This is a genomic window from Streptomyces sp. NPDC091292 (assembly GCF_044757265.1).
GTDB lineage: Bacteria > Actinomycetota > Actinomycetes > Streptomycetales > Streptomycetaceae > Streptomyces.
On sequence record NZ_JBIVUQ010000013.1, the window covers coordinates 53,762 to 110,797 of the forward strand.

The 57,036-nt window shown below is 70.3% G+C and carries 49 protein-coding genes and 2 pseudogenes (2 of these 51 only partly in view); 15 read left to right on the plus strand and 36 right to left on the minus strand.

What is annotated here, in order from left to right:
* The 9 genes in view from ACIQNU_RS29380 to ACIQNU_RS29420 are tightly spaced (at most 6 nt apart) and all read right to left on the minus strand, a layout consistent with a single transcriptional unit that may run on beyond the window.
* Positions 1 to 47: the 5' portion of an NADH-quinone oxidoreductase subunit M gene (locus tag ACIQNU_RS29380; protein ID WP_401372183.1), read on the minus strand. Its footprint begins 1,531 nt before the window's first position; the window shows 47 of its 1,578 coding nt (coding positions 1-47); the start codon lies at positions 45 to 47; the stop codon falls past the left edge of the window.
* Between the two features lie 6 nt (positions 48 to 53).
* Positions 54 to 2,048, minus strand: a complete 1,995-nt coding sequence (locus ACIQNU_RS29385; protein ID WP_401372185.1) for an NADH-quinone oxidoreductase subunit L — start codon at positions 2,046 to 2,048, stop codon at positions 54 to 56.
* Complete coding sequence (nuoK, locus tag ACIQNU_RS29390; RefSeq protein WP_401372187.1) at positions 2,045 to 2,452, minus strand: NADH-quinone oxidoreductase subunit NuoK; 408 nt, start codon at positions 2,450 to 2,452, stop codon at positions 2,045 to 2,047. The genes ACIQNU_RS29385 and nuoK (ACIQNU_RS29390) overlap by 4 nt, the downstream gene beginning before the upstream one ends.
* Entirely contained in the window at positions 2,452 to 3,030 is a 579-nt protein-coding gene (locus ACIQNU_RS29395; RefSeq protein ID WP_401372189.1) for an NADH-quinone oxidoreductase subunit J, read from the minus strand. The genes nuoK (ACIQNU_RS29390) and ACIQNU_RS29395 overlap by 1 nt, the downstream gene beginning before the upstream one ends.
* Entirely contained in the window at positions 3,027 to 3,695 is a 669-nt protein-coding gene (locus tag ACIQNU_RS29400; protein ID WP_401372191.1) for a NuoI/complex I 23 kDa subunit family protein, read from the minus strand. The genes ACIQNU_RS29395 and ACIQNU_RS29400 overlap by 4 nt, the downstream gene beginning before the upstream one ends.
* A 2-nt stretch (positions 3,696 to 3,697) precedes the next feature.
* The gene (locus tag ACIQNU_RS29405) at positions 3,698 to 4,666 is read right to left on the minus strand and encodes an NADH-quinone oxidoreductase subunit H (protein WP_401372193.1); all 969 of its coding nucleotides are present in this window, start codon (positions 4,664 to 4,666) and stop codon (positions 3,698 to 3,700) included.
* On the minus strand, positions 4,663 to 5,628 hold the full coding sequence (locus ACIQNU_RS29410) for an NADH-quinone oxidoreductase subunit C (RefSeq protein ID WP_401372195.1): 966 nt from the start codon (positions 5,626 to 5,628) through the stop codon (positions 4,663 to 4,665). The genes ACIQNU_RS29405 and ACIQNU_RS29410 overlap by 4 nt, the downstream gene beginning before the upstream one ends.
* Positions 5,625 to 6,299: an NADH-quinone oxidoreductase subunit B gene (locus ACIQNU_RS29415; protein WP_401372197.1), complete on the minus strand. Its 675-nt coding sequence runs from the start codon at positions 6,297 to 6,299 to the stop codon at positions 5,625 to 5,627. Before ACIQNU_RS29415 ends, ACIQNU_RS29410 begins: the two co-directional genes overlap by 4 nt.
* Positions 6,290 to 6,685 (minus strand): NADH-quinone oxidoreductase subunit A, encoded by a 396-nt coding sequence (locus ACIQNU_RS29420; protein WP_401372199.1) that lies wholly within the window; start codon positions 6,683 to 6,685, stop codon positions 6,290 to 6,292. The genes ACIQNU_RS29415 and ACIQNU_RS29420 overlap by 10 nt, the downstream gene beginning before the upstream one ends.
* Positions 6,686 to 7,089: 404 nt before the next feature.
* Here ACIQNU_RS29420 and ACIQNU_RS29425 point away from each other — a divergent pair, with 404 nt between their 5' ends.
* The 5 genes from ACIQNU_RS29425 to ACIQNU_RS29445 all read left to right on the plus strand — a co-directional run bounded on the left by ACIQNU_RS29425 (position 7,090) and on the right by ACIQNU_RS29445 (position 14,190).
* Positions 7,090 to 8,346: a sensor histidine kinase gene (locus ACIQNU_RS29425; RefSeq protein ID WP_401372201.1), complete on the plus strand. Its 1,257-nt coding sequence runs from the start codon at positions 7,090 to 7,092 to the stop codon at positions 8,344 to 8,346.
* A 229-nt stretch (positions 8,347 to 8,575) separates the two neighbouring features.
* On the plus strand, positions 8,576 to 9,931 hold the full coding sequence (locus ACIQNU_RS29430; RefSeq protein WP_401372203.1) for a sensor histidine kinase: 1,356 nt from the start codon (positions 8,576 to 8,578) through the stop codon (positions 9,929 to 9,931).
* 293 nt (positions 9,932 to 10,224) lie between these two features.
* Positions 10,225 to 10,884 carry a LuxR C-terminal-related transcriptional regulator gene (locus tag ACIQNU_RS29435; protein WP_389879995.1) on the plus strand — a complete coding sequence of 220 codons (660 nt, stop codon included), beginning with the start codon at positions 10,225 to 10,227 and terminating at the stop codon, positions 10,882 to 10,884.
* Positions 10,885 to 11,132: 248 nt separating this feature from the next.
* Positions 11,133 to 13,118 (plus strand): 2-oxoacid:acceptor oxidoreductase subunit alpha, encoded by a 1,986-nt coding sequence (locus ACIQNU_RS29440; protein ID WP_401372205.1) that lies wholly within the window; start codon positions 11,133 to 11,135, stop codon positions 13,116 to 13,118.
* Positions 13,111 to 14,190 (plus strand): 2-oxoacid:ferredoxin oxidoreductase subunit beta, encoded by a 1,080-nt coding sequence (locus ACIQNU_RS29445; RefSeq protein ID WP_401372207.1) that lies wholly within the window; start codon positions 13,111 to 13,113, stop codon positions 14,188 to 14,190. Before ACIQNU_RS29440 ends, ACIQNU_RS29445 begins: the two co-directional genes overlap by 8 nt.
* 151 nt (positions 14,191 to 14,341) lie before the next feature.
* Here ACIQNU_RS29445 and ACIQNU_RS29450 read toward each other — a convergent pair whose 3' ends face one another.
* Positions 14,342 to 14,686: a winged helix-turn-helix transcriptional regulator gene (locus tag ACIQNU_RS29450; RefSeq protein ID WP_401372429.1), complete on the minus strand. Its 345-nt coding sequence runs from the start codon at positions 14,684 to 14,686 to the stop codon at positions 14,342 to 14,344.
* 207 nt (positions 14,687 to 14,893) lie between these two features.
* Between ACIQNU_RS29450 and ACIQNU_RS29455 the strand changes: the two genes are divergently transcribed.
* The gene (locus ACIQNU_RS29455) at positions 14,894 to 15,754 is read left to right on the plus strand and encodes an SDR family oxidoreductase (RefSeq protein ID WP_401372209.1); all 861 of its coding nucleotides are present in this window, start codon (positions 14,894 to 14,896) and stop codon (positions 15,752 to 15,754) included.
* A gap of 127 nt (positions 15,755 to 15,881) precedes the next feature.
* The gene (gene rarD, locus ACIQNU_RS29460; protein WP_401372211.1) at positions 15,882 to 16,943 is read left to right on the plus strand and encodes an EamA family transporter RarD; all 1,062 of its coding nucleotides are present in this window, start codon (positions 15,882 to 15,884) and stop codon (positions 16,941 to 16,943) included.
* Here rarD and ACIQNU_RS29465 read toward each other — a convergent pair.
* The 4 genes from ACIQNU_RS29465 to ACIQNU_RS29480 form a co-directional block, all read right to left on the minus strand.
* The gene (locus tag ACIQNU_RS29465) at positions 16,883 to 18,247 is read right to left on the minus strand and encodes a VWA-like domain-containing protein (RefSeq protein WP_401372213.1); all 1,365 of its coding nucleotides are present in this window, start codon (positions 18,245 to 18,247) and stop codon (positions 16,883 to 16,885) included. The genes rarD and ACIQNU_RS29465 overlap by 61 nt on opposite strands.
* A complete protein-coding gene (locus ACIQNU_RS29470; protein ID WP_401372215.1) occupies positions 18,244 to 19,518 on the minus strand; it encodes an AAA family ATPase in 1,275 nt (424 codons plus the stop codon). The genes ACIQNU_RS29465 and ACIQNU_RS29470 overlap by 4 nt, the downstream gene beginning before the upstream one ends.
* 128 nt (positions 19,519 to 19,646) lie before the next feature.
* Complete coding sequence (locus ACIQNU_RS29475) at positions 19,647 to 21,242, minus strand: hypothetical protein (protein WP_401372217.1); 1,596 nt, start codon at positions 21,240 to 21,242, stop codon at positions 19,647 to 19,649.
* 122 nt (positions 21,243 to 21,364) lie between these two features.
* Positions 21,365 to 22,876: an MFS transporter gene (locus tag ACIQNU_RS29480; protein WP_401372219.1), complete on the minus strand. Its 1,512-nt coding sequence runs from the start codon at positions 22,874 to 22,876 to the stop codon at positions 21,365 to 21,367.
* A 121-nt stretch (positions 22,877 to 22,997) separates the two neighbouring features.
* Between ACIQNU_RS29480 and ACIQNU_RS29485 the strand changes: the two genes are divergently transcribed.
* Positions 22,998 to 23,504 carry a winged helix-turn-helix transcriptional regulator gene (locus tag ACIQNU_RS29485; RefSeq protein ID WP_401372221.1) on the plus strand — a complete coding sequence of 169 codons (507 nt, stop codon included), beginning with the start codon at positions 22,998 to 23,000 and terminating at the stop codon, positions 23,502 to 23,504.
* A 96-nt stretch (positions 23,505 to 23,600) separates the two neighbouring features.
* Here ACIQNU_RS29485 and ACIQNU_RS29490 read toward each other — a convergent pair whose 3' ends face one another.
* Positions 23,601 to 24,143, minus strand: a complete 543-nt coding sequence (locus ACIQNU_RS29490; protein WP_401372431.1) for a CGNR zinc finger domain-containing protein — start codon at positions 24,141 to 24,143, stop codon at positions 23,601 to 23,603.
* A 210-nt stretch (positions 24,144 to 24,353) separates the two neighbouring features.
* On the opposite strand from ACIQNU_RS29490, the gene ACIQNU_RS29495 reads away from it, so the two are divergent.
* From ACIQNU_RS29495 to ACIQNU_RS29505, 3 genes are all read left to right on the plus strand, one after another.
* Positions 24,354 to 24,815, plus strand: a complete 462-nt coding sequence (locus ACIQNU_RS29495; RefSeq protein ID WP_401372223.1) for a VOC family protein — start codon at positions 24,354 to 24,356, stop codon at positions 24,813 to 24,815.
* Between the two features lie 156 nt (positions 24,816 to 24,971).
* Positions 24,972 to 25,946 carry a M28 family metallopeptidase gene (locus tag ACIQNU_RS29500; RefSeq protein ID WP_401372225.1) on the plus strand — a complete coding sequence of 325 codons (975 nt, stop codon included), beginning with the start codon at positions 24,972 to 24,974 and terminating at the stop codon, positions 25,944 to 25,946.
* A 129-nt stretch (positions 25,947 to 26,075) separates the two neighbouring features.
* Positions 26,076 to 26,666, plus strand: a complete 591-nt coding sequence (locus ACIQNU_RS29505; RefSeq protein WP_401372432.1) for a flavodoxin family protein — start codon at positions 26,076 to 26,078, stop codon at positions 26,664 to 26,666.
* Positions 26,667 to 26,692: 26 nt separating this feature from the next.
* On the opposite strand, the gene ACIQNU_RS29510 is transcribed toward ACIQNU_RS29505, so the two are convergent.
* The 4 genes from ACIQNU_RS29510 to ACIQNU_RS29525 all read right to left on the minus strand — a co-directional run bounded on the left by ACIQNU_RS29510 (position 26,693) and on the right by ACIQNU_RS29525 (position 31,432).
* The gene (locus ACIQNU_RS29510; protein WP_401372226.1) at positions 26,693 to 27,601 is read right to left on the minus strand and encodes an ABC transporter permease; all 909 of its coding nucleotides are present in this window, start codon (positions 27,599 to 27,601) and stop codon (positions 26,693 to 26,695) included.
* Positions 27,588 to 28,544 carry an ATP-binding cassette domain-containing protein gene (locus ACIQNU_RS29515; RefSeq protein WP_401372228.1) on the minus strand — a complete coding sequence of 319 codons (957 nt, stop codon included), beginning with the start codon at positions 28,542 to 28,544 and terminating at the stop codon, positions 27,588 to 27,590. Before ACIQNU_RS29515 ends, ACIQNU_RS29510 begins: the two co-directional genes overlap by 14 nt.
* Positions 28,545 to 28,765: 221 nt before the next feature.
* Positions 28,766 to 30,037: an outer membrane lipoprotein carrier protein LolA gene (locus ACIQNU_RS29520; RefSeq protein ID WP_401372230.1), complete on the minus strand. Its 1,272-nt coding sequence runs from the start codon at positions 30,035 to 30,037 to the stop codon at positions 28,766 to 28,768.
* A 384-nt stretch (positions 30,038 to 30,421) separates the two neighbouring features.
* Positions 30,422 to 31,432 (minus strand): polyprenyl synthetase family protein, encoded by a 1,011-nt coding sequence (locus ACIQNU_RS29525; protein ID WP_401372232.1) that lies wholly within the window; start codon positions 31,430 to 31,432, stop codon positions 30,422 to 30,424.
* Between the two features lie 256 nt (positions 31,433 to 31,688).
* On the opposite strand from ACIQNU_RS29525, the gene ACIQNU_RS29530 reads away from it, so the two are divergent.
* The gene (locus ACIQNU_RS29530) at positions 31,689 to 33,215 is read left to right on the plus strand and encodes a peptide MFS transporter (protein WP_401372233.1); all 1,527 of its coding nucleotides are present in this window, start codon (positions 31,689 to 31,691) and stop codon (positions 33,213 to 33,215) included.
* Between the two features lie 63 nt (positions 33,216 to 33,278).
* Complete coding sequence (locus ACIQNU_RS29535; protein ID WP_401372235.1) at positions 33,279 to 35,318, plus strand: CocE/NonD family hydrolase; 2,040 nt, start codon at positions 33,279 to 33,281, stop codon at positions 35,316 to 35,318.
* Between the two features lie 52 nt (positions 35,319 to 35,370).
* Here the strand turns inward: ACIQNU_RS29535 and ACIQNU_RS29540 are convergent, their stop codons facing one another.
* On the minus strand, positions 35,371 to 36,228 hold the full coding sequence (locus ACIQNU_RS29540; RefSeq protein ID WP_401372434.1) for an HAD family hydrolase: 858 nt from the start codon (positions 36,226 to 36,228) through the stop codon (positions 35,371 to 35,373).
* 153 nt (positions 36,229 to 36,381) lie between these two features.
* On the opposite strand from ACIQNU_RS29540, the gene ACIQNU_RS29545 reads away from it, so the two are divergent.
* A complete protein-coding gene (locus ACIQNU_RS29545) occupies positions 36,382 to 36,717 on the plus strand; it encodes a hypothetical protein (RefSeq protein WP_401372236.1) in 336 nt (111 codons plus the stop codon).
* Here ACIQNU_RS29545 and ACIQNU_RS29550 read toward each other — a convergent pair.
* Positions 36,645 to 37,028 (minus strand): annotated as a pseudogene (locus ACIQNU_RS29550) (NAD(P)/FAD-dependent oxidoreductase); the annotation flags it as partial. The gene ACIQNU_RS29545 and the pseudogene ACIQNU_RS29550 sit on opposite strands and share 73 nt — an antisense overlap.
* Before the next feature lie 188 nt (positions 37,029 to 37,216).
* Positions 37,217 to 37,547 (minus strand): annotated as a pseudogene (locus ACIQNU_RS29555) (ATP-grasp domain-containing protein); the annotation flags it as partial.
* Between the two features lie 255 nt (positions 37,548 to 37,802).
* On the opposite strand from ACIQNU_RS29555, the gene fahA reads away from it, so the two are divergent.
* The gene (fahA, locus tag ACIQNU_RS29560; protein WP_401372238.1) at positions 37,803 to 39,104 is read left to right on the plus strand and encodes a fumarylacetoacetase; all 1,302 of its coding nucleotides are present in this window, start codon (positions 37,803 to 37,805) and stop codon (positions 39,102 to 39,104) included.
* A 75-nt stretch (positions 39,105 to 39,179) separates the two neighbouring features.
* On the opposite strand, the gene recQ is transcribed toward fahA, so the two are convergent.
* From recQ to ACIQNU_RS29630, 14 genes are all read right to left on the minus strand, one after another.
* Positions 39,180 to 41,201, minus strand: coding sequence for a DNA helicase RecQ (recQ, locus tag ACIQNU_RS29565; RefSeq protein ID WP_401372240.1), 2,022 nt, complete (start codon positions 41,199 to 41,201; stop codon positions 39,180 to 39,182).
* Between the two features lie 235 nt (positions 41,202 to 41,436).
* Entirely contained in the window at positions 41,437 to 43,086 is a 1,650-nt protein-coding gene (gene nuoN, locus ACIQNU_RS29570; protein ID WP_401372242.1) for an NADH-quinone oxidoreductase subunit NuoN, read from the minus strand.
* Positions 43,083 to 44,654, minus strand: coding sequence for an NADH-quinone oxidoreductase subunit M (locus tag ACIQNU_RS29575; RefSeq protein WP_401372243.1), 1,572 nt, complete (start codon positions 44,652 to 44,654; stop codon positions 43,083 to 43,085). The genes nuoN and ACIQNU_RS29575 overlap by 4 nt, the downstream gene beginning before the upstream one ends.
* A 5-nt stretch (positions 44,655 to 44,659) precedes the next feature.
* A complete protein-coding gene (gene nuoL, locus ACIQNU_RS29580) occupies positions 44,660 to 46,555 on the minus strand; it encodes an NADH-quinone oxidoreductase subunit L (protein ID WP_401372244.1) in 1,896 nt (631 codons plus the stop codon).
* A 14-nt stretch (positions 46,556 to 46,569) separates the two neighbouring features.
* Positions 46,570 to 46,869 (minus strand): NADH-quinone oxidoreductase subunit NuoK, encoded by a 300-nt coding sequence (nuoK, locus tag ACIQNU_RS29585; protein WP_389879939.1) that lies wholly within the window; start codon positions 46,867 to 46,869, stop codon positions 46,570 to 46,572.
* Entirely contained in the window at positions 46,866 to 47,681 is an 816-nt protein-coding gene (locus tag ACIQNU_RS29590) for an NADH-quinone oxidoreductase subunit J (protein WP_401372246.1), read from the minus strand. Before ACIQNU_RS29590 ends, nuoK (ACIQNU_RS29585) begins: the two co-directional genes overlap by 4 nt.
* On the minus strand, positions 47,678 to 48,382 hold the full coding sequence (nuoI, locus tag ACIQNU_RS29595) for an NADH-quinone oxidoreductase subunit NuoI (RefSeq protein ID WP_401372248.1): 705 nt from the start codon (positions 48,380 to 48,382) through the stop codon (positions 47,678 to 47,680). The genes ACIQNU_RS29590 and nuoI overlap by 4 nt, the downstream gene beginning before the upstream one ends.
* Entirely contained in the window at positions 48,375 to 49,760 is a 1,386-nt protein-coding gene (gene nuoH / locus ACIQNU_RS29600; RefSeq protein WP_401372249.1) for an NADH-quinone oxidoreductase subunit NuoH, read from the minus strand. The genes nuoI and nuoH overlap by 8 nt, the downstream gene beginning before the upstream one ends.
* On the minus strand, positions 49,757 to 52,267 hold the full coding sequence (locus ACIQNU_RS29605) for an NADH-quinone oxidoreductase subunit G (RefSeq protein WP_401372251.1): 2,511 nt from the start codon (positions 52,265 to 52,267) through the stop codon (positions 49,757 to 49,759). The genes nuoH and ACIQNU_RS29605 overlap by 4 nt, the downstream gene beginning before the upstream one ends.
* Entirely contained in the window at positions 52,264 to 53,625 is a 1,362-nt protein-coding gene (gene nuoF, locus ACIQNU_RS29610; RefSeq protein WP_401372252.1) for an NADH-quinone oxidoreductase subunit NuoF, read from the minus strand. Before nuoF ends, ACIQNU_RS29605 begins: the two co-directional genes overlap by 4 nt.
* Complete coding sequence (gene nuoE / locus ACIQNU_RS29615; RefSeq protein WP_401372253.1) at positions 53,622 to 54,464, minus strand: NADH-quinone oxidoreductase subunit NuoE; 843 nt, start codon at positions 54,462 to 54,464, stop codon at positions 53,622 to 53,624. Before nuoE ends, nuoF begins: the two co-directional genes overlap by 4 nt.
* A gap of 32 nt (positions 54,465 to 54,496) precedes the next feature.
* Positions 54,497 to 55,819, minus strand: coding sequence for an NADH-quinone oxidoreductase subunit D (locus tag ACIQNU_RS29620; RefSeq protein WP_401372255.1), 1,323 nt, complete (start codon positions 55,817 to 55,819; stop codon positions 54,497 to 54,499).
* On the minus strand, positions 55,819 to 56,553 hold the full coding sequence (locus ACIQNU_RS29625; protein WP_401372257.1) for an NADH-quinone oxidoreductase subunit C: 735 nt from the start codon (positions 56,551 to 56,553) through the stop codon (positions 55,819 to 55,821). The genes ACIQNU_RS29620 and ACIQNU_RS29625 overlap by 1 nt, the downstream gene beginning before the upstream one ends.
* Positions 56,550 to 57,036: the 3' portion of an NADH-quinone oxidoreductase subunit B family protein gene (locus tag ACIQNU_RS29630; protein ID WP_301983200.1), read on the minus strand. The gene runs 68 nt beyond the window's last position; only the last 487 of its 555 coding nucleotides appear in the window; its start codon lies off the right edge, out of view — the gene reads right to left on this strand; the stop codon is at positions 56,550 to 56,552. Before ACIQNU_RS29630 ends, ACIQNU_RS29625 begins: the two co-directional genes overlap by 4 nt.

Here is a 57,036-nt window from a genome sequence, read left to right on the forward strand (position 1 = left end):
ACGAACGCCAGAAGGAACTGCATCACGGACTCGTTGATATCGATCACTGCTGCTCACGCTCCGGCGGTGGCGACGAGGACGGCGGCGACCGCGAGGACGACGGTTCCGGCGAGCAGCGCGCTCAGATAGGTCTGGACGTTGCCGGTCTGCGCGCGACGCACGACGGTGCCGAGCCAGCGGGGCAGGGCGCCCGCGCCGCGCACATAGGTGTCGACGACCTCGCGGTCGAGGAAGCGGACCAGTTCGGCCGCCGCCTGGACGGGGCGTACGAAGAGCGCGCCGTAGACCGCGTCCAGGTGGAATCCGGCGGCGGCGTGGCGGTGCAGTGGCCCGAGCAGCAGCCGTCCGGGGTCGGCCGGGTCGGGGGCGGACGCCACATCACCGTAGGCGGGTGTGTGGGTGGCGATGGCCTCGGCCTCGACCAGTCCGGCGTTCGCCTCGGGGTGGGCGGCAAGGGCGCCCATCGGGTAGCGCTCGGTGAGGGCCGTGGTGTGCCGCCAGGCGCCGTAGGTGACCAGACCACCGACGAGTGCGACACCCGTACCGAGAACGGAGGTGGTGAGGGTCGGGGTGAGCGCGCGTCCGCCGAACCAGTCGGGCAGCACGCCCACGGTCAGCCCGAAGGCCAGGGACGGGACGGCCAGCACCCACAGGACCGCGTTCATCGCGACCGGCTGTTTTCCATGGTCCGGAGCTTCTGCTCCCCGGCCGCGGAAGGTGAGCAGCCACAGCCGGGTCGCGTAGGCGGCGGTGAGCAGGGCCGCCACGAGGCCCGACACGAGGACGATCCAGCCCGCCGCGCCGGGAATGCCGGACGCGTGCCCGGTGGCGGCGTGTTCGGCGGCGCCGAGCACGGCCTCCTTCGAGAAGAAGCCGCTGAAGGGCGGGATCGCGGCGAGCGCGAGGAGCGCCACGGTCATCGTCCAGAACGCGTCGGGGACACGGGCGCGAAGGTCCTTCATCCGGGACATCGCGGCCAGCGAGTTGGTGCCGGCGGCGTGGATGATCACGCCCGCCGCGAGGAACAGCAGCGCCTTGAAGGCGCCGTGCGACAGGAGGTGGAAGACGGCGGCACCGCGGTCACCGACGGCGAGGGCACCGGTCATGTAGCCGAGCTGGCCGATCGTCGAGTACGCGAGGACGCGTTTGATGTCGTCCTGCGCGAGCGCGGCCAGCGCCGAACCGGCCATGGTGACGGCCGCCATGACGGCGAGCACGAGCAGCGCCGCGGCGGACGCGGCGAAGACAGGGAGGAGACGCGCGACGAAGTAGACACCGGCGGCGACCATCGTCGCGGCGTGGATCAGCGCGGAGACCGGAGTGGGACCGGCCATCGCGTCGGGCAGCCAGGTGTGCAGCGGGAACTGCGCCGACTTGCCCGCGACGCCCGCGAGGAGCAGCAGCGCGATCAGCGTGGGGTGGTCGACCGCGCCCGCCGCGACCGCGCCGAGGACCCGGGTGATACGGAACGACCCGGCGTCCACGCCGAGCGCGAACAGACCGATCAGGAAGGGGACATCGCCGAGCTTGGTGACCAGGAACGCCTTCAGGGACGCCGCGCGGGCCTCCGGGGTCTCCCAGTAGTGGCCGACGAGGAAGTACGAGCAGATGCCCATGATCTCCCAGCCGACCAGCAGCACGATCAGATCGCCCGAGTAGACGACCAGGAGCATGGCGGAGGTGAACAGGGACACCAGCGCGGCGTACGAGGCGTAGCGCGGGTCGTCGCGGAGGTAGGCCGTGGAGTAGATCTGCACACAGGAGGCGACCACGCCGACGAGAACGGCGACGAGAACGGCGAAGCCGTCGAGGTACAGGGCGAGTTCGATCGGGACCGAACCGGTGGGTGTCAGTTCGGTGGCCGCGTCGATGGCCCGGCCGCCGCCCTGCCGCGTGGCCACGAGCACGGCCAGGACCAGCGACAGCAGGGTCGGCAGCACTGCGAGGGGGCGTACGAAGCCGGGGGCCGTCCGGCCGACGAGCAGCCCGGCGGCGGCGCCCAGGAACGGCAGGAGGGGGACGAGTACGGCGAGGGTCGTGGTGGTCACGCGGCGGCCTCAGTCCTGTCTGCCGTGGCGGGGGCGGCCGGGCGCGGGGTTCCGTCGGGGTGCCCCGGACCCTCGGGGTCCGTGTCGGGCTCGGCGGTGTCGCGGAGCTTGTCGATGTCGGACGTGCCCCGGTTGCGGTACACCGCGAGGACGATCGCGAGACCGATGCCGATCTCGGCGGCGGCGATGGCGATCGTGAACAGGGTGAGGGCCTGGCCGGAGTGCAAGGTGTCGCGGGCGGCCTTGCTGAGCCAGACGTCGAAGGCGACGAGATTGAGGTTGACGGCGTTGAGCATCAGCTCGACGGACATCAGAACGAGGATCGCGTTCCGGCGGGCGAGGACCCCGTACAGGCCGGTGCAGAAGAGGAGGACGGAGAGCACGGCGGGATAGGCGAGATGCATCAGCGCTGCCGCTCCTTGTCGCTCGGTTCCGGGGCGCTCGGGGTGGCGTTCTTGCGGGAGAGGACGATCGCGCCGACGAGTGCGGCGAGAAGGAGTACGGAGAGCGCCTCGAAGGGGAGCACCCAGTTCTGGAAGAGAGCCTCGCCGGTGACCTTGGTGGAGCCCTCGGCGGGCCCGTCCAGGTCGACCCAGGTGGTACGGAAGGCGTCCACGACGACCCAGACCAGGGCGGCGGCCGAGGCGACGGCCACGGCGAGCGCGGCCCAGCGGTTGCCCGAATCGGCGTCCGGGGAGCGGCCGATGGGCGCCTTGGTGAGCATCAGCCCGAAGAGAAGGAGGACCACTACGGAACCGACGTAGATGAGGACCTGCACCCAGGCGATGAACTCGGCAGTGAGCAGGAGGTATTCGACGGCGATTCCGCCGAGTGCGACGACGAGCCATAGTGCGGCGTGCACCAGTTGTCTGGTCGTGACGGTGACGATCGCCGCGCCGAAGGTGACGATGCCGACGAGAACAAAGGCGATCTCGACTCCGGTCGGGGAGAGGAAGCCGTGGCCGGCGGCTGCGAGGGTCACGGGGTTCCCTCCGGTCCGGGGGTTTCGGGGGAGACGTTGTCCTGAGGGCCCGATTCCTGAGCCGCCGATTCCGGGGCTGCCGCTTCCTGAGAGGCGGCTGCCTGGGAGGCGGCTTCCTGGGCTGCCGCCAGTTTGTCGGCGGTCTTGCGGGCGGCGGCGAACTCCTTGGGCTCCTCGGCGCCGGGGTCCAGGGCGGGCGGCGCGGGCACCGTCCACATCCACTCGCGGAGCTTGTCGCGCTCATGCGTGAGTTCGCGGATGTCGGTCTCGGCGTACTCGAACTCCGGGGACCAGAACAGCGCGTCGAAGGGGCAGACCTCGATGCAGATACCGCAGTACATGCAGAGGGAGAAGTCGATGGCGAAGCGGTCGAGGACGTTGCGGCTGCGCTCGCGGCCACCGGGGGCGGCGGCCGGGACGGTCTCCTTGTGCGAGTCGATGTAGATGCACCAGTCCGGGCACTCGCGGGCACAGAGCATGCAGACCGTGCAGTTCTCCTCGAACAGACCGATGACACCCCGGGAGCGGGGCGGGAGATCGGGCTGGACATCGGGGTACTGCGCGGTGACCGTCTTCTTCGTCATCGTGCGCAGGGTGACGGCGAGGCCCTTGGCGAGACCGGCGCCGGGGAAGGTCCGCCGGGTGGGCGGGGACGGCTCGGCCATGGTTACTGGATCACCACCTTGACGACGCCGGTGAGGGCGATCTGGGCGAGGGCGAGAGGGACGAGGAGGGTCCAGGCGAGTTTCTGGAGTTGGTCCTCGCGCAGCCTCGGGTAGCTGACGCGCAGCCAGATGACGACGAAGGCGAGCAGCGCCGTCTTGAGCAGCGTCCACATCCAGCCGAGGCCGTCACCACCGAAGGGGCCGTGCCAGCCGCCCAGGAAGAGGACGGTGGTCAGGCCGCACAGGACGACGATTCCGGCGTACTCCGCGAGGAGGAAGAGGGCGAAGCGCAGGCCGGTGTACTCGGTGTACGCGCCGAAGATGATCTCGGAGTCGGCCACCGGCATGTCGAAGGGCGGGCGTTGCAACTCGGCGAGACCGGCGACGAAAAAGACAAGCGCCCCGACGATCTGCCAGGGAACCCACCACCACGCGAAGGCGTTGAGAATACCGGGGAGCGAAACCGTGCCGGCGGCCATCGCGACGGAGGCGGCGGTGAGCAGCATCGGCAGTTCATAGGCGAGAAGTTGGGCGGCGGTACGGAGACCGCCCAGAAGGGAGAACTTGTTGGCGGACGCCCATCCGGCCATGAGCGAACCGAGGACACCTACGCCCATGACCGCGAGCACGAAGAAGATACCCGCGTCCACGACCTCGCCGACGGCACCCTCGTGGGGCCCGATGGGGATGGCGACGAGCACGAGGAGGTAGGGCAACAGCGCGACGGCGGGCGCCAGTTGGAAGACACGGCGGTCCGCGTCGGCCGGTACGACGTCTTCCTTCTGCGCGAACTTCACACCGTCGGCGACGAGTTGGGCCCAGCCGTGGAAACCGCCCGCGTACATCGGGCCGAGGCGGCCCTGCATATGCGCCATCACCTTGTGTTCCGTCTGGCCGATGACCAGCGGGAGGACGAGGAAGACGGCGAAGACGACGAGGAGTCGCAGGGCGACGTCGAGCACGTCGTTCACTGCGGGCCTCCGGTGGGGTTGTCGGGGTCGGTGGGGGCGCTGGGGTTGTCGGGGGGTGCGGTGCCGGGGTCCGGCTTGGAACCCTGGTCCGGCGCGGGATCCTGGTCCGGTGCGGGATTCTCGTCCGGTGTGCGCTGCGGTTCCGGTGCCTCGAAGGCCGGGCGGGCGTGGTGCCACGGGGCGTCGGGGCCGGTGGAGCCCGTATCCGTACCGGCGGGGCTCGTGTCCGTACCAGAAACGGCACCCGTACCGCTGGTGGCACCCGTGCCGCTGGTGGTGCCGGAAGTCGGGGGCTGTGTCTGGCTGGCTGAGCCGCTTGAGGCTGAGCGGGTGCGGCGGGGCGGGCGGTCTCCTGCTGCGCGGGCGGTGCCTCGGGCCGGGCGGGAGGGTGCCGGGGGGAGCTGGCCCTTGAGCGGGCCCCATTCGTTGGGGTCGGGTACGCCGGGGGGCAGCATCTGGCGGCGCTTCGGGCCGCCGTGGTCCGACTCCCCCGGCTCCTTCGCGCCGGGCCATGCCTTGGCCACGCGCGCGGCGAGGACGAAGTCCTTGCGCAGGGGGTGACCTTCGAAGCCCTCGGGGAGGAGCAGCGAGTCGAGTCCGGGGTGGCCGTCGAAGTCGACGCCGAACATCTCGTGGGTCTCGCGTTCGTGCCAGGCGGCGCCCGCGTAGACGCCGACGGCGGAGGGGAGGACGGGGGCGTCGTACGGGACGGTGGTTCGTACGAGCAGTCGGCGTACCGGTGCGAGCGCGACCACGTGGGCGGCGACACGGAAGCCGGTGCCGGGTTCGTCCACGGCGCTCAGCCAGTCGAAATATGTGCAGCCCAGCGTGGAACGGGCGGTCTCCAGGGCGGCGATCCAGGAGGCGGCGGGTACGTCGACGGTGAGGAGGTCGTACGACTCGTCGGCGGTCGCTTCGGGGCCGAAGAGTTCCTCGACGGGGGCCGTCAGCCAGCCGGTCACCGGTCTTCCTCCCTCGCGGAACTGGCGGTACCGGCCTCACCTACGGCGGGCGGGCGGACCAGGTCGCTCTGGAGCGCCGCCGCCGATGGGCGTCCGGCGACGGCTCCGTACCGCTCGCCCAGCGACTCGCGGGCGATCTTCTCCTGGAGTTTGAGGATGCCCTGGAGCAGCGCTTCGGGCCGGGGCGGGCAGCCCGGGACGTAGACGTCGACGGGGATGATCTGGTCGACGCCCTTGGTGACGGAGTACGAGTCCCAGTAGGGGCCACCGCAGTTGGAGCAGGCGCCGAAGGAGATGACGTATTTGGGCTCGGGCATCTGCTCGTAGAGCCGCTTCACGGCGGGGGCCATCTTGTCGGTGACCGTGCCGGAGACCACCATCAGGTCGGCCTGGCGGGGTCCCGGTGCGAAGGGGATGACGCCGAGGCGGATGAAGTCGTGCCGGGCCATGGACGCGGCGATGAACTCGATGGCGCAGCAGGCGAGTCCGAAGTTGAAGACCCAGAGGCTGTAGCGACGCCCCCAGTTGAGGATCACCTTCATGGGCTCGGGGGCGAGCCGGGAGAGCGCGCCGAGCCGCTTCGGCTCGGGCAGGAACACGGGCGGGGCGACCGCGCCGGGCTCGTCGGGTGGTGCTGCGTCCTCGGCGGACGCGGGCCGGGTCACGTCCATGCGAGGACGCCCTTCTTGTACGCGTACAGCAGTCCCACGGCGAGGAAGCCGAGGAAGATGAACATCTCCACGAGTGTGGTGGCCCCGTAGCCGTCGGCGGCGAAGATCGTGGCCCAGGGGAAGAGGAAGATCGAGTCGACGGCGAAGATCACGTACAGGAACGCGTAGACGTAGTACCGCACCTGGGTGTGCGCCCAGCCTTCGCCGACGGGGTCGACGCCGCACTCGTACGTGAGGAGTTTCTCGGGGGTGGGCACGACGGGCCGCAGCAGCCGTCCGGCGCCGAAGGCGACGGCGACGAAGAGCACGCCGACCAGGGCGAGCAGTCCTACGACGGAGTACGACTGGAAGTAGCCCTCCGCGAGCACGGTGGTCGGTTCCCGCACGTCCGCACCTCGCTCTCTGGCCCCATGGACCTCGTGGAACTCGTGGGCCTCATGGGCCTCGTGTCGGGTGGTGCGCCTGTCGTGCACCGTGTTCGACGATCTGTACGCACGGGAGTCTAGGGCCTGTTAAAGAGAGGGTAAGCAGCCCGTCACAGGAAGGGACAGCCGGGGACGGGACGGGATCGGAGATGCCCCCGGGGACGGACCGGGACGAGACCTCTGCGAGACCTCTGCGCGACGTCGGCGGGACGTCGGCGGGACGTCGGCGAGACCTCGACGGAACCTGGCCAGGTCCTGAAACGGGCCTGGGTGGCGCCAGGTCCCGGGCAGGGTGGGGTTATCCACAGTGCGGCTGTGCGGTCCACCTCATGGCGCCGGGCTTCCGGGCCAGGCACGCTGTCGATATGACCGCACGAATCATCACCACGACCGCCGACGGTGGCGGCGACACCCGGCGGAGCGGGTCCGGCGCCGCCGGCTCGTCCGCCGGTGCGACCGGCCAGGACCGGCTGCCTCCCGTGCGCTTCGCACTGGGCGGGCAGACCTGGCGGGAGATCGCCCATCTCCTGACCAATCTCCCGCTGGGCCTGGTCGGCTTCGTGTACGTGGTGACGGCACTGTTCACCAGCGTCGGACTCTCCGTGACGGTGATCGGCCTTCCCCTGCTCGCCCTGGCGCTGCTGGGGGCCCGGCAGCTCGGCAAGGCGGAGCGGGCGCGGGCGCGGGCCCTGCTGAAGGTGCGGGTGGATGAGCCGAGCCCGCTGCCGCTGAGCGAGCAGGGCTTTCTCGGCCGGGTGTGGGCGGGCCTGAAGGACCCGGTCGGCTGGCGGACGGTGCTGTACGAGTTCATCCGCCTGCCCTGGGGCATAGCCACCTTCGCGATCACTCTGACCTCGTTGTTCGTGCTGTGGCCGGTGCTGCCGTTCATCGCGCGTGGTCTCACGAATGTGGACCGCGTCATGGTCCGGGCCCTGCTGTCCCCGTCGGACGAGCTGGAGCGGCGGATCGCGGAGCTGGAGTCGGACCGGGGCATCGTGGTCGACACGGCCAATGCGGACCTGCGCCGGATCGAGCGGGATCTGCACGACGGGGCGCAGGCCCGGCTGGTCAACCTCGCGATGGGTCTCGGGCTGGCGAAGGAGAAGTTGCTGGAGGACCCGGACGCGGCGGCCTCGATGGTCGAGGAGGCGCACGGCGAGGTGAAGCTCGCCCTCCAGGAGCTGCGGGACCTGGCCCGGGGCATCCACCCGGCGGTCCTCACGGACCGGGGTCTGGACGCGGCGCTGTCCTCGGTGTCGTCGCGGTGCACGGTGCCGGTGAAGGTGACGGCGGACCTGGACATACGCCCGGCGGCGGCGATCGAGGGCATCGCGTACTTCACGGTCTCGGAGCTGTTGCAGAACGTGTCGAAGCACAGCGGTGCGCGGTCGGCGGCCGTCGACGTGTGGCGAGCGGACGACCGGCTGCTCATACAGGTGTGGGACGACGGCAAGGGCGGGGCGAGCCTCGACGGGGGTACGGGGATGGCGGGGCTGGCAGACCGGCTCGGCGCGGTCGACGGGCTGTTCGTCATCGACTCGCCGGTGGGCGGCCCGACGACGGTGACGGCGGAGCTGCCCTGGCGGGACCGCGCGACGGAACCCGCCGGGCGGGAGAAGTAGCCGCCTCGGCCGGCGAGAGCGGGCCTGGAGGCCACTCGGCGGCTGGAAGGTAGGGAAAACCCCCGGTCCAAGAGGCCGACCTGCCGCATGGTCCGGCGCCCGTGCCCCGAGCACTCTTGAGGTACGTCGGCACACGCCGAGTCACCACACCGGAACACCGAGCACCAGCACCAGGCACCGGAACACCGAGACGTCTAGTGACGCGATACGAAGAGGACGGACGAGAGCGATGGCCACGGAGTACGGACAGGGGTACGGACAGCCGGGCCGGCCCGGGTTCGACGGGGCGGGGGCCGGGGAGCGGCGGCATCTGCTGCCGGCGGGGCTGCGCGCGCCGATCGAGGGGCGGGTCTGGCGGGAGTTCGGCTATGTGCTGCTGAGCCTGCCGATCACGATCGCGGCGTTCACGTTCGCCGTGACGATGGTGTCGCTGGGCGCGGGCTTGCTCGTCACGTTCCTCGGTATCCCGGTGCTGGCGGCGGCGCTCGCGGGGGCCCGGGGTTTCGGGGCTCTGGAGCGGTTGCGGGCGCGGGCGCTGCTGGGTGTGGAGCTGGCCGACCCGGTGCCGCTGCAGGTGAAGAAGAACGGGGTGATGGCGTGGATGGGCGCCCTGTTCAAGAGCGGCACCTCGTGGCGGAATCTGCTGTTCATGGTGCTGCACTTCCCGTGGGCGGTGTTCACGTTCTCGGTGGCGGTGACGTTCTGGACGACCGGCTGGGCGTTGCTGACGTATCCGCTGTGGCAGTGGACATTCCCGATGTACGCGGGGCAGGGGGGCATCCAGCTGTACGGGGACCAGAATCACTCGGTGTATCTGGACAACCCGTTCGAGATCACGGTGACGGCGATGCTCGGGTTGCTGGTGACGCTGGCGACGCCGTGGATCATCCGGGCGCTGACGACGGTGGACCGGTTGATGGTGCACGGTCTGCTCGGGCCGTCGCGGCTGGCCACGCGGGTGGTGGAGCTGGAGTCGGACCGGGGCGTCGTGGTGGACACGGCGGCGGCCGATCTGCGCCGGATCGAGCGGGATCTGCACGACGGGGCGCAGGCACGGCTGGTCAGCCTCGCGATGGATCTCGGGCTTGCGAAGGAGAAGCTGACGGAGGACCCGGAGGCGGCGGCGCGGATGGTGGACGAGGCGCACGGTGAGGTGAAGACGGCGTTGCAGGAGCTGCGGGATCTGGCGCGGGGTATTCATCCGGCCGTTCTCACGGACCGGGGTCTGGACGCGGCGCTGTCCTCGGTGGCGTCCCGGTGCACCGTGCCGGTGCAGGTGGAGGTGGATCTGCCGGCCCGTCCGGCGCCCGCGATAGAGGGGATCGCCTACTTCACGGTGTCGGAGCTGCTGCAGAACATCAGCAAGCACTCGCGGGCGACGCGGGCCACGGTGGATGTGTGGCGGGTGGAGAACCGGCTGATGCTCCAGGTCACGGACAACGGGCTGGGCGGCGCCGATGTCTCTCAGGGCTCCGGTCTCGCGGGGCTCGCGGAGCGGCTCGACGCGGTCGACGGCATCCTCGTGGTCGACTCGCCCCCGGCGGGCCCGACGCGGGTCACGGCGGAGCTGCCCTGGCGGGGCTGAGGGCCCTCGGGCCACGGCGGCCCAGGCTGCCGCCCGGCCGGTCGACCCGGACGGCCGGGTGCCCCGGGACCCAGGACCCGTGGATCCGGAACCCACCCGTTCCCCGTTCCCCGTAGCCGACCCAGGACCGGCATACCCCCGTACCCCTCCGAGCGGTACCCCCTGCCCACCCCTTGCCCCCTCCCCACCCCGGCCATTTGCGGGGTCGTACCCCCACCTCTTCCGGATGCTGGGATGCTGGGGTTGTTGGATGGGCGGGTCAAGGCGGGGGGCCGAGGGTTGTGGAGGACAGGGTGCGTGTGGTCATTGCCGAGGATTCGGTGCTGCTCAGGGAGGGCCTGACCCGGTTGCTGACCGATCGCGGGCACGAGGTCGTGGCGGGGGTCGGGGACGCGGTGGCGTTGATCAAGACGATCACCGAGCTGGCCGCGCAGGACGCGTTGCCGGATGTCGTGGTCGCCGATGTGCGGATGCCGCCGACGCATACGGACGAGGGCGTGCGGGCGGCGGTGCTGTTGCGCAAGCAGCATCCGGGGCTCGGGGTGCTGGTGCTGTCGCAGTACGTCGAGGAGCAGTACGCGACGGAGCTGCTGGCCGGGTCGAGCCGGGGCGTGGGCTATCTGCTGAAGGACCGGGTGGCCGAGGTCAGGGAGTTCGTGGACGCGGTGGTGCGGGTCGCCCGGGGCGGTACGGCGCTGGATCCCGAGGTGGTGGCGCAGTTGCTGGGCCGCAGCCGTAAGCAGGACGTGCTCGCGGGGCTGACGCCCCGGGAGCGGGAGGTGCTGGGGCTGATGGCCGAGGGGCGGACGAACTCGGCGGTGGCCAAGCAGCTCGTGGTGAGTGACGGGGCCGTCGAGAAGCACGTCAGCAACATCTTCCTGAAGCTGGGGCTGTCGCAGAGTGACGGGGATCACCGGCGTGTTCTGGCGGTTCTTACATATCTGAATTCGTAATCACCTGACACCCTGTCAGATATGCGAGGGAATACCGGCACAGAACCACCTGTTGCGCCGGAAGCGTCGTTACGGGAAGACCCGGGGGGCGAGCACATCATGGCAAGTCAGGGCGTCGGGCCGTCTCATATGAGCGTCCATCATACGAACGGCCGAGGGAAGGCGACCCTTACCGACGTAGGGTGGGACAAGGGGAGGCCGGTCGGCCGGCCGTCCCCGAAGAGCCGCCCCGAGGGAGGTCCAGTTCAGTGACCAGCCAGGTCAGTAGCCCAGCAGAGCCGGCCGACGGGACCGTCGTAGGTGAACATGTGGGAGGGCAGCGCCATGCGCCGTCCGACTCACCGGGTGCCAAGGAAGTACGCCGGCTCGACCGGGTCATCATCCGTTTCGCGGGCGACTCGGGTGACGGTATGCAGCTCACGGGTGACCGTTTCACCTCGGAGACGGCGTCCTTCGGCAACGACCTGTCGACGCTGCCGAACTTCCCGGCCGAGATCCGGGCGCCCGCAGGGACGCTGCCGGGTGTCTCGTCGTTCCAGTTGCACTTCGCCGACCACGACATCCTGACGCCGGGTGACGCGCCGAACGTGCTGGTCGCGATGAACCCGGCCGCGCTCAAGGCGAACATCGCGGACGTCCCGCGCGGCGCGGAGATCATCGTGAACACGGACGAGTTCACGAAGCGGGCGATGCAGAAGGTGGGGTACGGGACCTCGCCGCTGGAGGACGGCTCGCTCGACGGGTACAGCGTGCATCCGGTGCCGTTGACGACGCTGACCGTGGAGGCGCTGAAGGAGTTCGACCTCTCGCGCAAGGACGCGGGCCGCAGCAAGAACATGTTCGCGCTGGGGCTGCTTTCGTGGATGTACCACCGGCCGACGGAGGGCACGGAGAAGTTCCTGGCCACCAAGTTCGCGAAGAAGCCGGACATCGCGGCGGCGAACATCGCGGCGTTCCGCGCGGGCTGGAACTTCGGCGAGACGACCGAGGACTTCGCGGTCAGCTATGAGGTGGCGCCGGCGGCGAAGGCGTTCCCGACCGGGACGTACCGCAACATCTCGGGGAATCTGGCCCTGTCGTACGGGCTGGTCGCAGCGGGCCGGCAGGCGGATCTGCCGCTCTACCTGGGCTCGTACCCGATCACCCCGGCCTCCGACATCCTGCACGAGCTGTCGAAGCACAAGAACTTCGGTGTGCGGACGTTCCAGGCGGAGGACGAGATCGCGGGGATCGGGGCGGCGCTGGGTGCGGCGTTCGGCGGCTCGCTCGCGGTGACGACGACCTCGGGCCCCGGGGTCGCGCTCAAGAGCGAGACGATCGGTCTTGCGGTCTCCCTGGAGCTGCCGCTGCTGGTGATCGACATTCAGCGGGGCGGCCCGTCGACCGGGCTGCCGACGAAGACGGAGCAGGCGGATCTGCTCCAGGCGATGTACGGGCGCAACGGCGAGGCGCCGGTGCCGATCGTGGCGCCGTGCACCCCGGCGGACTGTTTCGACGCGGCGCTGGAGGCGGCACGGATCGCGCTGACGTACCGGACTCCGGTGTTCCTGCTGTCGGACGGTTATCTGGCCAACGGTTCGGAGCCGTGGCGGATTCCCGAGGTCGATCAACTTCCGGATCTGCGGGTGCAGTTCGCCCAGGGGCCGAACCACACGCTGGAGGACGGCGCCGAGGTCTTCTGGCCGTACAAGCGGGATCCGCAGACCTTGGCGCGGCCCTGGGCGATTCCGGGGACGCCGGGACTCGAACACCGTATCGGCGGCATCGAGAAGCAGGACGGGTCGGGCAACATCTCGTACGACCCGGCGAACCACGACTTCATGGTCCGCACCCGGCAGGCCAAGATCGACGGCATCGAGGTCCCTGACCTGGTGGTCGACGATCCGGCGGACGAGTCGGACCAATCCGGCGAGTCGGGCGAAGGCGCGAAGCTGCTGGTCCTCGGCTGGGGATCGACGTACGGGCCGATCACGGCGGCGGTACGGCGGCTGCGGAATGCGGGCGAGAAGGTCGCGCAGGCCCATCTGCGCCACCTCAACCCCTTCCCCGGGAACCTCGGGGACGTGCTGCGGCGTTACGAGAAGGTGGTGATCCCCGAGATGAACCTCGGGCAGCTCGCCACGCTGATCCGCGCCAAGTACCTGGTGGACGCCCACTCCTACAACCAGGTCAACGGAATGCCGTTCAAGGCTGAGCAGCTCGCCACCGCTCTCAAGGAGGCCATCGATGGCTGACACCACCACGGAAGGCACAGGGGGCATCGAAGCGCTTTCGCTGGTGCCCAAGGCCGAGGCGAAGCAGTCCATGAAGGACTTCAAGTCGGACCAGGAGGTCCGGTGGTGCCCCGGCTGCGGTGATTACGCGGTGCTCGCCGCCGTCCAGGGCTTCATGCCGGAGCTGGGTCTGGCGAAGGAGAACATCGTCTTCGTCTCCGGCATCGGCTGCTCGTCCCGCTTCCCGTACTACATGAACACGTACGGGATGCACTCGATCCACGGGCGGGCCCCGGCCATCGCGACCGGTCTCGCGTCGTCGCGACGGGACCTGAGTGTGTGGGTGGTCACCGGTGACGGCGACGCGCTGTCGATCGGCGGCAACCACCTCATCCACGCCCTCCGGCGCAACGTCAATCTGAAGATCCTCCTGTTCAACAACCGGATCTACGGCCTGACGAAGGGCCAGTACTCGCCGACGTCCGAGGTCGGGAAGATCACCAAGTCGACGCCGATGGGCTCGCTCGACGCACCCTTCAACCCGGTGTCGCTGGCGATCGGCGCCGAGGCGTCGTTCGTGGCGCGGACGGTCGACTCCGACCGGCAGCACCTGACGAGCGTGCTGCGCCAGGCCGCCGCCCACTCCGGTACGGCGCTGGTGGAGATCTACCAGAACTGCAACATCTTCAACGACGGCGCGTTCGAGGTGCTGAAGGACCGTCAGCAGGCCGAGGAGGCGGTGATCCGCCTGGAGCACGGGCAGCAGATCCGCTTCGGCGTGGACGGTGCGAAGGGTGTCGTACGGGACTCGCTGACCGGCGACCTCAAGGTGGTCGCGGTCACCGAGGAGAACCAGTCGCAGATCCTCGTCCACGACGCGCACAACCCGTCACCGACGAACGCCTTCGCGCTCTCCCGGCTCGCCGACCCGGACACCCTGCACCAGACGCCGATCGGAGTGTTCCGCTCCGTGGACCGGGCGGTCTACGACACGCAGATGGCGGACCAGTTGGACGCGGCGGTGGAGCAGAACGGCAAGGGCGACTTGCAGTCGTTGCTGACCGGTGGGGACACGTGGACGGTGGTCGGGTAGTTCCGTCCGCTCCGTCCGCCCGATCAGGGTTCCGTCGGTTCGGGCGCCCTCGCGGGGCTCCGCCCCGGGCCCCGGTCCTCAAACGCCGGACGGGCTGATTTATTGGGCCGCTGATTGATTGGCCAGGCCAAGGCCCGGTTCTGAGTACTCCTCAGAGCCGGGCCTCGTCGTACTCCTCCCGCGCCCGCTCCACCGCCCCCATCCGCCGCTCCGTCCACAGCGCCAGCGCCCGCACCTGCTCCGCCGCCTCGCGGCCCAGCGGGGTGAGCGAATAGTCGACGCGGGGCGGGATCACCGGCTTGGCGTCGCGGTGGATCATGCCGTCGCGCTCCAGGGTCTGGAGGGTCTGCGTCAGCATCTTCTCGCTGACCCGGGCGGTCCGGCCGATCTCCCGGCGCAGCTCGCTGAAGCGGTACGAGCGTTCCAGCAGGGCGATCAGGACGAGGACGCCCCAGCGGCTGGTCACGTGTTCGAGGACCAGGCGGTACGGGCACATGGCGTCGACGCCTACGGGAACGGCGGGCGATCCCGGGACCACGCGGGCTACGGGGACTGCTCCGTTCGGGGCACTTACTGTCATGTCGGTACCTTACTTTGAAGTGGGTACTTTCGTGAAGTTAGTGCCGGTCCTAGGGTGAGTACCAGAGCCGGTCCAGCAGTGCGGGCCGGACCGTACCGACCCTGTGAACTGGAGTTTTCCCTCATGAGCATCGTCGTCACCGGAGCCACCGGCCATCTCGGCCGTCTTGTCGTCGAAGGGCTGCTGACCGCCCAGGTGCCCGCCGGGCAGATCGCCGTCGTCGTGCGCGACGAGGCGAAGGCCGCCGATTTCGCGGCGCGCGGCGTGGAGGTACGGGTCGCCGACTACAGCGCGCCCGAGACGCTGAAGGGCGCCTTCGCCGCCGGCGACCGGGTGCTGCTGATCTCGGGCAGCGAGGTCGGCCGGCGCGTGGCGCAGCACACCGCCGTGATCGGTGCCGCGCGCGAGGCGGGCGTCGCGCTGCTCGCGTACACCGGGATCCTGGGCGGCCCGGACGCCGACTTCGATCTGGCCGACGAGCACAAGGCCACCGAGCAGGCGGTCCTCGACTCGGGGCTGCCGTATGTGTTCCTGCGCAACGGCTGGTACCACGAGAACTACACCGAGAACCTCGCGCCGGTCCTGGAGCACGGCGCCGTCGTCGGCTCGGCGGGTGACGGCCGGATCGCCTCGGCGTCGCGCGCGGACTACGCCGGTGCGGCGGTCGCCGTGCTGACGGGCGAGGGGCACGAGGGCAAGGCGTACGAGCTGAGCGGCGACACGGCGTGGTCCCTGGACGAGTACGCGGCCGAGATCGCCCGGCAGTCCGGCAAGGACATCGGGTACGCGCGCGTACCCGCCGAGCAGCACCTCGCGATCCTCACCGGCGCCGGGGTGCCAGAGCCGATGGCCGCGATCCTCGTGGACGTCGACGCGGCAATCGAGCGGGGGCGGCTCGCCGGGACCAGCGGCGATCTGTCGCGGCTCATCGGGCGGCCGACGACTCCGGTGAGCGAGGCGATCACGGCGGCGCTGCGGAGCTGACCCCCGGACGCCGGCGCACCCTTCACATGCCCGCTCCCCGTGTCATGACCGTATGACGATACGCATATGACACCGGGACCGACGCGGCGCTACCTTCGTCACGGCATGCAGGCGAAATGCAGGCGGAATGCAGGCGGCATCACGTGGCATTCATGGTGGAGGAGGGTCTGTGGGGTCGTCGAGGGGCGAGCGGCGGACGGGGCTGCTGAACGGCTTCGCCGCGTACGGCATGTGGGGTCTCGTCCCGCTCTTCTGGCCCCTGCTCAAACCCGCGAGCGCCGGTGAGATCCTCGCCCACCGCATGGTCTGGTCGCTGGCCGTCGTCGGCGTCGCGCTCCTCGTGCTGCGGCGCTGGGCCTGGGCCGGAGAGCTGATACGGCAGCCCCGCAAGCTGGCCCTGATCGCGGTCGCGTCGGCCACGATCACCGTCAACTGGGGCGTCTACATCTGGGCCGTCAACGCCGGCCATGTCGTCGAGGCGTCCCTCGGCTACTTCATCAACCCCCTCGTCACCATCGCGATGGGCGTCCTGCTGCTGAAGGAACGGCTGCGGCCCGTGCAGTGGGCGGCGGTCGGCATCGCCTTCCTCGCGGTCGTCGTCCTCACCGTCGGATACGGGCATCCGCCATGGATCTCGCTCTGCCTGGCCTTCTCCTTCGCCACGTACGGACTCGCGAAGAAGAAGGTCAACCTCGGGGGCATCGAATCCCTCGCCGCCGAGACCGCGATCCTGTTCCTGCCCGCGCTCGGGTATGTGCTGTGGCTCGGATTCCAGGGCGAGTCCACCTTCGGGGGTGAGGGCGTGGGGCATGCCGCGCTGCTCGCGGCGACCGGGCTGGTGACCGCGGTGCCGCTGGTCTGTTTCGGGGCGGCGGCGATACGGGTGCCCCTGTCGACGCTGGGGCTGTTGCAGTACCTCGCACCCGTGTTCCAGTTCCTGCTGGGCGTCCTGCACTTCCACGAGGCGATGCCCGCCGAGCGGTGGGCGGGCTTCGCACTGGTGTGGCTGGCGCTCACCCTGCTGACGTGGAGCGCGATACGGACCGCGCGGCTGGCGCGGGAGGAGGTACGGGCGGCCGGCACGACGGCCGCCACCGGGACCCTCGGAGCCGCCGAATCCGGTCCCGGTCAGCCCCCCGCCCCGATCTCCACCACGCGCGCCCACTCCGGCGGCGCATCCGGCACGTAGTAAGGGTCGTCCTCGTCCCATGAGGTGTCCGTCCGCGGCCGGGGAAAGAGCCCCACCACCGTCCGGCACGGCGGCGGCGCGCTCGGCCAGGGGGTCTGTCCATCGGTCAGGACGACGATGACATCGGGCCGGACCGGCGCCCGCAGCGCCCTGGCGAAACCCGTGCGCAGATCCGTACCGCCCCCGCCCAGCAGCGGAATCCCCTCGGCGCGGCACAGCGGGTGCGCGATCCGGGCCGCCGCGTCGCACGGCAGTACGGTGACCAGGTCGCGCCGGCCGCCCACGGCACGGGCGATCGCGGCGACCTCGTGGAGCGCGCTGCCCAGTTCGGCGTCGCTGACGGAGCCCGAGGTGTCGATGACCACACAGACCCGGGGCGGCCGTCGCCGCAGGCTCGGCAGGACGGCGCCGCGCACGGCGGCCGAGCGCCGGGCCGGGCGGCCGTACGTGTAGTCCTCGCCCGCGCCGGGCCCCGAGGCCGCCGAGCGGACCGCCGCCCCCAGCAACTCCCGCCACGGCAGCGGCGGATGGAACGCCTCCTCGGCCCACCGCCGCCACCCCTTCGACACCCTCCCGGGCCGCCCGGTGATGCCCTGCGCCACCCGGAACCGGACCGCGTCCCGTTCCTGCGCGCTGAGGCCGTACGCGCCGTCCGGACCCAGCTCCCACTCCCGTTCCAGACCGTCGGCACCGCTGCCGCAGTCCAGCCAGGCGAAGTCCTGGGTACGCGGCCCGAGCCGGAACTGCCGCAGATAGTCCTCCATCAACTCGCCCTCGGGGAGCGCGAGAAGCGCCGGGGTGACGACGCCTTCGGGCCGGGTCAGACCGTCGCCGAACACGTCGTCGTTGATCTCGCAGTCGGCGGCGATGTTCATCCGGAGCCGTTCGCCGGTGGCGGTGCCGGTGCCATTGCCGGCGCCATTGTCGGCGCCGGTGCCGGTGCCGGTGCCGGTCAGGCCGTGCGTACGGGCGTACCGGTCGCTGCGTCCGTGGTGGTCGCGGAGCAGGTGGGACACCTCGTGCACCCAGACCCCGGCCAGCTCCTCCTCCGGGGTGCGGTCCACGAAGGCGGGTGAGACATAGCAGCGCCAGTACCGGTCGACGGCCATCGTCGGCACGTATCGGGACTCGACCACGTGCAGGGCGAACAGGGCCGTGGCCAGGTAGGGGCGGGCGCGGACGGCGTGCAGTCGGGCGGCGAAGAGTTTGTCGCCGTCGAGGTCGAGGGGGCTCGGAGTTTCCGGGGCTTCCGGGGTTCCCGGAGTTCCCGGAGTTCCCGGAGTTCCCGGTGCGCCGGAGGTCATCGGCCCGCCCTCGCGCCGACCCCGCCCCGCCCCGCCGCCCGATCCCCCGCCCTGTCCCCCATCCGATCCCCCACCCGATCCGCCCGCCGCGACAGCGACACCACCCCGGCAAGCCGTTCGATCGACGCCGGAACATCCCAGTCCGCCCGCCGCAGCGACGCCAGCGTCGTCGCCGGGACGACCACCAGGTCCGGGGCGCCGGTCTCCAGCGCCCGTACCAGCAGCGCCCACGCCGCGTCCCAACGCGACCTGTCCGGACGCTCACGCACCGCCGCCACCACCCCGTCGAGCACGGCCTGCCGCAGATCCCCCCGCTCGGGCAGCTCGGCACCCGCCGGATCGGCGAGCAGCGCCTCCGGGTCCGGGAGGTCCATCCGGTCGAGCGAGGCCAGCAACTCCAGCCCGGGACCGTCCCCCACCGCACCCCTGACCAGCAAGGACAGCACGTCCCGCGAGGAACCGGCCGCCGTCGCGAAGGCGATCAGGGACAGCGTCATCTCCCAACTGCGCGGCGAGGGCCAGGCGCCACCGCGGCGGGTCTCACCGCTGGGCAGCCGGTGCACGAGGGTGGGGCGGGCAGCGAGCAGCCCGCACACCGCGCGGCGCGCGAAGTCCACCGCCTCCGGCAGCCGCTCGGGGTCGAGCCGGGGCAGGGTCGCCCGGGGCCAGGTCCCGCCGAGTCCGCGTACGACGACCTCGTGGTCGTGGGTCCACTGCAGATGGACGAAACGGTTGGCCAGCGGCGGGCTCAGCTCCCAGCCGTCGGCCGCCGACGACCGCGGATTCGCGGCGGCCACGATCCGCACGCCCGGCGGCAGCCGCAACGCGCCGATCCGACGCTCCAGTACGAGACGGAGGAGCGCCGCCTGGACCGCCGGTGGCGCGGTCGACAGTTCGTCCAGGAACAGCAGCCCCCGGCCGGCCCGTACCAGCCGGACCGCCCAGTCCGGCGGGGCCATCGGAACACCTTGTTCCGCCGGGTCGTCCCCGATGACGGGCAGCCCCGAGAAGTCGGACGGTTCGTGGACGCTGGCGATGACGGTGGTGAGCGGCAGTTCGAGGGAGGCGGCGAGCTGGGTCAGGGCCGCGGTCTTGCCGATCCCCGGCTCACCCCACAGCAGGACGGGCAGATCGGCGGCGACGGCCAGGGTCAGGGCCTCCAACTGGATGTCAGGGCGGGGTTCCGTGGTGGTGTCCCGCAGGAGGGACAACAGGGCACCGGCTGTGTCGAGTTGGGGTGCGGGGCTGAGGGGCGGGGTGGCTATGGGCATGTTTGATCACCTTTGGGTTTGTGAGAAGCGATGAGGGATGCGGCGAGGGACGCGGTTCCCAGGTGCGGAGGTGCGGAGGTGCGGAGGTGCGGAGGTGCGGAGGTGCGGAGGAAGGTGCGAAAGAAGGATCAGAAGTGGGTGGCGAGGCGCGGGTGCTCGCGACGGTCGAGGGGGCGGCCGGGGAGACGGTCCGGCGGGCGGTGACGATCCGGGTGGGCGCGTACGACGCCGCCACCGAGCAGGGATACGGGTCGGGGTACGGGTCCGCGTACGGGCCCGGGTCCAGGTCCGGCCAGCCCCGCCCTGAACAGCCCGTACGCGATCCGCCCGGCCGCGGCCCGCTCCAGTTCGTCCCGCAGCGCGCCGTCGCGCAGCACGGCCCCGGGCCCGAGAAGGCCCTCCACGACGGCGAGCGCGCCGGCGATGTCGCCGTGGTGCAGGCGTTCGCGTACGCCGGCGATGCAGTCCGGCTGACGGTGTGCCCGGTCGATCGCGTGGAGGCAGGGCAGCGGGGTGCCGCCCAGCTCGGCCAGCAGCTCCTCCCGGCGGATCTCTGCCGGATCGTGGTCCAGCGGAGCCAGTACGCCGCCGACCAGACCGATCCGGTGCGCGGCTCCCCGGCACTCCACGACGTGCGCCTGTCCTGCCGGGTCGGCAGCAGGAGACGGACGGGACGGATGGGACGGACCGTGACCGGATGGCGTGTGACCTGGTACCAGCGCCGAGGCGACCAGCGGGTGCAGCCGGCCAGGGTCGATCGCACCGGCGCGGAGCAGGTCCAGGTCGGGAAGCGCCCAGGTCGCCGCGTCGGGCAGGACGGGGAAGGGTCCGAGACCGTCACTGTCCGGGATCAGGCCACGGTCCAGGTCCAGGTGCAGGCGGTGCCGGGTGCCGAGGCGCACGGTGACGGTACGGGGATTGGTACGGGTCTCGGTAACGGTTTCGGTACGGGGATCAGTACGGGCATCGGTGCCGGTACCCATGCCGAGTCGCCCCTCGGCCCGGAGCAGGATCACCGCCTCCGCCGCCCACCGGTCGACGGCACACTGGTACCCCTCGGGCACCGCCGCCAACAGCTCCTGATTCAGCGAGGGTCGGCCTTCACCGACCGCCCGATCGCCCGCCCCGCACCGGACCCTCAGCTCATCGGCCCGGCGTACGTCCCAGAGATGTCGGTGCAGGTCGAGTCGGAACCGCCGGTTCGGGTGAGGGTGCGGGTGCGGAGAGCGATGGGCGGCGTGCGCCCCGGACCCGGACCGATGGGACCCGTCCCACAGCGCCAGGCTCATCCGCTGACCGGCAGCCGCCCAGGCAGGCGGAGTCCGCACCACCAGATACACCGCCCGCGCACCACCCCGCCCCGAATCTTCGTACCGAGCCAGCGCGACCGTGAGCCCCGGTCGCAGCAACCCGTACGGAGCGACCCTCGGCATGTGCCAACGCAGCAGGTCAGGGGCCAGATGGCGGAGATCGGCGCGGAGTCGGGCCGCGAACTCCGTGCCATGGGTGCGGGCCAGGGCCCGCAGTGAGAGATCCACGTCGATGCCCGCGGCGGCACACGCCCCCGCCCAGTCCCCGGCACGGCGGCGCGCGGTCGCGGTCTCGATCATGGACGACGGCACGGCGAACTCGCGCACGCGCAGCCAGTAGGAAAGGCGGGATTCCCCCGGGAATGCCCCAGGGGAATCCTCGCGGGACTCCTCGTTCGCGGTCGAAGTGAGCATCAGCACTCACCTTGCGCGGACGGGACCCCCAATCCGAGAGTGGAGTAAGTCGTCATCGCGGCGAGAGTAACCGGCCCCCGCTCCGGTCGGCCAACGATTTATCCGCCAAGGACTATTGAGCGCTACTGGTGTGAGCCCACGGTCGACCCGCTCGTCCCGGTCGCCCCACTCGTCCCGGTCGCCCCGCTCGTCCCGGTCGCCCCGGCGGACGGCGCCACATACACCCCGCCCCGCTTCCCCCGGCCCCGACTCCCCCAAACCCCCACCCCCGACAGCACCAGCCCCACCGCCACCATCACCACCGGCACCACCAGGGCCGCACGGAACGCCGTCAGAGCCGCCTCCGCCCCCGTGTCCGTGCCCGTGCCCGTTCCGCCATCGGGCCCGGCCAGACCATAAACGGCCGTCACCGCCGAGATGCCGATCGCCGAGCCGAACTGGGTCGCGGTGTGCAACAGCCCGCTCGCCAGCCCCTGTTCGTGCGCGGCCACGCCGTCGGTCGCCGCGATCGTGAGCGGCCCGTACGCCAGTGCGAAGGCCACTCCGGCGAGGATCAGGGTCGGGAACATCGCCGCGTACGTCCAGTCCATGCCGACCGGCAGGAAGAGCGCGTACGCCACCACCGCCAGGACGAAACCGCCGACGATCACGCGGGCGTTGCCGAAACGCTCGACGAGTTTCGGTGTGAGCGTGGGCGCGAGGACCGCGTCGCAACCCATGGCCACCAGGGCGACGGCCGTCTGGAGCGACGACCAGCCGCGCAGCTCCTGGAGGTACAGCGTCACCACGAACTGGAATCCGAAGAACGCCCCCACGAACAGCAGCGCCCCCAGATCGGCCCGTACCACCGAACCCATACGGAAGATGCCCAGGCGGACGAGTGGGGCGGCGCTGCGGCGTTCGATCACGACGAACGTGCCGACGAGCAGCAGCCCAGCCAGCACCGCACCCGCCGTCAACGGCCAGCCAACAAACCCGTGTTCGAGCCGCACGATCCCGTACGCGGTCAGCAGCATCGCGCCTGCGGCGGTGATCGCGCCCAGCGCGTCGAAGCCGCCCTTCGCGCGCGGGGGCGCCGGCTGCGCCGGGATCAGCCGGACGGCCGCGATCAGCAGCGCGGCGGCGAGCAGGACCGGCGCGAAGAAGACCCAGCGCCAGCCGAGTTGGGTGAGCAGGCCGCCGATGACCAGGCCCAGCGAGAAGCCGCCGGCCCCGGTGCCCGCGAAGATGAGGAGCGCCTTGTTCCGCCGGGGGCCCTCCTCGTACGAAGTGGTGATCAGCGACAGCGCGGCCGGTGTCATGAACGCGGCCGAGACACCCGTGACGAAGCGCGCCACGATCAGCGTCCAGCCGTCCGTGGCGAAGCCGCCGAGACCCGAGAAGAGCAGGAAGATCGTCAGCCAGAGCAGGAACATCCGGCGGCGGCCGAGCAGATCGGCCGCGCGTCCGCCGAGCAGGGTGAAACCGGCGTACCCGAGGACGTACGCGCTCATCACCCAGGCCGCCGTGTCGGTCGCCAGGCCCAGATCGGCCCTGATCGACGGGATCGCGACGGCGAGCATCGCGACGTCGATGCCCTCCAGGAAGATCGTCCCGCAGAGGACGAGCAGCAGTGCCCAGGCGCGTGCGCCCATGGTGGCTCCCGAGGGGTGTGGTGGTGAAAGGGATACGGGGGTGCGGGGATGGTTGTGGTTACGGGAATGACGGTCGGTTCCCTCTTGTAACCATGGGAAGCCTGCGGCACCATCGGCAGGTATGGAAGAAGGCACTTCGAAGTCACCCGGTTACCTGGAAGGCACCGTGGGTTCTGTGGGCACGGTGGACGCTCCGAGCACGGCGCCGGGGGCGGCGGGCCTGGCGGATTGCGACGCCGAATCCTTCGCCGATCCCTTCCAATGGGACGCCCGCGAGGACTGCGAGGTACGGCAGATCCTCGACCGGGTCGCCGACAAGTGGTCCCTGCTCGTGATCGCACTGCTCGAACGGCGGAAGCTGCGGTTCACAGAGCTGCGCCGGGAGATCGACGGCGTCAGCCAGCGCATGCTGACCGTCACACTCCGCCAACTGGAACGCGACGGCCTGGTCCTGCGCACCGTGTACCCCGTGGTACCCCCGCGCGTCGAGTACGAACTCACGGCGCTGGGCTGCACCTTGCACGACACGATCCAGGCGCTGGTGACCTGGACGGAGGAGCACCAGAACGAGATCGCGGCGGCACGGGCGGCCTACGACGAGCGGACGGCGTCCGAGAAGGCGCCCTAGGGCCTCTCGTTTGGATCAGGCCGGGAGTCACCCACCGAGGTCTCCGTCTTCACTTACGGAACCTTCGCTTACGGAACCTTCGCCGGCGGAACCGGCTCAGTCGGCCTGGTCGGCCTGGTTGGCCCGATGGGCACGCTGGGCCCGGTGGCTGCGCACCTTGTGCAAGTTCCCGCAGTGCTCCATCGCGCACCACCGGCGCCGCCCGGGGCGCGAGGTGTCGACGAACAGCAACTGGCAGTTGTCGGAACCGCATTCGCGGATGCGATCGGCGTACGGCCCGGTCAGCAGATCGACCGCGTCGCGCGCCACGGTCGCCAGCAGCTGCCGCCCGGTACCGCCGGGGGCCCACGCGCGCCCGCCCTCCGGTGTGATGCGGGCGGCCAGGGGAGCGCCGGCCGCCGCAGCGTTGACGACGGCCAGGTGTACGGGGTCGAGGGGGCGACCGTGGGCCCGGTCGGACGCGATCGAGTGGAGGGCGTCCCGGAGGTTCCGCAGCGCGGCCACATCGTCGTCCGTGAGCGTCAGTTCGAGCCCGGGGGCCAGTCGGCTCTGTTCGACCCAGCGCGCGAGGTCGGCCGGCGCGAACAGCACCTCGAAGCGCGCGAGGGCTCCGGGCCCACCGGTCACGAGCAGTTCCATGCAGAGGGCGCCGGGGTCGAAGCGGTAGGGACGGCCGGTACGGGAACGCAAGGTCAGACCGGGTTCCGGCTCCGCCCCGCCCCCCGCCTCACCCTTCGCCCTCCCCTTCACCCTGCCCATCGCCTCGCTCCCCGCCGGGTCCGCCGCCGCACGCCCCGTCGCCGCCTGTTCCCTTGCCGCCTCCGCCATGAAACCACTATAACTAGTTACATGACTCGTACGCAGCCCCTGCACTGGAAAGTCGTCGTCGACGCCACCGACCCGCACCACCAGGCGTCCTTCTGGGCCGAAACGCTGGGTTACACGCTGGAGGACCACAGCGCCCTCATCGCACACCTGCTCGACCTCGGCGTGATCACGGACGCCGACACGATCGAGTACGAGGGCCGCCGCGCCTGGCGTGGGGCCGCGGCCGTACGGCACCCCGACGACCCGTACGCCGAGGACAGCGGTACGGGACTGGGCCGCCGCATCCTCTTCAACCGCGTCGCGGAGCCGAAGACCGGCAAGAACCGGCTGCATCTGGACGTCCACACGGGCGCCGGCGAGCGCGCGGCGGAGGTCGCCAGGCTCACCGCGCTGGGCGCGTCCGTACTGCGCGAGGTCAAGGAACCGGGCGGCGAGTGGGTGGTCATGACAGATCCCGAGCGGAATGAGTTCTGCGTGCACTAGACAGGACCCAGGACCGGCGACACGCGCACCACGTCGACTCGGGGCCGCGATGCCCGATAGTCGAACACCCGTGTCCAAATAGCGCTCTTGACGGAATTTAAGATTCCGCTGACCATCGGGCACCACATTCCCCCCACGGAATCCGGAGCCCCCCACATGAAGCTCTCCGCTCCCGGGCGCCTCTCGACGGCTGCCGTCGTCGCGGGCGTCACGGTCGTCACGACGCTGCTCGCCACCGGTCCCATGGCCGGCGCAGCGCCCGCCCGGTCATCGGTCACGGCGCCCCTCCCTGCGGCGGCGCCCGACATACCGGTGGCCAATGTCCAGGCCCACCTCTCCCAACTCCAGTCCATAGCCACCGCCAACGGTGGCAACCGCGCGCACGGCCGCACCGGTTACCAGGCCTCCCTCAACTATGTGAAGGGCAAGCTGGACGCTGCCGGATTCACCACCTCCACCCAGCAGTTCACCTCGGGCGGCCGGACCGGCTACAACCTGATCGCCGACTGGCCGGGCGGCGACCCCAACCAGATCGTGATGGCCGGCTCGCACCTCGACAGCGTCACGTCCGGCGCCGGCATCAACGACAACGGCTCCGGCTCCTCCGCCGTCCTGGAGACCGCGCTCGCCGTCTCCCGCGCCCAACTCCAGCCGACGAAGCATCTGCGGTTCGCCTGGTGGGGCGCCGAAGAGTTGGGCCTGGTCGGCTCCCGCACCTACGTCAACAGCCTCTCGACCGCCAACCGGGCCAAGATCAGCGGGTATCTGAACTTCGACATGATCGGCTCCCCCAACCCGGGCTACTTCGTCTACGACGACGACCCCACCATCGAGAAGGTCTTCAAGGACTACTTCGCCGGGATCAACGTCTCCACCGAGATAGAGACCGAGGGCGACGGGCGCTCCGACCACGCCCCGTTCAAGAACGCGGGCATCCCCGTCGGCGGCCTGTTCAGCGGCGCCGACTACATCAAGACCTCCGCACAGGCCGCCAAGTGGGGCGGCACCGCCGGTCAGCCCTTCGACCGCTGCTACCACTCCTCCTGCGACACCACGGCGAACATCTCCGCCACGGCCCTCGACCGCAACAGCGACGCCCTCGCGCACGCGGTGTGGACCCTGTCGTCATAGCGGCGGCGGCCATGGTCGGGCAGCGGCCCTGACACAAGTACTTGCGTGTGCATATACTGCATGCGCAAGTACTTGCTGGCGCAGGTACCTGTTGCCGTACGCCTGACCGCCGAGTCCGAGGAGACCCCCATGGGCCGCCGCTTCCTGTTCCTGCTGGGCAGCAGCCGGAACGAAAGCAACACCGAGATGCTCGCCCGCAAGGCCGCCGAGCAGTTGTCCCCCGACGTCGAACAGCGCTGGATCCGGCTCACCGACCACCCGCTGCCCGAGTTCCAGGACCTGCGGCACGACAACGACCACATCCGCCCCGCCGACGGCAACGCCGCGCTGCTCCTCGACGCCACCCTCGACGCCACGGACATCGTCATCGCCTCACCCGTGTACTGGTACACCCTGTCCACGGCCACCAAGCACTACCTCGACCACTGGTCCGGCTGGCTGCGCACCCCCGGCATCGACTTCAAGGCCACCCTCGCCGGACGCACCCTGTGGGGCGTCTCCGTCCTGGCGGACGAGGAGAAGGTCCTCGCGGGCCCACTCATCGACACGCTCAACCACAGCGCCGCCTATATGGACATGCGCTTCGGCGGGGTCCTGGTCGGCAGCGGCAGCAAGCCCGGTGACGTACTCCACGACACCGAGGCGCTCACCGACGCCAAGACCTTCTTCTCCCAGGACGCACCGCTCGCCCGCTTCCCGTACGCGACGGCCACTGCGTGACCCTGGCCACTCCGTGACCCTGGCGGCTATGCCGTGATGTCCTTCGCCGTGAACCTCGCCCACGCCGCCGAACCGAACACCGCCGCGTACAGGGCCTGTATCTCCACGTTCTTGACGAGGTCGTCCCAGTAGATCGGGTCCCTCATCAGGTCCGCGAAGGACAGCCAGTAGTGAGAGAAGAAGTACGGCTGTATCGCGTGCAGTTGGGGGATCTGGTCGAGGATCTGCACGGTGATCAGCAGGCCGACGGTCGTCGCCATCGCGGCGATACCGCTGTTCGTCAGCGTCGAGACGAACAGGCCGAGCGCGGCAACGCCGATCAGTGACACGGCCACCGCCACCGCGATGAACAGCGCCCGCAGCAGTCCGTCCCCGAAGCTGATACGCGTACCCGAGATCGTCGTGACCTCCCCCAACGGGAACAACAGCGCCCCGACGGCGAGCGCCGACGCCGCCACGACGAGCGTCGCGACCAGGCAGAACGTCAGCGTCGTCGCGTACTTCACCAACAGCAGCCGGGTACGGCCCGCCGGTGCCACCAGCAGATAGCGCAGCGTGCCGGACCCGGCCTCGCCCGCGACGGCGTCCCCGGCGATCACCCCGATCGCCATCGGCAGGAAGAACGGCAGGGTCGCCGCGAGTGCCGTGAAGACAAGGAACAGGCCGTTGTTGGTGACCTGCGCGATGAACGCCGGCCCCCCGGTGCCGTCACCCGCGGGCCCGCCGCCCATACCCCCGCCGTCGGAGGTCTCGATCTTGATGGCGATACCCACCAGCACAGGGACCGCCGCGAGCACCCCGAGCAGCGCCAGCGTCCGCCAGCGCCGAAAGGTCGTACTCACCTCGGAACGCAACAGCCCGAACGTCCACACCCACCGCACCCCCGAGCCCACCCCGCTCCCGCTCCCGGAAGCCGTCGCCTCAGCCCGCGACATCGAAGCCCTCCCCCGTCAACTTCACGAACGCGTCCTCCAGTGAGGCCCGTTCCACCGTGAACCCCCGCACCCGCACCCCCGCCGTGACCAGCGCCACCGTCAGCTCGGACAGCTCCCCGTCCGGAGGCTCGGCGGTCACCCGGTCGTCGGCCGCGACGACATCCGTCAACCCCTGCTCCTTCAGGACCCGGACCGCGTCGGCCGGGTCCGGCGTCACCACCACGAGCCTGCCCCGGGCATGGGCCGCCAGTTCGGCGACCGGGCCCTGCACGATCAGCCGGCCCCGCGCCATCACGGCCGCATGGGTGCACACCTGCTCGATCTCGTCCAGGAGATGCGAGGAGAGGAAGACGGTGGTGCCGTCCGACGCCAGCTCCCGGACCAGCGCCCGTATCTCCCGCATGCCCTGCGGATCCAGACCGTTCGTAGGCTCGTCGAGTACGAGGAGTCTGCGGGGCTGGAGCAGCGCGGCGGCGAGAGCGAGCCGCTGCTTCATCCCGAGGGAGTACGCCCGCGCCTTCTTGCCGCCCGCCGCGGTCAGTCCGACCCGGTCGAGTGCGGTGCCGACCCGCGCGCGGCGGGTACGCGGGTCGGCGGTCGGATCGGCCGAGTCGTACCGCAGGAGGTTGTCCCGGCCGGACAGGAACCCGTACAACGCGGGGCCCTCGATCAACGCCCCGACCTGCGGCAGCACCACGCGCGACGAGCGTGGCATCGGCCGCCCCAGGACCTCGGCGGAGCCCGAGGTCGGGTCGATCAGGCCCATCAGCATCCGGATGGTGGTGGTCTTGCCGGAGCCGTTCGGCCCGAGGAAGCCGAAGACGCTGCCCTCCGGAACAGTCAGGTCGAGCCCGTCGACGGCGAGCTGTCCGCCGCGGTAGCGCTTGGTCAGGGCACGCGTGGTGATCACCGTGTCCCGCCCCGCGGCGGACAGTTCCTCCATGGGCTTCCCCCAGCCTGTTCCGATGGCCGAGCGCCCCTGCTCCGGCCGTGCTCCGTCTCCTAGGGCCTCCCGTTTGGGTCAGGCCGGGCTCGCGGGCCCTGGCACCGCACCTCGCCGCGTTGTCGTCGGTCGCCAGGGCGCCGCCCTGACTCCCTCCTCCGCCTTGCGATGCACGGCACCAGACCCCGCTCCCTGATCCGGCCTGACCCAAACGAAAGACCCTAGTGTGCCGCGTCGGCCGCCTTCACCAGGGCGTCCTTGGTGACCGCACCCACGTAGACCTTCCCGTCGTCCGTGACCAGGGCGTTGATCAGGCGGGTCGAGAAGACGGTGCCCTTGCCGAACTTGCCGGACACCTGGTCGCCCAGCGAGTCCAGGAACTTCTGCGCGTCGGGAGAACCGCCGGCCTCACCGCCGGACGGTATGCCCTGGCCGCCCGGGGTGGAGATCACGGCGATGGAGCTCCAGCCCTCACCGAGGACATCCGTGCTGTTCAGACCCTCGCCGGCGGAAGGCTTCCCTTGGTCCTTCAGGGAGCCGTCGGCCTTGTGCCCGTCCTTGAGGTCGCCGCTCTCGGTGACCTTGGCGCCCTTCGGCGGCGTGAAGTCGAAGGTCGACGCGGCGGGCTTGGAGAAGTCGACACTGGTGAAACCGGCGTCGATCACCGCGCTGCCACCGCTCGCCGGGGTCAGCGTGAACTTCAGCGGCGTACCGTTCTGCGCGTCCACCGCGATGGTGATCGCGCCGACCGTCGAGCCGGACTGCTTCGGCTTGATCAGCAGCTTGTAGGCGTCGCGGCCCGCGACCTTCGCGGTGCCGTCGACCGTCACGGACGTGGTGTCGGCGGATGCCTTCAGTACCTCGTCGGCGAACTCCTTCGGCGTGGAGGGGAGGTCCTTCGGCAGCGCCTTGTCGGTCTCGTTGGCCTTGTCGCTCTTGTCGCCCTTGGCGCCGCGCTCGGTGGCCCCGGTGTCCTTGGCGTGGTAGACGGAGTTCGACTTGCTGTCGTACGCCCAGACCTGGTCGCCGTTGTGGATGAGGCTGTACTCCGCGGCGTTGTCCAGGATGGACAGCTTCTGGCGGTCCGGGCCGTCGCCCGCGACGCGCAGCGTGTGCGTGCCGGTCGCCAACTCCGCGAGCTTGGCCTGCGGGTCCGCCGTCGCGCCCTCGCCGCCCTTGCCGCCGGGCGCGAAGGAACTCAGGGCGCCGCCGACGTCCGGCAGACCGAGGTCGGTGCTGATCTTCACGGTGCCGGAGAACTGCTGGGTGTCCGACTTGGCGATCTTCTCTATGAGCTGCTGTGCGCTGATCTTCGGCAGGTCGGGGTCGCCGGAGGTGGCGAGCGCGGGCACGAGCCCGATGGTCGCCGCCGCCACCCCCATCACTGTCACCGGGACCACGTAACGCGCCGCTTTGCGGCGGCGCGCCGCGCGCAGGTCCGCGGCTTCCGCGGCGCCCTCGTCGGACGTCTTGCCGGATTCGTACGGTGCCATCTGTTGCCCTACCTCCGTGGTTCGGCGGCGGCCTTCCGTCGTCCTGCGTCGTCCACTCCTCGCCGCCATTCTCACCCGAATTGCTCTGGAGTGGTGTTATCCATGAGACCAAATCGGCGGGGAGGAGGCGTCAACCCCCGGGGCCAACTCCACGTACTGCCCCGGTATGACATCCAGGGCCGCTCGCCCTGCCCCACCCGTAGGGGTCGCCCCCTCGGACACATACTCCGGTAGGGGGTACCCCCGCTCGCGGGGCGCGGAACTGGACGGGGAACCGGGCAGGGGACTGGACGGGGAACTGGGCGCGGAACCCGGAGGCGGGGAACGGAAAGCGGAACGGGAACGGGACGGGCCAACCCGCCCCGATCCGCCCCGGTGGACGGATCAACCCGCCCGATGCACCACCGCGTCGCACAGCTCCACCAGCGCCGCCTTCGCGTCGCACTCGGGCAGCGGTGCGAGAGTGCCGCGGGCCTCCTGGGCGTACCGCACGGTGTCGCGGCGGGCCTGGTCGAGGGCCGGGTGCGCACGCAGCCGCTCCAGCGCCTCCCGGTGCCGGGCGTCGTCGCTGAGGTCCGAGTCGAGCAGTTCGCACAGGGCGATGTCCTCGGCCAGGCCCAGCCGGGCGACCCGCTCGCGCAGCCGCAGTACGGGCAGCGTGGGAACGCCCTCCCGCAGATCCGTGCCGGGCGTCTTGCCGGACTCGCGGGAGTCCGACGCGATGTCCAGGACGTCGTCGGCGAGCTGGAAGGCGACACCGAGCCGTTCGCCGTACTGCGTGAGCACGTCCACGACGGTCTCGTCGGCGCCGGACATCATCGCGCCGAAGCGACCGGACACCGCGATCAGGGAGCCGGTCTTGCCGCCGATGACATCGAGGTAGTGCTCGACCGGATCACGGCCGTCGCGCGGCCCTGCGGTCTCCAGGATCTGGCCGGTGACCAGGCGTTCGAACGCCTCGGCCTGGATGCGGACCGCCTCGGGCCCGAGGTCGGCCAGTATGTGGGACGCGCGCGCGAAGAGAAAGTCTCCGGTCAGTACGGCGACCGAGTTGTCCCAGCGGCTGTTGGCGCTGTCGACGCCCCGGCGGACCTCCGCCTCGTCCATCACGTCGTCGTGGTACAGCGTGGCCAGATGGGTCAGTTCGACAACGACGGCCGAGGGCACGACACCGGGCGCGTAGGGGTCGCCGAACTGGGCGGCCAGCATCACGAGCAGCGGCCGGAAACGCTTGCCTCCCGCGCGGACCAGGTGCTGGGCGGCCTCCGTGATGAAGGGGACCTCGCTCTTGGTGGCCTCCAGGAGGCCCTCCTCGACAGCAGCCAATCCGGCCTGGACATCGGCTTCGAGAGCCTGGTCCCGCACGCTCAGCCCGAACGGCCCGACGACGGTCACGAGGGGTTCTCCTGTCTGCTGACGATCACATGGTCGATGACGTGGTTTGTCGATGTGTCGCTGCTGTCACTCAAGTCAGCGTATCCGGTCGCCTTTCGATCACCATGGTCGCCTGCCCGGCCAGAGGGGGCGGCGCGCGATCGGCACCGGTATGTTTTTGATCAGCTCATCGGATTTCACCCGACAGCCGGAGGAAACCCGCTGAAGTCCCGCGAAACAACGGCCCTGACGACCGCGACGATCGGATACCGCCCCTTTGTCCCACCGCACCGTCGAGACCGATCCGTATCCCGAGCCCGACCGCGATCCGGAATCCGGGCCGCCGCCCGGGGACGACCACGCCTTCTTCGGGCACCCGAAAGGGCTGCTCACGCTCTCCGGCCTTGAGGTCTGGGAGCGTTTCTCGTTCCTCGGGATGCAGGCCATCCTGGTCCTGTTCTTCGCGGACACGGTCGCACACGGCGGCATGGGCATGTCCCCCGGTACGGCCGCGTCCGTCTCGGCGGCGTACGGCACGCTGGTCTATCTGGTGTCGGTGGCCGGCGGCTGGCTCGCGGACCGCGTCCTCGGCTCCTACCGGGCGGTCCTCTGGGGCGGGATCCTCATCGCCTGCGGGCACTACGCGATGGCCGTGCCGACGGCCGCGATGACCTGGGTGGGGCTCGGCCTGATCAGCGCGGGCACCGGGCTGCTGAAGCCGAACGTGGCGTCCATGGTGGGCAAGCTCTACCGCACCGACGACGAGCGCCGCGACGCCGGTTTCGCCCTCTACTACATGGCCATCAACATCGGCGCCTTCGCGGGCCCGCTGGTCACGGGCTGGCTCGGCGAGCACAAGGGCTGGCACTGGGGCTTCTCGGCCGCCGCCGTCGGCATGACCTTCGGCATCATCCAGTACGTCGCCGGACGGCGTCACCTGGCCGGACGCAAGGACGCGGCGGAATTCGCCCTCCCGCGCGAGACACTGCGCGCCACCTTGACCCGTATCACCGGCGTGCTGATCGTGACCGCCGCGCTGGCCACCGTGCTCGCGCTGGCGGGCCGGCTCACCATCGCCCGCTTCGTCGACGTCCTCACCGCGCTCTCGGTGGTCGCGCCCGTCGTCTACTTCGTGGTGATGTTCCGCAGCCCCCGGGTCACCCCCGACGAACGCCGCAGGCTGCGGCCGTACGTGGTGCTCTTCCTCGCGTCCGTGGTGTTCAACTTCATCCTCTTCCAGGCGTACTCGACGATGATGCTTCTGGCGTCCACCAACGCGCGTACCGAGATCCTGGGCTACACCTTCCCCGCCAGTTGGTACGCGTCCGCCCTCGGGGCCTTCGAGGTCGCCCTCGCGCCCGTCGTCGCCGCCGTGTGGGCCCGCATGGGGCCGCGCCAGCCGCACGCCTCCAACAAGATCGCCTTTGGCGTCATCCTCGGTGGTCTGTCCTTCCTGCTGATGGTGGTGCCGACGTCCGGTCACAGCGGTGACACGTACAAGATGGCCGCCTGGTGGATCGTCGGCTCCTATCTGCTGCTCGGGCTCGGCGACATCCTCCTGGAGACCTCCGGCATGTCGGCCACGACGAAGCTCGCCCCTGCCGCCTTCGCCAGCCAGACGATGGCGCTCTGGTTCCTCTCGCTCGCCCTCGCCAACGGCATCCAGGCCCAGGTCGTGAAGCTCTACGACCAGGTCTCGCACCCGGCGTACTTCGGCGTCAACGGCGCCATCGCGGTCGCCGCGGGCCTCGCCGTGATCGCCGCCGCGCCCTGGCTGCGCCGCACCATGTACCCCGTCCACTGAGACCGCCGGGAACAGCCCGCTCACGGAGATCACCGACGCCCCGTCCGATCGAGGTCACCGCTCATGCACATCCGCACTTCCTTCCCGTACGAAACGACCCGCGAGGACATCCGGATCCCGCTGCCGGACGGCACCACGCTGTGCGCGCGGGTCTGGCGCCCGGTCACCGGCGAGCCCGTGCCCGCGCTGCTCGAATACCTGCCCTACCGGCTGACCGACTGGACCGCGCCCCGCGACTGGCAGCGCCACCCCTGGTACGCGGGCCACGGCTACGCCTCCGTCCGCGTCGACATCCGGGGGCACGGCAACTCCGAGGGGCTGCCGGGCGACGAGTACTCCGCGACGGAGCTGGCCGACGGGGTGGAGGTCGTCGACTGGCTCGCCGCGCAGCCCTGGTGCGACGGCTCGGTGGGCATGTTCGGCATCTCCTGGGGCGGCTTCAACTCCCTCCAGATCGCGGCCCTCGCGCCCGAGCCGCTCAAGGCGGTCGTCACCGTCTGCTCCACGGACGACCGCTATGACAACGACGTGCACTACATGGGTGGTTCCCTCCTGGCGGTGGACATGCACGCATGGGCGGCGACGATGCTCGCGTTCGTGTCCCGGCCGCCCGACCCGGTGTACGTCGGGGACGCGTGGCGCGACCTGTGGGTACGGCGCCTGGAGGCCGTGGACCCGTTCGTGCACACCTGGCTCGGCCACCAGACCCGGGACGCGTACTGGCGGCACGGCAGCGTCTGCGAGGACTACGCGGCGATCAAGGCACCGGTCCTCGCGGTCGGCGGCTGGCACGACCCGTACCGCGACACCGTCCTGCGCCTGGTCGAACATCTGCCCGGTCCGGTACGGGGTCTGATCGGGCCGTGGTCGCACCAGTACCCCGACCGGGGGCTGCCGCCGGGGCCCGCGATCGGGTTCCTCCAGGAGACGCTGCGCTGGTGGGACCAGCATCTGAAGGGCAAGGACACCGGGATCATGGCGGAGCCCGCGCTGCGCTCGTACGTCACCGACGCGCATCCGCCCGCCACGGTGTACGCGGAGCTGCCGGGCCGCTGGGTCGGCGAGCCGTCCTGGCCGTCGCCGCACGTCGCCTCTGTGCCGTACGCGCTCGACGGCGCGCCCGTGATCGTACGGTCACCCCAGCACACCGGTCTGGAGGCGGGCCGCTTCTTCCCGTTCGGCAACGACGCCGATCTGCCGCCGGACCAGCGCGACGAGGACGCGAAGTCGGCGTGCTTCGAGTTCGAGGTACCGGACGACGTGTGGGTTCTGGGCCGACCCCGGGTCCGGCTGCGGCTGACGTGTCCCGTGGAGCGCGGGCAGGTCGTCGCGCGGCTGTGCGATGTGGCGCCGGACGGGGCGTCGACGCTCGTCACGCGCGGGGTGCTGAATCTGTCCGCGCGCCACGGCCGGGACCGGGTGGCCGAGTGGCCGCCGGGCGCCACGGAGACCGTCGAGTTCGACCTGAACGGCATCGGGTACGCGTTCCCGGCGGGGCACCGCATCCGGCTGGCCGTCTCCTCGGCGTACTGGCCGTGGATCTGGCCGCAGCCCGGTTCGGAGGCGGGCTTCACACTGCATCCGGAGGGCAGCGCCCTGGAACTGCCCGTACGCGCGCGGGAGTCGTCCCACGGGGGCGCCGGGGGTGGTGAGGGGCGGGCCGCCGGGGGTGGTGAGCGGCGGATCGCCTTCGAGGCCCCCGAGCAGGCGCCGCCCCTGGGCGTCGTCTCGCCGAGGACGCTGGACGAACAGCGCCCGGAACGGCTGATCGTCCGGGACGTCGCCCAGGGCACCTGGCGCCTGGAGGTCGACCCGCGCTACGGCGGCACCCGCATCTACCCCGACGGCCTCGAATTCACCGAGGACGCCCTGGAGACGTACACGATCGACGCGGCCGACCCGCTCTCCGCCCGCACCGACGCGACCTGGTCGATCCGCCTGCACCGCCCCGACCTGGCCTGGGACACCTCCGTGCACACCACGTCGTCGATCACCTGCGACGCCACGGATTTCGTCACCGCGAACGAGGTGGTGTGCCGGAGCGGCAACGAGGTGGTGTTCCACCGGACCTGGCAGAAACGCATCCCGCGCACGGCGGGGTGAACGACGGCACGGCGGGAAAACGTCACCTACGCGCGCGGGGGGGGAACGGCCTCTACGCGCGCGTGGGCAACAGCCGCTGCGTGGGCTCGGCCGGTCCTGTGGCGGCCGGGAACAGGCGCTCCAGGTACGCGGCCACGCCGTCCTGCTCGTTCGACAGGGTCACGTCGTCGGCCACCGCCTTCAGGTCGTCGTGCGCGTTCGCCATCGCGACGCCGTGTCCCGCCCACAGGAACATAGGGATGTCGTTGGGCATGTCACCAAAGGCGATGGTGGCCTCGGGGGACGTACCCAGGCGCTCGGCGGCGAGGGCGAGCGCTGTCGCCTTGGTGATGCCGTAGGGCTGGAGCTCCACCGCGCCGGGGCCCGCCGTCGTGACCGTGACGAGATGCCCGGCGACCGCGCGGGCCACCTCCGCGAGGGCGTCCTCGGCGAGGCCGGGGTGGTGGATCAGCACCTTGGTCAGCGGCCGGACCCACAGGTCGTCGCGGCCCCGGGCCCGCTCCCCGGAGAGCGTCGGATGCGTCACCGTGAAGCCCGGCTCCATCAGCATCAGGCCGTCGGTGCCGTCCTGGTTGACCGCCGCGCAGACCGGGCCGACCTCGGCCTCGATCTTGCCGAGCGCGACCTCGGCGACCTCACGGTCCAGCGTCACGGACCACACGATGCGGTCCGCGCCGGCGTCGTACAACTGCGCGCCCTGCCCGCACACCGCGAGCCCCCGGTGCCCGAGGGCCCGCAGGACGGGGACGACCTGCGGTACGGGCCGTCCCGTCGCCACGAGATGCAGCGCCCCGGCCACGCGCGCGTGGGAGAGAGCGGAACGGGTACGGGACGACAGCGAGTCGTCGTCCCGCAGAAGGGTCCCGTCGAGGTCAGTGGCGATGAGGGCATATGCGAGTGCGGCCATGATCCGAGAGAATACGGACCCTTCGGGGGTCAGCGGGATGGCGGTTGCGCGGAGAGGCGCCACGGGGTAGGGGCAGGGCGCGCGGCCCGGCCCCCGCGCGCCCTCGCACGAGACCTCACCCGTTCCATCCACAGACGAGTGAGGGCAATCGACGTCATGACCGAAGAATTCCTGACGCACCTCGACGAGGGCATGCTCGCGTACTTCCGCGATATCGCGCAGGAGATGACCGAGCGGTTCGGGATCTCCCGCGCGGAGGCCGTCGCACGGATCAACGAGCGCTACGGGGAGATCGAGATCAGCCCCTTTCCCGACCTCATGGGGCACGAGATGCCGGAGTTCTGGGCGTACGGGCTGTACTACCGGCCCGATGCCCGGGGACGGTTGCCCTCCGGCGACGCGGGCGCGGACGAGGACATCGCCGAGTCCGCCCTTGAGGTACGACCGCCGCCCCCGACCGACTCGCCCGCGTGGACCCTTCCCCGGCCCTGACCGGCGCCGGGCGGCCCGAGCAACCGGCGGACCAGGTAGTGGCGGGCCTGCGGGGGCAGAAACCGATAGGGGTGGGGGTAGTGGCTGATCGCGTACAGCGACCAGGCCCGGCCGAACGGCGACTCCGGGCGCCACCCTGGCTGTTCCCACGGGGGCGCACCGAAGGCGACGGCGCCCCGCCCGCGCGCCACCACACACACCCGTGCGCCCGCCTCCGCCGCGAGCGCCGCCGTCTCCAGGGCGGACTGCCCCGTAATGACGACGACCGCCCGCGCCGTGAACTGCTCCCCCGAGTCGAGTCCCACCTCGAACACCTCGAACACCTCGGGTGGGCGGCGGTCGAAAGGCCGAACGGTCCGGCCCCGATCACCGCGACGGGTCGCACCACGAAGTCCCTCCCCCAGGATGACGAACTGACAGACAGAACCTGCTGAACCGGCTGAACCGACCGAGCCGACCCAACCGTCCGGCGCACGCCTACGCCGTGGTGGGGCCGCTCCCGCGCCGCCCGCCGCGCCACCGCTGGTACAGAGGTGGCGAACGGCTTCAGATCGTCGGAGGCGAGCCACGCCAACTCGGTGCCGGTGGCGCGCGCGGGGGCGTGCGGCGTCGTGTACCCGGCTGCGGCGGTACGCGACGAGGGCGGGCGGGTCGATGTTCTCCACGACATACCGGTGGCCGGCGCGCAGCTCCCCCTCGGGAACACCGCGACCGGTCAGATCCAGGTGCAGGGCCCGGACGACATCGATCCCGGACCCGCTCCCGAAGAGCCGGAACCGCGCGCCCGTCCGGGGGTTGAAGTCGAGCGGTTCGTACCGGCCGTCGCGGCGACGGTCCGCTATCCGCGTAGTGCCGTGCACGGCCGTCCGCGCCCGCCCCTCGACGAGCCACCGCGGCTCCTCGGTGCCGGTGGTCGGCCAGACGAACGCACTCACCGCGTCCGCATCCCCCAAGAACGCCAGGGCGGAACAGAACAATCCAGCAAGGCTCATCAATCGGACATTGCGAACTCTTTAGCCGCTGCCCTTGGAGGGAACTCCCACGTAACGTGTGCCACAACCACACGGAAAGCGAGGCAGCAGCCGATGCCCGAGCAGCACGAGCAGACCCCGCTCGACCTTCCCGAGGGTGCCCCGTCCGGCCGTCCCGGGAGCGACCCGTTCGGGCTTCCGGCGGGTGACCCCTTCGGCCCGCACAACCTTCCGTACGGCGTGTTCTCCCGCGGATCCGCCGAGGACCCGGAGCAGACCCCGCGCGTGGGCGTGCGCCTCGGCTCCTACGTCCTGGACGCCGGAGCGGCGGCGGCGGCCCTCGGCTCCCCGTACGTGTCCCTGCTCGCCCAGCCCACGCTGAACGCCCTCCTGGCGGCCGGGCGGACGGCCTGGAGCGACGTACGGCGCGCGATCACCGCCTGGGTGACGGTCCCCGCCCACCGCGACACGCTACGGCCCCTGCTGCACCCCCTGTCCGATGTGACCCTGCATCTGCCGTTCGAGGTCGCGGACTACGTCGACTTCTACGCATCCGAGAACCACGCCCGCAATGTCGGCCAGATCTTCCGCCCCGACGCCGAGGACTCGCTGACCCCCAACTGGAAGCATCTGCCGATCGGTTACCACGGCCGCTCCGGCACGGTCGTCGTCTCCGGCACGGACGTCGTCCGGCCGCACGGCCAGCGCAAGTCGCCCGCCGACCCGGCCCCCGTCTTCGGCCCTTCGGTACGGCTCGACATCGAGGCCGAGGTCGGCTTCGTCGTCGGCGTCCCCACCGCACTCGGCGCCCCGGTGGCCCTGCGCGACTTCCGCGAGCACGTGTTCGGGCTGTGCCTGCTCAACGACTGGTCCGCACGGGACGTCCAGGCCTGGGAGTACGTGCCCCTCGGCCCGTTCCTCGGCAAGTCCTTCAGCACCTCCGTCTCCGCGTGGATCACACCGCTGGACGCCCTGGACGACGCCCGGACCGCCCCGCCCGCACGCACCCACGACCTGCTGCCCTACCTGGACGACTCCACGGAGGCCGTCGACGAACCCGGCGGCTACGACATCCGCATCACCGTCGCCATCAACGGCCACACCGTCTCGGAACCCCCCTTCGCCACCATGTACTGGACCGCCGCCCAGCAGCTCGCCCATATGACGGTCAACGGCGCGTCCCTGCGCACCGGCGACCTCTACGGCTCCGGCACCGTCAGCGGCCCCACCGAAGCCGAACGCGGCTCCCTCCTGGAACTCACCTGGAACGGCCGCGACCCCCTTGAACTGCCCGACGGCAAGCGCACGTTCCTGGAGGACGGCGACGAGGTGACCCTCACCGCCTGGGCCCCGGGCCCGGACGGCACCCGGGTCGCACTCGGCGAGGTACGAGGGCGGATCGCACCGGCGCGGTAGCCCCGACGCGGGACCGACCCGAAACCGAACCAGGAGAGCCGGAGCGAGCCGGGAGCGAACCGGAACGGGCCGCCGCTACCAGCCCAAGTCGTCCTCCGGCTCCTCCGGTTCGGGCTCCCGCTCCCACCCGGAGTCCCCCTCGTCGGCCCCCGAACGACCCGCGACGGCCGCCACCCCGCCGCCACCCGATCCCTGCGCCGCCAGAACCCCGAGCACACCCTCCCCGTACGTCATCAGCTTCTTCTCGCCGACCCCGCTGATCCCACCCAGCTCCCCGATGGATCTCGGCGCCGCCGTGATGATCTCTCGCAGGGTCGCGTCATGGAAGATGACATACGCCGGAACGCCCTGCTCCCTGGCCTGTTCGGCGCGCCAGGCCCGCAGGGCCTCGAAGACCGGAAGCAGCTCTTCGGGCAGTTCGACGGCGGCCGTCTTCGCCTTGCGCTCCCCCTTGCTCCCCCCGCTCCCGCCCGACCGGGAGGCCGTGGCCCGCTTGGGCTCCTTGCGCAGCGGTACGTCCCGCTCGCGCCGCAGCACCGTCCCGCTCGCCTCGGTCAGCACGAGAGTGCCGTACTCACCCTCGACCGCGAGGAGCCCCTGGGCGAGCAACTGCCGTACCACGCCCCGCCATTCGGCCTCCGCCAGATCCTCGCCGATGCCGAAGACGGACAGTTGGTCGTGGTCGAACTGAATGATCTTGGCCGTCTTACGGCCCATCAGGATGTCGACGATCTGTCCCGCGCCGAACTTCTGCCCGCGCTCCCGCTGCAACCGCACCACCGTCGACAGCACCTTCTGCGCCGCCACCGTGCCGTCCCAGGTCTCCGGCGGGGTCAGGCAGGAGTCGCAGTTGCCGCAGGTCGGCGTGGACGGGTCCTGGCCGAAGTAGGTCAGGAGCTGCGCGCGCCGGCACTGGACGGTCTCGCACAGGGCGAGCATCGCGTCGAGATGGCCGGCGGCCCGGCGTCGGAACGCCTCGTCGCCCTCGCTGGACTGGATCATCTTGCGCTGCTGCACGACGTCCTGGAGGCCGTACGCCATCCAGGCCGTGGACGGCAGCCCGTCGCGCCCCGCGCGACCCGTCTCCTGGTAGTACCCCTCGACCGACTTGGGCAGATCGAGATGGGCCACGAACCGTACGTCCGGCTTGTCGATGCCCATGCCGAACGCGATGGTCGCGGCGACGACTAGGCCGTCCTCGCGCAGGAAACGCGACTGATGGGCGGCGCGCGTCCCGGCGTCCAGACCCGCGTGGTACGGCACGGTCTCGATGCCGCCCCGCGTGAGGAACTCGGCGGTCTTCTCGACCGACGCGCGCGAGAGGCAGTACACGATCCCCGCGTCGCCCGGGTGCTCCTCGCGCAGGAAGGTCAGGAGCTGCTTCTTCGGGTCGGCCTTGGACACGATCCGGTACTGGATGTTCGGCCGGTCGAAGCTCGCTTCGAAGTGCCGCGCGCCGGGCATGCCGAGCCGCTGGGTGATCTCCTGGTGCGTCGCGCGCGTGGCTGTCGCGGTCAGGGCGATCCGGGGCACGTCGGGCCAGCGCTCGCCGAGCACCGAAAGCGCCAGATAGTCGGGCCGGAAGTCATGGCCCCACTGCGCCACACAGTGCGCCTCGTCGATCGCGAAGACCGATACCTTGCCGCGCGAGAGGAGGTCCAGGCTGGAGTCGAGGCGCAGCCGCTCCGGCGCCATGTAGAGCAGATCCAGCTCGCCCGCCATGAACTCCGCCTCGACCACGCGCCGTTCGTCGAAGTCCTGCGTGGAGTTGATGAACCCGGCCCGCACACCGAGCGCCCGCAACGCGTCCACCTGGTCCTGCATGAGAGCGATCAGCGGGGAGACCACCACACCGGTGCCGGGCCTGACCAGGGCCGGGATCTGGTAGCACAGCGACTTGCCGCCACCGGTCGGCATCAGCACCACCGCGTCGCCACCCGCGACCACGTGCTCGATGACGGCTTCCTGCTCGCCCCGGAACGCGTCGTACCCGAAGACCCGCTGAAGGGTCTCCAGCGCCTCACTCCGCGCGCCTCCGTCGACGCCGCCCACCGCAGACACTTCCGCCTCCCCTGCCGCCCCACTCGCCTCGGTCATTCCGCCGATCCCACCCATCCCGGTCATCGCCCTGCCCCCGTGCTCCGTACTTCCGCCACCACAGCCACGATAGGCGCCCGCACCGACACACAAGGAGTTATCCACAGGCCCACGGAGCGCACGATCCGCCCGCGCGCCCCCGCACCCCGCCACCACACGCCTGTGGCCCGGCACCCCCAAGGGGCACCGGGCCACAGAACCGGTTCACACCGGCACAGGCACCGCACACGGCCTGTTACCGGACGAACACCCCCGCCTGACCCGCCAGATCAAGGAAGTACTGCGGCGCCACACCCAGCACCACCGTGACCGCCACCCCCACCCCGATCGCGGTCATCGTCAGCGGCGACGGCACGGCGACCGTCGGACCCTCGGGCCGCGGCTCGCTGAAGAACATCAGCACGATCACCCGGATGTAGAAGAAAGCGGCGATGGCCGACGAGATCACACCGATCACGACCAGCACACCCGCGCCGCCCTCGGCCGCCGCCTTGAAGACGGCGAACTTCCCGGCGAAACCGGAGGTCAGCGGAATGCCCGCGAAGGCGAGCAGGAACACCGCGAACACGGCCGCCACCAGCGGCGACCTCCGGCCGAGCCCCGCCCACTTCGACAGATGCGTGGCCTCGCCGCCCGCGTCCCGTACCAGCGTCACGACGGCGAACGCGCCGATCGTCACGAAGGAGTACGCGCCCAGGTAGAAGAGCACCGAGGAGACGCCGTCGGGCGAGGTGGCGATGACACCCGCGAGGATGAACCCCGCGTGCGCGATGGACGAGTACGCGAGCAGGCGTTTGATGTCGGTCTGGGTGATCGCGACGATCGCGCCGCCCAGCATGGTGATGATCGCGACGGCCCACATGACCGGCCGCCAGTCCCAGCGCAGACCCGGCAGCACCACGTACAGCAGGCGCAGCAGGGCGCCGAACGCGGCGACCTTGGTGGCGGCGGCCATGAAGCCCGTGACGGGCGTCGGGGCGCCCTGGTACACGTCCGGGGTCCACATGTGGAACGGGACCGCGCCGACCTTGAACAGCAGGCCCATGACGACCATGGCGGACCCGACGAGCAGCAGCGCGTCATTGCCCATGGTGTCGGCGAGCGCCGGGTTGACGTCGGCGACGGTGCCCTCGACGACCTGCGCGATCGTGGCGTACGAGACGGAGCCCGCGTACCCGTACAGCAGGGCGATGCCGAAGAGGGTGAACGCGGAGGCGAACGCTCCGAGGAGGAAGTACTTGACCGCCGCCTCCTGCGACATGAGCCGCTTGCGGCGGGCCACCGCGCACAGGAGGTAGAGCGGGAGCGAGAAGACTTCCAGGGCGATGAAGAGCGTCAGCAGGTCGTTCGCCGAGGGGAAGACCAGCATGCCGCCGATGGCGAACATCGCCAGCGGGAACACCTCGGTGGTGGTGAACCCGGCCTTGACCGCCGCCTTCTCACTGTCGCTGCCGGGCACGGCGGCGGCTTCGGCGGCGAACGAGTCGACGCGGTTGCCGTGCACCGCCGGGTCGAGGTGCCGCTCGGCGAAGGTGAACACCGAGAGCAGCCCGACCAGCAGGATCGTGCCCTGGAGGAACAGGGCGGGGCCGTCGACCGCGATGGCCCCCATGGCGGCGATGTGCGCCTTTGTCGTGCCGTACCCGCCGGCCGCCAGGGCGATCACCGCGGCGAACGCGGCGGCCAGGGCGACGACAGAGAGGAACAACTGTGCGTAGTAACGGGACTTACGCGGGACAAAAGCCTCGACGAGGATCCCGAGGACGGCCGCGCCGATGACGATCAGCGTGGGCGACAGCTGGGCATACTCGATCTTGGGCGCCTCGATCTTGGAGATCGGATCGGCCGCCGTTGTCCACAGGCTGTGGACGGCTGATGCGCTCACTTGGCCGCCTCCACCTCGGGCTTGGGGTCCTTCTGCTGGACGTCGGACATGGTGTGCCGCACCGCCGGGTTGACGATCTCGGTGAGCGGCTTCGGATAGACACCGAGGAAGATCAGCACCGCGATCAGCGGGGCGATCACAGCGAGTTCACGCACCCGCAGATCGGGCATCTTGGCGACCTCGGCCTTGACCGGGCCCGTCATCGTCCGCTGGTACAGGACGAGGGTGTAGAGCGCGGCCAGGACGATGCCGAAGGTCGCGATGATGCCCGCCGCCGGATAGCGCTCGAAGGTGCCGACCAGCACCAGGAACTCGCTCACGAAGGGCGCGAGTCCCGGCAGTGACAGGGTCGCCAGACCGCCGATCAGGAAGGTGCCGGCGAGCACCGGGGCGACCTTCTGCACCCCCCCGTAGTCCGCGATGAGCCGCGAGCCGCGCCGGGAGATCAGGAAGCCCGCGACCAGCATCAGCGCGGCCGTCGAGATGCCGTGGTTGACCATGTACAGCGTGGCGCCGCTCTGGCCCTGCGAGGTCATCGCGAAGATGCCCAGGACGATGAACCCGAAGTGCGAGATCGACGCGTACGCCACCAGGCGTTTGATGTCGCGCTGACCGACCGCGAGCAGCGCGCCGTAGATGATGCTGATGAGGGCCAGGACCACGATCACCGGAGTCGCCCACTTCGACGCCTCCGGGAAGAGGCCGAGGCAGAAGCGGAGCATCGCGAAGGTGCCGACCTTGTCGACGACGGCCGTGATCAGTACGGCGACGGGCGCGGTCGACTCACCCATGGCGTTGGGCAGCCAGGTGTGCAACGGCCACAAAGGCGCTTTCACGGCGAACGCGAAGAAGAAGCCGAGGAACAGCAGCCGCTCGGTGTTGGTCGCCATGTCGAGCGTGCCGGCGGCCCGCGCCTGCGCGATCTCCTGGAGCGAGAAGTTCCCCGCGACCACGTACAGGCCGATGACGGCGGCCAGCATGATGAGGCCGCCGACGAGGTTGTACAGCAGGAACTTCACGGCCGCGTACGACCGCTGGGTCGCGGCCGTCTCGTCGCCGTGCTCGTGCGCCCGGTCCCCGAAGCCGCCGATGAGGAAGTACATCGGGATGAGCATGGCTTCGAAGAAGATGTAGAACAGGAAGACGTCGGTGGCCTCGAAGGAGATGATCACCATCGCCTCGACGGCCAGGATCAGGGCGAAGAAGCCCTGCGTCGGCCGCCACCGGGAACTCTTCGTCTCCAGCGGGTCCGCGTCATGCCATCCGGCCAGGATGATGAACGGGATCAGCAGGGCGGTGAGCGCGATCAGGGCGACCGCGATGCCGTCGACCCCCAACTCGTACCGCACCCCGAAGTCCGGGATCCAGGCGTGGGATTCGGTGAGCTGGTATCGGGCGCCGCCGGGCTCGAAGCGGACGAGGACGACCGCCGCGAGCACCAGGGTGGCGAGCGAGACGAGCAGCGCGAGCCATTTGGCCGCGGTGCGCCGGGCGGCGGGCACGGCGGCGGTGGCGATCGCACCGACCGCCGGAAGCGCCGCCGTCGCTGTCAGCAGAGGAAAGGACATCGGTATCAGACCGCCCTCATCAGCAGGGTGGCGGCGATGAGGATGGCCGCACCGCCGAACATCGAGACGGCGTACGAGCGTGCGTAGCCGTTCTGGAGCTTGCGCAGACGCCCGGAGAGGCCGCCGACCGAGGCCGCCGTGCCGTTGACCACGCCGTCGACCAGGGTGTGGTCGACGTACACCAGGGAGCGCGTCAGGTGCTCGCCGCCACGGACCAGGACCACATGGTTGAAGTCGTCCTGGAGGAGGTCGCGCCGGGCGGCGCGGGTGAGCAGCGAGCCGCGCGGGGCTGTGACCGGGACGGGCCGCCGGCCGTACTGCGCGTACGCGACGGCGGCGCCGACGACCAGGACCACCATGGTGGACAGGGTGACCGTGAGGGCGCTGAGCGGCGAGTGCCCGTGCGTGTGGCCGGTGACGGGCTCCAGCCAGTTCAGGAAGCGGTCGCCGATGCTGAAGAAGCCGCCCGCGAAGACCGAACCGAAGGCGAGGACGATCATCGGGATCGTCATGGACTTCGGGGACTCGTGCGGGTGCGGCTCATGGCCATCAGCGTCCGGTTGCCAGCGCTTCTCGCCGAAGAAGGTCATGAGCATCACGCGCGTCATGTAGTACGCGGTGATCGCGGCGCCGAGCAGGGCCACGCCACCGAGGATCCAGCCCTCGGTGCCGCCCTTGGCGAACGCCGCCTCGATGATCTTGTCCTTGGAGAAGAAGCCGGACAGGCCGGGGAAGCCGATGATCGCCAGATAGCCGAGGCCGAACGTGACGAACGTGATCGGCATGTACTTCCGCAGGCCGCCGTACTTGCGCATGTCGACCTCGTCGTTCATCCCGTGCATCACGGAACCCGCGCCGAGGAAGAGACCCGCCTTGAAGAAGCCGTGCGTCACCAGGTGCATGATCGCGAAGACATAGCCGATGGGGCCGAGTCCGGCGGCCAGGACCATGTACCCGATCTGCGACATGGTCGAGCCGGCCAGCGCCTTCTTGATGTCGTCCTTCGCGCAACCGACGATCGCACCGAACAGGAGCGTGACCGCTCCGACGACGGCGACGGCGAGCTGGGCGTCGGGCGCGCCGTTGAAGATCGCGCCCGAGCGGACGATGAGATACACACCGGCGGTCACCATGGTCGCGGCGTGGATGAGGGCCGAGACCGGAGTCGGGCCCTCCATCGCGTCGCCGAGCCAGGACTGCAGCGGTACCTGGGCCGACTTGCCGCACGCGGCGAGCAGCAGCATCAGACCGATCGCCGTCAGCTTGCCCTCGGACGTGTCGCCCACCGAGCCCAGGACCGGCCCGAAGGCGAAGGTCCCGAAGGTCGTGAACATCAGCATGATGGCGATCGACAGACCCATGTCGCCGACCCGGTTGACCAGGAACGCCTTCTTCGCGGCGGTGGCCGCGCTGGGCTTGTGCTGCCAGAAGCCGATCAGCAGGTACGAGGCGAGGCCGACGCCCTCCCAGCCGACGTAGAGCAGCAGGTAGTTGTCGGCGACGACCAGGAGCAGCATCGCCGCGAGGAACAGGTTCAGATAGCCGAAGAAGCGGCGGCGGCGCTCGTCGTGCTCCATGTAGCCGACCGAGTAGATGTGGATCAGGGTGCCCACACCGGTGATCAGCAGCACGAACGTCATCGACAGCTGGTCGAGCTGGAACGCGACGTCCGCCTGGAAGCGTTCGACGGGGATCCAGCTGTACAGGTGCTGGTGCAGGGTGCGGTCGTCGGCGCTCTTGCCGAGCATGTCGGCGAACAGGACGACACCGACGACGAACGAGGCGGCGGCGAGCGCCGTACCGAGCCAGTGGCCGATACGGTCCAGGCGCCGGCCGCCGCACAGCAGGACGGCAGCTCCGAGCAGGGGCGCCGCTACCAGCAGCGCGATCAGGTTCTCCACGATTCAGCGACCCCTTACAGCTTCATCAGGTCGGCGTCGTCGACCGAGGCCGAGTGGCGGGAACGGAACAGCGACACGATGATCGCGAGCCCGACCACGACCTCCGCGGCGGCGACGACCATCGTGAAGAACGCGATGATCTGGCCGTCGAGATTGCCGTGCATGCGCGAGAAGGCGACGAACGCGAGATTGCAGGCATTGAGCATCAGCTCGATGCACATGAACACCACGATCGCGTTCCGCCTGATGAGCACGCCGGTGGCACCGATCGTGAACAACAGGGCGGCGAGATAGAGGTAGTTGACCGGATTCACTTCGACGCCTCCTCGGGACGCGTCCGCTCCAGACGATCCTCGGAGCGTTGTTCGAGCGCCTTCAGGTCGTCGATGGCCTCGGCCGACACATCGCGGATCTGGCCCCGCGCGCGCAGCGTCTGGTTGACGGTCAGCTCGGACGGGGTGCCGTCCGGGAGGAGACCGGCGATGTCGACGGCGTTGTGCCGGGCGTAGACACCCGGGGCGGGCAGCGGCGGCAGGTGCTTGCCCTCGCGTACGCGCTCCTCGGCCAGCTCGCGCTGGGTCTTCGCGCGCTCGGTGCGCTCGCGGTGCGTGAGCACCATCGCGCCGACCGCCGCCGTGATGAGCAGGGCGCCGGTGATTTCGAAGGCGAAGACGTACTTGGTGAAGATGAGGGCCGCGAGGCCCTCCACATTGCCGTTGGCGTTCGCCGTCGTCAGGCCCGTGAACTGGGTGATCGAGGCGTTGCCGATGCCGGCGATCAGGAGGATCCCGAAGCCGAGTCCGCACACCAGGGCCAGCCAGCGCTGTCCCTTGATGGTCTCTTTCAGCGAGTCCGCGGCGGAGACACCGACGAGCATGACGACGAAGAGGAACAGCATCATGATCGCGCCGGTGTAGACGACGATCTGGACGATGCCCAGGAAGTAGGCGCCGTTGGCGAGGTAGAAGATCGCCAGAACGATCATCGTCGCGGCGAGACAGAGGGCGCTGTGCACGGCCCGCTTCATGAACACCGTGCACAGCGCGCCGATCAGGGCGACCGAGCCGAGGATCCAGAACTGGAACGCCTCGCCGGTCGATGTGGAGTAGGCGGCGAGCTGGCTCATGCCTGCGCCCCCTTCTCGGAAGCACCGGAAGCACCAGAGCCACCGGAAGCACCGGAGGCCCCCGAACTCCCCGCGTCGGCCGCTGTGTCCGCGCCCGGCCGCTCGCCCTTGGAGACGGCGACCTGCTGGGTGGTGCCCGGGGCGGCGTGCGTGACCAGCAGGTTGTAGTAGTCCTGCTCGTCGGTGCCCGGGTAGATCGCGTGCGGGGTGTCGACCATGCCCTCTTCGAGCCCCGCGAGCAGCTGCTCCTTGGTGTAGATCAGGTTCTCGCGGCTGCTGTCGGCGAGTTCGAACTCGTTCGTCATCGTCAGCGCGCGCGTGGGGCACGCTTCGATGCACAGGCCGCAGAGGATGCAGCGCGCGTAGTTGATCTGGTACACCCGGCCGTACCGCTCGCCCGGCGAGTAGCGCTCCTCGTCGGTGTTGTCGGCGCCCTCCACATAGATGGCGTCGGCGGGGCAGGCCCAGGCGCACAGCTCGCAGCCGACGCACTTCTCCAGGCCGTCCGGATGCCGGTTGAGCTGGTGCCGGCCATGGAATCGCGGCGCGGTCGTCTTCTGCTGCTCCGGATACTGCTCGGTCAGCCGCTTCTTGAACATGGCCTTGAAGGTCACGCCGAAGCCGGCCACGGGATTCTGGAACCCCTGTGCGGTATCCCTGGACTCGCTTGACTCGCTGGGCTCCCTGGATCGCTCAGTCATCGGACGCCTCCTTTCCTTCAACACCGTCACTCGCAGTATCCGACCCACCACTGACAATCAGCTCCCGCTCCCGGCGCGGGCGTCGCCGCGGCACCGGGGGAAGGGTCTGACCAGGCAGGGGTGGCACGGGGAATCCGCCCGCCATCGGGTCGAAGCCGACGGGTTCGTCGACCGGTTCGGCACCGGACGCCGCCTGGCCGCGGCCCTTGTCGCGGAAGATGTCCACGACGAACGAGAGCAGCAGCAGGGCAAGGATTCCGCCGCCGACGTAGAGCGCGATCTCGGCGAAGTCGTAGTTCTCGTTCCGCAGGGTCCGCACGGTCGCCACCAGCATCAGCCAGACGACCGACACCGGGATGAGGACCTTCCAACCCAGCTTCATCAACTGGTCGTAGCGGACGCGGGGCAGGGTGCCGCGCAGCCAGATGAAGAAGAACAGCAGCAGTTGCACCTTGAGAACGAACCAGAGCATCGGCCACCAGCCGACGTTGGCGCCCTCCCAGAAGGTGCTGATCGGCCATGGGGCCCGCCAGCCGCCCAGGAAGAGGGTCACCGACACCGCCGACACCGTCACCATGTTCACGTACTCGGCGAGCATGAACATCGCGAACTTGATCGAGGAGTACTCGGTGTTGAAGCCGCCGACGAGGTCGCCCTCGGACTCCGGCATGTCGAACGGCGCGCGGTTGGTCTCGCCGACCATCGTCACGATGTAGATCACGAACGACACCGGCAGCAGGAGCACGTACCAGCGGTCCGCCTGCGCCTCCACGATCGTCGACGTCGACATCGAACCGGAGTACAGGAACACCGACGCGAAGGCGGCGCCCATCGCGATCTCGTACGAGATCATCTGCGCGGCCGAGCGCAACCCGCCGAGCAGCGGATACGTGGATCCGGAGCTCCAGCCGGCGAGGACGATGCCGTAGATGCCGACGGAGGCGACCGCGAGGATGTAGAGCATCGCGATCGGCAGGTCGGTGAGCTGCATCGTGGTGCGCTGGCCGAAGATCGAGACCTGGTTGTCGGCGGGCCCGAACGGGATCACGGCGATCGCCATGAAGGCGGGGATCGCGGCGACCACGGGGGCGAGGACGTAGACGGCCTTGTCGGCGCGCTTGACGATCAGGTCTTCCTTGAGCATCAGCTTGATGCCGTCGGCGAGCGACTGGAGCATGCCCCAGGGGCCGTGCCGGTTGGGGCCGATGCGCAGCTGCATCCAGGCGACGACCTTGCGTTCCCACACGATCGAGAACAGCACGGTCACCATCAGGAAGGCGAAGCAGAACACCGCCTTGACGACCACGAGCCACCAGGGGTCGCGGCCGAACATCGACAGGTTCTCCAGGGCGAGCGAAGTCACCGTGTCCGGCGTCATGACGTCACCTCCGTGACCTCCTGTGACACCGGCGCCACCGCCGGTCCGATACGGACGAGTTCACCGGGGCGCGCGCCCGTGTCGGCGGCGACGCCGCCCCCGGTGGAGTTCAGCGGGAGCCAGACCACACGGTCGGGCATCTCCGTCACCAGCAGCGGCAGTTCCGTGCCGCCCGCGGGCCCGGAGACGGCGAGAACGTCACCGCTTTTGACGCCGACTTCGGCCGCCGTGGTGGCCGACAGTCGGGCGACGGCCGCGTGCCGGGTCCCGGCGAGCGCGGTGTCGCCCTGCTGAAGCAGGCCCTGGTCGAGCAGCAGCCGGTGTCCGGCGAGCACGGCCTCGCCCGCTGCCGGGCGCGGCGGCTGGGCCGAGGTCTCCAGCGGGTCGGTGGCCACAGAGCCGTCCCAGGCGCCGAGCCGATCCAGTTCGCCGCGCAGGGTACGCAGGTCGGGCAGGCCCAGATGTACGTCCATGGCGTCGGCGATCATCTGGAGCACGCGCGCGTCGGTGGGCGCCAGCCGGCGGACCATCTGTTCCGGCTTGAGCGCGGCCTCGAAGGTGCGGGCGCGGCCTTCCCAGTTGAGGAAGGTGCCCGCCTTCTCGGCGACCGCGGCGACCGGGAGGACCACGTCGGCGCGCCGGGTGACCTCACTGGGCCGCAGTTCGAGCGAGACGAGGAAGCCGACCGCTTCGAGTGCTCCCCGCGCGCGTGCCGGATCCGGCAGGTCGGCGACCTCGACGCCGGCGACGACCAGGGCACCGAGTTCACCGGTCGCGGCGGCCTCGACGATCTGGCCGGTGTCGCGGCCGTAGCGGAGCGGGAGTTCGGCGATGCCCCAGGCGGCGGCGGTCTCTACCCGCGCGCGCGGGTCGGTCGCCGGGCGTCCGCCGGGCAGCAGCGACGGCAGGGCGCCCGCCTCGACGGCTCCCCGGTCACCGGCGCGGCGCGGGATCCACACCAGCCGGGCACCGGTCGCGGTGGCGGCCCGTACGGCGGCGGTGAACCCGCCCGGCACGGCGGCCAGGCGCTCACCGACGACGATGACGGCGCCGTCGGCGCGCAGCGCCTCGGCGGCCCGCGCGCCGTCCCCGTCGAGTCCGACACCGCTCGCGAGGGCGTCCAGCCACTCCGTCTCGGTGCCGGGCGCGGCGGGCAGCAGGGTGCCGCCGGCCTTCTCCAGACCGCGGGTGGTGTGGGTCGCCAGCGAGAACGTGCGCTGTCCGTGCGCACGCCACGCCTTGCGCAGCCGCAGGAAGACGCCGGGCGCCTCCTCCTCGGCCTCCAGGCCGACGAGCAGGACGGCGGACGCGCCCTCCAGCTTGTCGTACGTGATGCCCGTGCCGTCGAGGGAGTGGCCCCGGCCGGCCACGCGGGCGGCCAGGAAGTCGGCTTCCTCGCTGCTGTGCACGCGCGCGCGGAAGTCGATGTCGTTGGTGTCGAGCGCCACGCGCGCGAACTTGCTGTACGCGTAGGCGTCCTCGACGGTGAGCCGGCCGCCGGTCAGGACACCGGCACGGCCCTTCGCCGCGGCGAGACCGCGGGCCGCCACGTCCAGCGCCTCGGGCCAGCTCGCGGGCTCCAGCTCACCGGTGTCCTTGTTGCGCACCAGGGGCTGGGTGAGACGGTCGGGCAGTTGTGCGTACCGGAAGCCGAAGCGGCCCTTGTCGCACATCCACTCCTCGTTGACCTGCGGGTCGTCGGCCGCCAGGCGGCGCATGACCTTGCCGCGCCGGTGGTCGGTGCGGGACGCGCAGCCGCCGGAGCAGTGCTCGCACACACTGGGCGACGACACCAGGTCGAAGGGGCGTGAACGGAACCGGTAGGCCGCCGACGTGAGCGCGCCGACCGGACAGATCTGGATGGTGTTCCCGGAGAAGTACGACTCGAAGGGGTCGCCCTCGCCGGTACCGACCTGCTGGAGCGCGCCCCGCTCGATCAGCTCGATCATCGGGTCGCCCGCGATCTGGTTGCTGAACCGGGTACAGCGGGCGCACAGCACACACCGCTCACGGTCGAGGAGCACCTGTGTGGAGATCGCCACGGGCTTCTCGTACGTCCGCTTCTTGCCGTCGAAGCGGGAGTCCGGGGAGCCGACCGACATGGCCTGGTTCTGGAGCGGGCACTCGCCGCCCTTGTCGCAGACCGGGCAGTCCAGCGGGTGGTTGATCAGCAGCAGCTCCATCACACCGCGCTGCGCCTTCTCGGCGACGGGCGAGGTGATCTGGGTCTTGACGACCATGCCGTCCGTGCACGTGATCGTGCAGGACGCCATCGGCTTGCGCTGGCCCTCGACCTCGACGATGCACTGGCGGCAGGCGCCGGCCGGGTCGAGGAGCGGGTGGTCGCAGAACCGGGGGATCTCGATGCCCAGCAGTTCGGCGGCCCGGATGACCAGGGTGCCCTTGGGCACGCTGATCTCGATGCCGTCGATCGTCAGGGCCACGAGGTCCTCGGGCGGGGGCGCCGCCTCGCCGCCCCCGGAGGGAGCGCTAGTGGTGACCGTCATGCGTTCACCTCCGTGGTGTCGATGGGGCCGTCGGCCCAGGCGGTCGACCGTGCGGGGTCGAAGGGGCACGCCCGGCCGGTGATGTGCTGCTCGTACTCGTCACGGAAGTACTTCAGCGAGGAGAAGATCGGGGACGCGGCTCCGTCACCGAGCGCGCAGAACGACTTGCCGTTGATGTTGTCGGCGATGTCGTTCAGCTTGTCGAGGTCGCTCATGGTGCCCTTGCCTGCCTCGATGTCCCGCAGCAACTGGACGAGCCAGTACGTGCCTTCACGGCAGGGGGTGCACTTGCCGCAGGACTCGTGGGCGTAGAACTCCGTCCACCGGGTGACGGCCCGTACGACGCAGGTCGTCTCGTCGAAGCACTGGAGCGCCTTGGTGCCGAGCATGGAACCGGCGGCGCCCACGCCCTCGTAGTCCAGCGGGACGTCAAGGTGTTCGTCGGTGAACATCGGGGTGGACGAGCCGCCCGGGGTCCAGAACTTCAGCCGGTGCCCGGCGCGCATCCCGCCGCTCATGTCGAGGAGTTGGCGCAGCGTGATGCCGAGCGGTCCCTCGTACTGGCCGGGGCTCGTGACATGGCCGCTGAGCGAGTACAGCGTGAAGCCCGGGGACTTCTCGCTGCCCATGGACCTGAACCACTCTTTGCCCTTGTGCAGAATCGCGGGAACCGACGCGATGGACTCCACGTTGTTGACAACAGTGGGGCAGGCGTAGAGGCCGGCGACGGCAGGGAAAGGGGGACGGAGTCGCGGCTGACCACGGCGGCCTTCGAGCGAGTCGAGCAGCGCGGTCTCCTCACCACAGATGTACGCGCCCGCGCCCGCGTGCACGGTGAGTTCCAGATCGAGTCCGCTGCCCAGGATGTTCTTGCCGAGGTAGCCCGCTTCATACGCCTCGCGTACGGCCTCGTGCACCCTGCGCAGCACGGGGACGACCTCACCGCGCAGATAGATGAACGCGTGTTCCGAACGGATCGCGTAACAGGCGATCACGATGCCCTCGATGAGGCTGTGCGGGTTCGCGAAGAGGAGCGGGATGTCCTTGCAGGTCCCGGGCTCCGATTCGTCGGCGTTGACAACTAGATAGTGAGGCTTGCCGTCTCCCTGCGGGATGAACTGCCACTTCATGCCCGTGGGGAATCCCGCGCCGCCGCGCCCGCGCAGGCCCGATTCCTTCACGTAGGCGATGAGGTCGTCCGGCGACATGGCCAGGGCCTTGCGCAGGCCCTGGTACCCGTCGTGGCGCCGGTAGACGTCCATCGTCCAGGACTTGTCCTCGTCCCAGAAGGCGGAGAGTACGGGTGCGAGCACCTTCTCCGGGTCCGTGTCGTTCAGCTCGGCTGTCACAGTCATCACTCCCCCTCCTCGGACACCGGACCCGCGGGGTGGGACGGGTCGGACGCCGAGGTGTTCTGCGGTGCGTCGTGCGAGCTGCGGTGCTCGGACCCGGGCTGCTGCCGGTCTTCGGGTGCGCGGTCCTGGGGTGCGCGGTCCTCGGGGGCGCCGGCGCGGGGGTGGACCACGCGCGGGGCGGCGTCCTCGCCCTTGGCCAGGCGGAGTCCGACGAGCGAGGCGGGGCCCGCGCCGCCGGTCGCCTCGACGGCTCCGGGGCGCTCGTCGGGGAAGCCGGCCAGGATCCGGGCGGTCTCCTTGAAGGTGCACAGGGGCGCGCCGCGCGTGGGCCGGACGGTCTCTCCCGCGCGCAGGTCGTCGACGAGGCGCTTCGCGGAGTCGGGGGTCTGGTTGTCGAAGAACTCCCAGTTGACCATCACGACGGGCGCGAAGTCGCAGGCCGCGTTGCACTCGATGTGTTCGAGGGTGACCTTGCCGTCGTCGGTGGTCTCGCCGTTGCCGACGCCGAGGTGCTCCTGGAGGGTGGCGAAGATGGCGTCGCCGCCCATCACCGCGCAGAGCGTGTTGGTGCAGACGCCGACCTGGTAGTCACCGCTCGGCTTGCGCCGGTACATGGTGTAGAAGGTGACGACCGCGGTGACCTCGGCGGTGGTCAGGTCGAGGATGTCCGCGCAGAACTTCATGCCGGTGCGCGTGACATGGCCCTCTTCGGCCTGGACGAGGTGGAGCAGCGGCAGCAGCGCGGACCGGGAGTCCGGGTAGCGGGCGATGACTTCCTTGGCGTCCGCCGTGAGCCGGGCGTGGACATCGGCCGGGTAGTCGGGTGCGGGCAGCTGGGGCATGCCCAGGCTCACCTCATGAGCAGGTGTGGCTGTCACCGGTCGACGCCTCCCATCACGGGGTCGATGGACGCCACGGCGACGATGACGTCGGCGACCTGGCCGCCCTCGCACATCGCCGCCATGGCCTGAAGGTTGGTGAAGGACGGGTCGCGGAAGTGGACCCGGAAGGGGCGGGTGCCGCCGTCGGACACGGCGTGCACACCGAGTTCGCCCTTGGGGGACTCGACGGCGGTGTACACCTGTCCGGCGGGGACCCGGAAGCCCTCGGTGACCAGCTTGAAGTGGTGGATCAGGGCCTCCATCGAGGTGCCCATGATCTTCTTGATGTGGTCGAGGGAGTTGCCGAGCCCGTCCGGGCCCAGGGCGAGCTGGGCGGGCCAGGCGATCTTCTTGTCGGCGACCATGACCGGGCCCGGCTCCAGGCGGTCCAGGCACTGCTCGACGATGCGCAGCGACTGCCGCATCTCCTCCAGGCGGATCAGGAAGCGGCCGTAGGAGTCGCAGGTGTCCGCGGTGGGGATGTCGAAGTCGTAGGTCTCGTAGCCGCAGTACGGCTGGGACTTGCGCAGGTCGTGCGGGAGGCCGGCGGAGCGCAGGATGGGTCCGGTGGCGCCGAGGGCCATGCAGCCGGCCAGGTCGAGATAGCCGATGTCCTGCATACGGGCCTTGAAGATGGGGTTCCCGGTGGCGAGCTTGTCGTACTCGGGAAGGTTCTTGCCCATCTGCTTGATGAACTCGCGGATCTGGTCCACCGCGCCGGGCGGCAGGTCCTGGGCGATCCCGCCGGGCCGGATGTACGCGTGGTTCATGCGCAGGCCGGTGATGAGTTCGTAGATGTCGAGAATGAGTTCACGATCACGGAAGCCGTAGATCATGATCGTGGTGGCGCCGAGTTCCATACCGCCGGTGGCGATGGCCACGAGGTGCGAGGACATCCGGTTCAGCTCCATGAGGAGCACCCGGATGATGGTCGCGCGGTCGGGGATCTCGTCCTCGATGCCGAGAAGTTTCTCGACGGCGAGACAGTAGGCGGTCTCGTTGAAGAACGGCGTCAGGTAGTCCATGCGCGTCACAAAGGTGGTGCCTTGTGTCCACGTACGGTATTCGAGGTTCTTCTCGATGCCGGTGTGCAGATAGCCGATGCCGCAGCGGGCCTCGGTGACCGTTTCGCCGTCGATCTCCAGGATGAGGCGGAGCACTCCGTGGGTGGAGGGGTGCTGGGGGCCCATGTTGACGACGATGCGCTCGTCGTCGGCCTTGGCGGCGGACTGGACGACCTCGTCCCAGTCCCCGCCGGTGACCGTGTAGACGGTCCCCTCGGTCGTCTCGCGGGGCGATGCAGATGGAGTGGTCATCAGGAGTACGACCTCCGCTGGTCCGGAGCCGGGATCTGGGCGCCCTTGTATTCGACGGGGATGCCGCCGAGGGGGTAGTCCTTGCGCTGCGGGAAGCCCTGCCAGTCGTCCGGCATCATGATCCGGGTCAGCGCGGGGTGGCCGTCGAAGACGATGCCGAAGAAGTCGTACGTCTCGCGCTCGTGCCAGTCGTTCGTCGGGTAGACGGGGACCAGTGAGGGGACGTGCGGGTCGGCGTCGGGGGCGGAGACCTCCAGGCGGATCAGCCGGTTGTGGGTGATCGAGCGCAGGTGGTAGACGGCGTGCAGCTCGCGGCCCTTGTCGCCGGGGTAGTGCACACCGCTGACGCCGGTGCACAGCTCGAAGCGGAGCGCCGGGTCGTCACGGAGGGTCTGGGCGACGCGGACGAGGTACTCACGCTCCACGTGGAAGGTGATCTCGTCGCGGTCGACGACCGTCTTGGCGAGGGCGTTCTCGGGGACGAGGCCCTGTTCCTCCAGGGCGCCCTCCAGCTCGTCGGCGACCTCGTCGAACCAGCCGCCGTAGGGGCGGGAGGCGGCGCCGGGGAGCCGGATGGAGCGGACGAGTCCGCCGTAGCCGGAGGTGTCGCCGCCGTTGTCGGCGCCGAACATGCCGCGCTGGACGCGGATCTCCTCGCCGTGGTCGCCCCGCTGACCGGGGAGGTTCTCGGCGTTGATGTCCTTGTCGGGGTTCACACCGTTCTGCTCACTCACCGCAGCAGCCCCTTCATCTCGATGGTCGGAAGGGCCTTGAGCGCCGCTTCCTCCGCCTCGCGGGCCGCCTCCTCGGCGTTCACCCCGAGCTTCGAGGTCTGGATCTTCTGGTGCAGCTTGAGGATCGCGTCGATCAGCATCTCGGGGCGTGGCGGGCAGCCCGGGAGGTAGATGTCGACGGGGACGATGTGGTCGACGCCCTGGACGATCGCGTAGTTGTTGAACATGCCGCCCGACGAGGCGCAGACGCCCATGGAGATGACCCACTTCGGGTTCGGCATCTGGTCGTACACCTGCCGCAGCACGGGCGCCATCTTCTGGCTGACACGGCCGGCCACGATCATCAGGTCGGCCTGGCGCGGTGAGCCGCGGAAGACCTCCATGCCGAACCGGGCGAGGTCGTAGCGACCCGCGCCGGTCGTCATCATCTCGATGGCACAGCAGGCCAGGCCGAAGGTGGCCGGGAAGACGGATGACTTGCGC

What these genes read in the sequence shown, in the direction of transcription:
- ACIQNU_RS29515 (WP_401372228.1), bottom strand. Translation starts at nt 28,544, where the DNA reads ATGGAGGAACTGTCCGCCGCGGGGCGGGACACGGTGATCACCACGCGT.
- ACIQNU_RS29470 (WP_401372215.1), bottom strand. Translation starts at nt 19,518, where the DNA reads ATGCCCATAGCCACCCCGCCCCTCAGCCCCGCACCCCAACTCGACACA.
- nuoK (WP_401372187.1), bottom strand. Translation starts at nt 2,452, where the DNA reads ATGCATCTCGCCTATCCCGCCGTGCTCTCCGTCCTCCTCTTCTGCACC.
- ACIQNU_RS29590 (WP_401372246.1), bottom strand. Translation starts at nt 47,681, where the DNA reads ATGAGCCAGCTCGCCGCCTACTCCACATCGACCGGCGAGGCGTTCCAG.
- ACIQNU_RS29425 (WP_401372201.1), top strand. Translation starts at nt 7,090, where the DNA reads ATGACCGCACGAATCATCACCACGACCGCCGACGGTGGCGGCGACACC.
- nuoH (WP_401372249.1), bottom strand. Translation starts at nt 49,760, where the DNA reads ATGACGCCGGACACGGTGACTTCGCTCGCCCTGGAGAACCTGTCGATG.
- nuoI (WP_401372248.1), bottom strand. Translation starts at nt 48,382, where the DNA reads ATGACTGAGCGATCCAGGGAGCCCAGCGAGTCAAGCGAGTCCAGGGAT.
- ACIQNU_RS29430 (WP_401372203.1), top strand. Translation starts at nt 8,576, where the DNA reads ATGGCCACGGAGTACGGACAGGGGTACGGACAGCCGGGCCGGCCCGGG.
- ACIQNU_RS29415 (WP_401372197.1), bottom strand. Translation starts at nt 6,299, where the DNA reads ATGGACGTGACCCGGCCCGCGTCCGCCGAGGACGCAGCACCACCCGAC.
- ACIQNU_RS29505 (WP_401372432.1), top strand. Translation starts at nt 26,076, where the DNA reads ATGGGCCGCCGCTTCCTGTTCCTGCTGGGCAGCAGCCGGAACGAAAGC.
- ACIQNU_RS29520 (WP_401372230.1), bottom strand. Translation starts at nt 30,037, where the DNA reads ATGGCACCGTACGAATCCGGCAAGACGTCCGACGAGGGCGCCGCGGAA.
- ACIQNU_RS29480 (WP_401372219.1), bottom strand. Translation starts at nt 22,876, where the DNA reads ATGGGCGCACGCGCCTGGGCACTGCTGCTCGTCCTCTGCGGGACGATC.
- rarD (WP_401372211.1), top strand. Translation starts at nt 15,882, where the DNA reads ATGCAGGCGGCATCACGTGGCATTCATGGTGGAGGAGGGTCTGTGGGG.
- ACIQNU_RS29445 (WP_401372207.1), top strand. Translation starts at nt 13,111, where the DNA reads ATGGCTGACACCACCACGGAAGGCACAGGGGGCATCGAAGCGCTTTCG.
- ACIQNU_RS29510 (WP_401372226.1), bottom strand. Translation starts at nt 27,601, where the DNA reads ATGTCGCGGGCTGAGGCGACGGCTTCCGGGAGCGGGAGCGGGGTGGGC.
- ACIQNU_RS29620 (WP_401372255.1), bottom strand. Translation starts at nt 55,819, where the DNA reads ATGACCACTCCATCTGCATCGCCCCGCGAGACGACCGAGGGGACCGTC.
- nuoE (WP_401372253.1), bottom strand. Translation starts at nt 54,464, where the DNA reads ATGCCCCAGCTGCCCGCACCCGACTACCCGGCCGATGTCCACGCCCGG.
- recQ (WP_401372240.1), bottom strand. Translation starts at nt 41,201, where the DNA reads ATGACCGAGGCGAGTGGGGCGGCAGGGGAGGCGGAAGTGTCTGCGGTG.
- ACIQNU_RS29475 (WP_401372217.1), bottom strand. Translation starts at nt 21,242, where the DNA reads ATGCTCACTTCGACCGCGAACGAGGAGTCCCGCGAGGATTCCCCTGGG.
- ACIQNU_RS29575 (WP_401372243.1), bottom strand. Translation starts at nt 44,654, where the DNA reads ATGTCCTTTCCTCTGCTGACAGCGACGGCGGCGCTTCCGGCGGTCGGT.
- ACIQNU_RS29450 (WP_401372429.1), bottom strand. Translation starts at nt 14,686, where the DNA reads ATGTGCCCGTACCGCCTGGTCCTCGAACACGTGACCAGCCGCTGGGGC.
- ACIQNU_RS29500 (WP_401372225.1), top strand. Translation starts at nt 24,972, where the DNA reads ATGAAGCTCTCCGCTCCCGGGCGCCTCTCGACGGCTGCCGTCGTCGCG.
- ACIQNU_RS29455 (WP_401372209.1), top strand. Translation starts at nt 14,894, where the DNA reads ATGAGCATCGTCGTCACCGGAGCCACCGGCCATCTCGGCCGTCTTGTC.
- ACIQNU_RS29465 (WP_401372213.1), bottom strand. Translation starts at nt 18,247, where the DNA reads ATGACCTCCGGCGCACCGGGAACTCCGGGAACTCCGGGAACTCCGGGA.
- ACIQNU_RS29495 (WP_401372223.1), top strand. Translation starts at nt 24,354, where the DNA reads ATGACTCGTACGCAGCCCCTGCACTGGAAAGTCGTCGTCGACGCCACC.
- ACIQNU_RS29400 (WP_401372191.1), bottom strand. Translation starts at nt 3,695, where the DNA reads ATGGCCGAGCCGTCCCCGCCCACCCGGCGGACCTTCCCCGGCGCCGGT.
- ACIQNU_RS29490 (WP_401372431.1), bottom strand. Translation starts at nt 24,143, where the DNA reads ATGGAACTGCTCGTGACCGGTGGGCCCGGAGCCCTCGCGCGCTTCGAG.
- ACIQNU_RS29535 (WP_401372235.1), top strand. Translation starts at nt 33,279, where the DNA reads ATGCACATCCGCACTTCCTTCCCGTACGAAACGACCCGCGAGGACATC.
- fahA (WP_401372238.1), top strand. Translation starts at nt 37,803, where the DNA reads ATGCCCGAGCAGCACGAGCAGACCCCGCTCGACCTTCCCGAGGGTGCC.
- ACIQNU_RS29545 (WP_401372236.1), top strand. Translation starts at nt 36,382, where the DNA reads ATGACCGAAGAATTCCTGACGCACCTCGACGAGGGCATGCTCGCGTAC.
- ACIQNU_RS29605 (WP_401372251.1), bottom strand. Translation starts at nt 52,267, where the DNA reads ATGACGGTCACCACTAGCGCTCCCTCCGGGGGCGGCGAGGCGGCGCCC.
- ACIQNU_RS29485 (WP_401372221.1), top strand. Translation starts at nt 22,998, where the DNA reads ATGGAAGAAGGCACTTCGAAGTCACCCGGTTACCTGGAAGGCACCGTG.